53 protein-coding genes and 3 tRNA genes (2 of these 56 cut by a window edge) are annotated in these 57,516 nt (G+C 56.6%); 18 read left to right on the forward strand and 38 right to left on the reverse strand.

Going from position 1 to position 57,516, the window contains the following annotated elements:
• Nucleotides 1-5, reverse strand: the start of a protein-coding gene (locus AC13DE_RS20000; RefSeq protein WP_483048803.1) for a hypothetical protein. The gene continues 340 nt to the left of window position 1, outside the view; 5 of the gene's 345 nt are visible here — the first part of the coding sequence; the start codon lies at nt 3-5; the stop codon falls past the left edge of the window.
• Nucleotides 6-218: 213 nt separating this feature from the next.
• Here AC13DE_RS20000 and AC13DE_RS20005 point away from each other — a divergent pair, with 213 nt between their 5' ends.
• On the forward strand, nt 219-1,007 hold the full coding sequence (locus AC13DE_RS20005; RefSeq protein WP_483048804.1) for a helix-turn-helix domain-containing protein: 789 nt from the start codon (nt 219-221) through the stop codon (nt 1,005-1,007).
• 67 nt (nt 1,008-1,074) lie between these two features.
• Here AC13DE_RS20005 and AC13DE_RS20010 read toward each other — a convergent pair whose 3' ends face one another.
• The 5 genes from AC13DE_RS20010 to AC13DE_RS20030 form a co-directional block, all read right to left on the reverse strand.
• On the reverse strand, nt 1,075-2,487 hold the full coding sequence (locus AC13DE_RS20010) for an amidase (RefSeq protein ID WP_483048805.1): 1,413 nt from the start codon (nt 2,485-2,487) through the stop codon (nt 1,075-1,077).
• Nucleotides 2,488-2,577: 90 nt separating this feature from the next.
• Complete coding sequence (gene prfB, locus AC13DE_RS20015; RefSeq protein WP_446306430.1) at nt 2,578-3,702, reverse strand: peptide chain release factor 2; 1,125 nt, start codon at nt 3,700-3,702, stop codon at nt 2,578-2,580.
• 104 nt (nt 3,703-3,806) lie between these two features.
• The gene (locus tag AC13DE_RS20020) at nt 3,807-6,362 is read right to left on the reverse strand and encodes a penicillin-binding protein 1A (RefSeq protein WP_446296709.1); all 2,556 of its coding nucleotides are present in this window, start codon (nt 6,360-6,362) and stop codon (nt 3,807-3,809) included.
• A gap of 128 nt (nt 6,363-6,490) precedes the next feature.
• Nucleotides 6,491-7,714, reverse strand: coding sequence for an N-acetylmuramoyl-L-alanine amidase (locus AC13DE_RS20025; protein ID WP_483048806.1), 1,224 nt, complete (start codon nt 7,712-7,714; stop codon nt 6,491-6,493).
• Between the two features lie 69 nt (nt 7,715-7,783).
• Entirely contained in the window at nt 7,784-8,926 is a 1,143-nt protein-coding gene (locus AC13DE_RS20030) for a pyridoxal phosphate-dependent aminotransferase (protein ID WP_483048807.1), read from the reverse strand.
• 140 nt (nt 8,927-9,066) lie between these two features.
• Between AC13DE_RS20030 and AC13DE_RS20035 the strand changes: the two genes are divergently transcribed.
• Nucleotides 9,067-9,810, forward strand: a complete 744-nt coding sequence (locus tag AC13DE_RS20035) for a DsbA family protein (protein ID WP_446312725.1) — start codon at nt 9,067-9,069, stop codon at nt 9,808-9,810.
• A complete protein-coding gene (locus AC13DE_RS20040) occupies nt 9,811-10,293 on the forward strand; it encodes a disulfide bond formation protein DsbA (protein WP_483048808.1) in 483 nt (160 codons plus the stop codon).
• A 4-nt stretch (nt 10,294-10,297) separates the two neighbouring features.
• Here AC13DE_RS20040 and AC13DE_RS20045 read toward each other — a convergent pair whose 3' ends face one another.
• The 5 genes from AC13DE_RS20045 to hemA form a co-directional block, all read right to left on the reverse strand.
• Nucleotides 10,298-10,837 carry a GIY-YIG nuclease family protein gene (locus tag AC13DE_RS20045; RefSeq protein ID WP_446312727.1) on the reverse strand — a complete coding sequence of 180 codons (540 nt, stop codon included), beginning with the start codon at nt 10,835-10,837 and terminating at the stop codon, nt 10,298-10,300.
• A complete protein-coding gene (locus AC13DE_RS20050) occupies nt 10,834-11,988 on the reverse strand; it encodes a DNA cytosine methyltransferase (RefSeq protein WP_483048809.1) in 1,155 nt (384 codons plus the stop codon). The genes AC13DE_RS20045 and AC13DE_RS20050 overlap by 4 nt, the downstream gene beginning before the upstream one ends.
• Before the next feature lie 61 nt (nt 11,989-12,049).
• Nucleotides 12,050-13,171 (reverse strand): flavodoxin-dependent (E)-4-hydroxy-3-methylbut-2-enyl-diphosphate synthase, encoded by a 1,122-nt coding sequence (ispG, locus tag AC13DE_RS20055; RefSeq protein WP_446296716.1) that lies wholly within the window; start codon nt 13,169-13,171, stop codon nt 12,050-12,052.
• 88 nt (nt 13,172-13,259) lie between these two features.
• A complete protein-coding gene (locus tag AC13DE_RS20060; RefSeq protein ID WP_446296717.1) occupies nt 13,260-14,522 on the reverse strand; it encodes a helix-turn-helix domain-containing protein in 1,263 nt (420 codons plus the stop codon).
• Nucleotides 14,523-14,639: 117 nt separating this feature from the next.
• Nucleotides 14,640-15,863 carry a 5-aminolevulinate synthase gene (gene hemA, locus AC13DE_RS20065; protein ID WP_446296718.1) on the reverse strand — a complete coding sequence of 408 codons (1,224 nt, stop codon included), beginning with the start codon at nt 15,861-15,863 and terminating at the stop codon, nt 14,640-14,642.
• Nucleotides 15,864-16,202: 339 nt separating this feature from the next.
• Between hemA and AC13DE_RS20070 the strand changes: the two genes are divergently transcribed.
• A complete protein-coding gene (locus AC13DE_RS20070; RefSeq protein ID WP_483048810.1) occupies nt 16,203-17,579 on the forward strand; it encodes a M20/M25/M40 family metallo-hydrolase in 1,377 nt (458 codons plus the stop codon).
• Between the two features lie 99 nt (nt 17,580-17,678).
• Here AC13DE_RS20070 and AC13DE_RS20075 read toward each other — a convergent pair.
• From AC13DE_RS20075 to AC13DE_RS20120, 10 genes are all read right to left on the reverse strand, one after another.
• A tRNA-Asp gene (locus tag AC13DE_RS20075) sits at nt 17,679-17,755 on the reverse strand.
• A 182-nt stretch (nt 17,756-17,937) separates the two neighbouring features.
• Nucleotides 17,938-18,014 (reverse strand) — tRNA-Asp (locus AC13DE_RS20080).
• Nucleotides 18,015-18,190: 176 nt separating this feature from the next.
• Entirely contained in the window at nt 18,191-18,550 is a 360-nt protein-coding gene (locus tag AC13DE_RS20085; protein WP_483048811.1) for a Na+/H+ antiporter subunit G, read from the reverse strand.
• Nucleotides 18,543-18,812 (reverse strand): K+/H+ antiporter subunit F, encoded by a 270-nt coding sequence (locus AC13DE_RS20090; protein ID WP_483048812.1) that lies wholly within the window; start codon nt 18,810-18,812, stop codon nt 18,543-18,545. Before AC13DE_RS20090 ends, AC13DE_RS20085 begins: the two co-directional genes overlap by 8 nt.
• Nucleotides 18,809-19,300 (reverse strand): Na+/H+ antiporter subunit E, encoded by a 492-nt coding sequence (locus tag AC13DE_RS20095; RefSeq protein ID WP_446296722.1) that lies wholly within the window; start codon nt 19,298-19,300, stop codon nt 18,809-18,811. The genes AC13DE_RS20090 and AC13DE_RS20095 overlap by 4 nt, the downstream gene beginning before the upstream one ends.
• A 1-nt stretch (nt 19,301) precedes the next feature.
• Nucleotides 19,302-20,972 (reverse strand): monovalent cation/H+ antiporter subunit D, encoded by a 1,671-nt coding sequence (locus AC13DE_RS20100; RefSeq protein ID WP_483048813.1) that lies wholly within the window; start codon nt 20,970-20,972, stop codon nt 19,302-19,304.
• On the reverse strand, nt 20,969-21,346 hold the full coding sequence (locus AC13DE_RS20105) for a Na+/H+ antiporter subunit C (RefSeq protein WP_483048814.1): 378 nt from the start codon (nt 21,344-21,346) through the stop codon (nt 20,969-20,971). The genes AC13DE_RS20100 and AC13DE_RS20105 overlap by 4 nt, the downstream gene beginning before the upstream one ends.
• Nucleotide 21,347: 1 nt before the next feature.
• Nucleotides 21,348-24,209: a monovalent cation/H+ antiporter subunit A gene (locus tag AC13DE_RS20110; RefSeq protein WP_483048815.1), complete on the reverse strand. Its 2,862-nt coding sequence runs from the start codon at nt 24,207-24,209 to the stop codon at nt 21,348-21,350.
• Between the two features lie 253 nt (nt 24,210-24,462).
• Nucleotides 24,463-25,215 carry an RlmE family RNA methyltransferase gene (locus AC13DE_RS20115; RefSeq protein WP_483048816.1) on the reverse strand — a complete coding sequence of 251 codons (753 nt, stop codon included), beginning with the start codon at nt 25,213-25,215 and terminating at the stop codon, nt 24,463-24,465.
• Nucleotides 25,215-26,330, reverse strand: coding sequence for a Ppx/GppA phosphatase family protein (locus AC13DE_RS20120; RefSeq protein ID WP_446296727.1), 1,116 nt, complete (start codon nt 26,328-26,330; stop codon nt 25,215-25,217). The genes AC13DE_RS20115 and AC13DE_RS20120 overlap by 1 nt, the downstream gene beginning before the upstream one ends.
• A 271-nt stretch (nt 26,331-26,601) precedes the next feature.
• Between AC13DE_RS20120 and AC13DE_RS20125 the strand changes: the two genes are divergently transcribed.
• Genes AC13DE_RS20125 through AC13DE_RS20135 form a run of 3 tightly spaced genes read left to right on the forward strand, consistent with a single transcriptional unit; the run spans nt 26,602 to nt 28,970 of the window.
• A complete protein-coding gene (locus AC13DE_RS20125) occupies nt 26,602-26,898 on the forward strand; it encodes a virulence factor (protein ID WP_483048817.1) in 297 nt (98 codons plus the stop codon).
• Nucleotides 26,899-26,947: 49 nt separating this feature from the next.
• The gene (locus tag AC13DE_RS20130; protein WP_483048818.1) at nt 26,948-27,877 is read left to right on the forward strand and encodes a methylenetetrahydrofolate reductase; all 930 of its coding nucleotides are present in this window, start codon (nt 26,948-26,950) and stop codon (nt 27,875-27,877) included.
• Between the two features lie 16 nt (nt 27,878-27,893).
• Entirely contained in the window at nt 27,894-28,970 is a 1,077-nt protein-coding gene (locus AC13DE_RS20135; RefSeq protein ID WP_446296730.1) for a methyltetrahydrofolate cobalamin methyltransferase, read from the forward strand.
• Nucleotides 28,971-29,153: 183 nt separating this feature from the next.
• On the opposite strand, the gene AC13DE_RS20140 is transcribed toward AC13DE_RS20135, so the two are convergent.
• The 11 genes from AC13DE_RS20140 to iscR form a co-directional block, all read right to left on the reverse strand.
• Nucleotides 29,154-29,230 (reverse strand) — tRNA-Arg (locus AC13DE_RS20140).
• Nucleotides 29,231-29,288: 58 nt separating this feature from the next.
• On the reverse strand, nt 29,289-30,509 hold the full coding sequence (locus AC13DE_RS20145) for a cysteine desulfurase (RefSeq protein ID WP_483048819.1): 1,221 nt from the start codon (nt 30,507-30,509) through the stop codon (nt 29,289-29,291).
• Complete coding sequence (locus AC13DE_RS20150; RefSeq protein ID WP_483048820.1) at nt 30,502-31,101, reverse strand: YIP1 family protein; 600 nt, start codon at nt 31,099-31,101, stop codon at nt 30,502-30,504. Before AC13DE_RS20150 ends, AC13DE_RS20145 begins: the two co-directional genes overlap by 8 nt.
• Nucleotides 31,098-31,583 (reverse strand): YIP1 family protein, encoded by a 486-nt coding sequence (locus AC13DE_RS20155; RefSeq protein WP_446296733.1) that lies wholly within the window; start codon nt 31,581-31,583, stop codon nt 31,098-31,100. The genes AC13DE_RS20150 and AC13DE_RS20155 overlap by 4 nt, the downstream gene beginning before the upstream one ends.
• On the reverse strand, nt 31,583-32,866 hold the full coding sequence (locus AC13DE_RS20160; protein ID WP_483048821.1) for a SufB/SufD family protein: 1,284 nt from the start codon (nt 32,864-32,866) through the stop codon (nt 31,583-31,585). The genes AC13DE_RS20155 and AC13DE_RS20160 overlap by 1 nt, the downstream gene beginning before the upstream one ends.
• Entirely contained in the window at nt 32,866-33,621 is a 756-nt protein-coding gene (gene sufC / locus AC13DE_RS20165) for a Fe-S cluster assembly ATPase SufC (protein WP_446296735.1), read from the reverse strand. The genes AC13DE_RS20160 and sufC overlap by 1 nt, the downstream gene beginning before the upstream one ends.
• A 91-nt stretch (nt 33,622-33,712) precedes the next feature.
• Complete coding sequence (locus tag AC13DE_RS20170; RefSeq protein ID WP_446296736.1) at nt 33,713-34,519, reverse strand: polysaccharide pyruvyl transferase family protein; 807 nt, start codon at nt 34,517-34,519, stop codon at nt 33,713-33,715.
• Between the two features lie 37 nt (nt 34,520-34,556).
• Nucleotides 34,557-34,748, reverse strand: a complete 192-nt coding sequence (locus AC13DE_RS20175; protein ID WP_446296737.1) for a hypothetical protein — start codon at nt 34,746-34,748, stop codon at nt 34,557-34,559.
• A 5-nt stretch (nt 34,749-34,753) separates the two neighbouring features.
• Nucleotides 34,754-36,292 (reverse strand): Fe-S cluster assembly protein SufB, encoded by a 1,539-nt coding sequence (gene sufB, locus AC13DE_RS20180; RefSeq protein ID WP_483048822.1) that lies wholly within the window; start codon nt 36,290-36,292, stop codon nt 34,754-34,756.
• Between the two features lie 29 nt (nt 36,293-36,321).
• Nucleotides 36,322-37,452, reverse strand: a complete 1,131-nt coding sequence (locus AC13DE_RS20185; protein WP_483048823.1) for a cysteine desulfurase family protein — start codon at nt 37,450-37,452, stop codon at nt 36,322-36,324.
• Between the two features lie 112 nt (nt 37,453-37,564).
• The gene (gene iscR, locus AC13DE_RS20190; RefSeq protein ID WP_446296740.1) at nt 37,565-38,026 is read right to left on the reverse strand and encodes a Fe-S cluster assembly transcriptional regulator IscR; all 462 of its coding nucleotides are present in this window, start codon (nt 38,024-38,026) and stop codon (nt 37,565-37,567) included.
• A 176-nt stretch (nt 38,027-38,202) separates the two neighbouring features.
• Here iscR and AC13DE_RS20195 point away from each other — a divergent pair, with 176 nt between their 5' ends.
• The 8 genes from AC13DE_RS20195 to typA all read left to right on the forward strand — a co-directional run bounded on the left by AC13DE_RS20195 (nt 38,203) and on the right by typA (nt 45,293).
• Complete coding sequence (locus tag AC13DE_RS20195; RefSeq protein WP_446296741.1) at nt 38,203-38,856, forward strand: alpha/beta hydrolase; 654 nt, start codon at nt 38,203-38,205, stop codon at nt 38,854-38,856.
• A complete protein-coding gene (locus AC13DE_RS20200) occupies nt 38,856-39,089 on the forward strand; it encodes a hypothetical protein (RefSeq protein WP_446296742.1) in 234 nt (77 codons plus the stop codon). The genes AC13DE_RS20195 and AC13DE_RS20200 overlap by 1 nt, the downstream gene beginning before the upstream one ends.
• Before the next feature lie 2 nt (nt 39,090-39,091).
• Nucleotides 39,092-39,673 (forward strand): HD domain-containing protein, encoded by a 582-nt coding sequence (locus AC13DE_RS20205; protein ID WP_446296743.1) that lies wholly within the window; start codon nt 39,092-39,094, stop codon nt 39,671-39,673.
• 187 nt (nt 39,674-39,860) lie between these two features.
• Nucleotides 39,861-41,075, forward strand: a complete 1,215-nt coding sequence (locus AC13DE_RS20210) for an NADP-dependent isocitrate dehydrogenase (protein ID WP_483048824.1) — start codon at nt 39,861-39,863, stop codon at nt 41,073-41,075.
• 164 nt (nt 41,076-41,239) lie between these two features.
• The gene (locus AC13DE_RS20215) at nt 41,240-41,833 is read left to right on the forward strand and encodes a YitT family protein (protein ID WP_446313374.1); all 594 of its coding nucleotides are present in this window, start codon (nt 41,240-41,242) and stop codon (nt 41,831-41,833) included.
• A gap of 207 nt (nt 41,834-42,040) precedes the next feature.
• The gene (locus tag AC13DE_RS20220; protein ID WP_446296745.1) at nt 42,041-42,370 is read left to right on the forward strand and encodes a DMT family transporter; all 330 of its coding nucleotides are present in this window, start codon (nt 42,041-42,043) and stop codon (nt 42,368-42,370) included.
• A 57-nt stretch (nt 42,371-42,427) separates the two neighbouring features.
• Nucleotides 42,428-43,369: a mechanosensitive ion channel family protein gene (locus AC13DE_RS20225; protein WP_483048825.1), complete on the forward strand. Its 942-nt coding sequence runs from the start codon at nt 42,428-42,430 to the stop codon at nt 43,367-43,369.
• Between the two features lie 103 nt (nt 43,370-43,472).
• Nucleotides 43,473-45,293: a translational GTPase TypA gene (gene typA, locus AC13DE_RS20230; RefSeq protein ID WP_446296747.1), complete on the forward strand. Its 1,821-nt coding sequence runs from the start codon at nt 43,473-43,475 to the stop codon at nt 45,291-45,293.
• Nucleotides 45,294-45,466: 173 nt separating this feature from the next.
• Here the strand turns inward: typA and AC13DE_RS20235 are convergent, their stop codons facing one another.
• The 3 genes from AC13DE_RS20235 to recA form a co-directional block, all read right to left on the reverse strand.
• Nucleotides 45,467-45,754, reverse strand: coding sequence for a DUF1330 domain-containing protein (locus tag AC13DE_RS20235; protein WP_446296748.1), 288 nt, complete (start codon nt 45,752-45,754; stop codon nt 45,467-45,469).
• A 3-nt stretch (nt 45,755-45,757) separates the two neighbouring features.
• Nucleotides 45,758-48,415, reverse strand: coding sequence for an alanine--tRNA ligase (alaS, locus tag AC13DE_RS20240; protein WP_483048826.1), 2,658 nt, complete (start codon nt 48,413-48,415; stop codon nt 45,758-45,760).
• Nucleotides 48,416-48,551: 136 nt separating this feature from the next.
• Nucleotides 48,552-49,622 carry a recombinase RecA gene (gene recA / locus AC13DE_RS20245; RefSeq protein WP_446296750.1) on the reverse strand — a complete coding sequence of 357 codons (1,071 nt, stop codon included), beginning with the start codon at nt 49,620-49,622 and terminating at the stop codon, nt 48,552-48,554.
• A gap of 418 nt (nt 49,623-50,040) precedes the next feature.
• On the opposite strand from recA, the gene AC13DE_RS20250 reads away from it, so the two are divergent.
• A complete protein-coding gene (locus AC13DE_RS20250; RefSeq protein WP_483048827.1) occupies nt 50,041-50,634 on the forward strand; it encodes a gamma-glutamyl kinase in 594 nt (197 codons plus the stop codon).
• Here AC13DE_RS20250 and AC13DE_RS20255 read toward each other — a convergent pair whose 3' ends face one another.
• The 3 genes from AC13DE_RS20255 to guaB form a co-directional block, all read right to left on the reverse strand.
• Entirely contained in the window at nt 50,635-52,803 is a 2,169-nt protein-coding gene (locus tag AC13DE_RS20255) for a hybrid sensor histidine kinase/response regulator (protein WP_483048862.1), read from the reverse strand.
• 231 nt (nt 52,804-53,034) lie between these two features.
• Nucleotides 53,035-54,195 carry an RsmB/NOP family class I SAM-dependent RNA methyltransferase gene (locus AC13DE_RS20260; RefSeq protein WP_483048828.1) on the reverse strand — a complete coding sequence of 387 codons (1,161 nt, stop codon included), beginning with the start codon at nt 54,193-54,195 and terminating at the stop codon, nt 53,035-53,037.
• 38 nt (nt 54,196-54,233) lie between these two features.
• Nucleotides 54,234-55,682 carry an IMP dehydrogenase gene (guaB, locus tag AC13DE_RS20265; protein ID WP_446296753.1) on the reverse strand — a complete coding sequence of 483 codons (1,449 nt, stop codon included), beginning with the start codon at nt 55,680-55,682 and terminating at the stop codon, nt 54,234-54,236.
• 150 nt (nt 55,683-55,832) lie between these two features.
• On the opposite strand from guaB, the gene speB reads away from it, so the two are divergent.
• A complete protein-coding gene (gene speB, locus AC13DE_RS20270) occupies nt 55,833-56,798 on the forward strand; it encodes an agmatinase (protein ID WP_446313360.1) in 966 nt (321 codons plus the stop codon).
• Nucleotides 56,799-56,888: 90 nt separating this feature from the next.
• Nucleotides 56,889-57,516, forward strand: partial view of an ASKHA domain-containing protein gene (locus tag AC13DE_RS20275; protein ID WP_483048829.1) — the 5' end (the start) only. Its footprint extends 1,412 nt past the window's final position; 628 of the gene's 2,040 nt are visible here — the first part of the coding sequence; its start codon is at nt 56,889-56,891; the stop codon falls past the right edge of the window.

Here is a 57,516-nt window from a genome sequence, read left to right on the forward strand (position 1 = left end):
TACATTTGTGCGGCTCCTCAAAAAAAATTCCGAATTTGTAAATATAATTGCGGCATTTCAACAGTTTGTCGATGTTGTTACAATTTGATTTTGTGTCACCTGGGTTGCAATTTGACGCTAGTTAGCGTCACCTCCGGCAGATGCTTGATCAATGAGCTTGCAAAGTAGGTCGAATCCGAGAAGGTTTGAATTATGCTATCTGCAATTGAAAGCGTCACATGAATACCCCCGCCGAGATCAGAAACATATTCGGTGCGAATTTATTGGTGCTGTCCAAGGATTATGAATCTGTCACTGCCTTGGCGCTTGAACTTGGCATTAACCGCACACAATTTAATCGCTATCTTTCAGGCGAGAGTTTTCCAAGGCCTGATGTCTTGGCGCGTATATGCGATTTCTTCAAGGTGGATGCGCGTATCTTGCTTGAACCGTTGGTCACCGAAGAAGCCGAAAGTTCGTACAGCTCGCTCGCGCCATTTGTGAACGATTATTTCGTTTCCGGCAGACGTCGCCTGCCCGAGGACGTGTTCCCCAGCGGGTTTTACAAATTCTCACGTCGAAGCTTTATTGAACCAGATCTTTTTATCATCGGCCTGGTTTTTGTGTTTCGAGAAGATCAAAACACCTTTTTGAAAGGCTACGAAACCAGTACGGCCGTGCGGATGCAAAGCTTGCCGACGACACGCGAAGTTCGCGAATTTCGAGGTATCATCTTGCAACAAGAGGAAGGGATCGCGATCATCGCCTCGCGCAAACGTGCGATGACGTCGTCGTTCAACTACCTTCACCGCGTGGCGTCATTCGACAACAACTTTTGGGTTGGATACATTACCCGGACTGTACCGGAAAGCCCGGTTGATCTGCGCGTAACCCGGCTGGTTTATGAATACATACCGCAAAACACGTCGTCAGTGTTGCAAGCTGCCAGAGCCAAAGGTTTTTACACGATAGACCAGCTTGCACCGTTCCACCGACGCCTGCTCCGCCCTGATGTTCAGTTCGCGTGACATCTACCCGAACTCTGACCTGTCTGCCACGCCCAACCGCCCGGTCAGGCGTGACTGCTCGCGCCGCCTAGCTCAGCTCAGGGTGGCGCTTACCGGGCCAATTCGTCGCGTCATGCCATTCCTGGGCGAGTTGCAATAAAAGCGTGTCACTGCCCTGACGGCCGATAAGCTGGATACCTCCGGGCAAACCGTTTTTGTTGAAACCAGCCGGAATGTTGACGACCGGTAGCCCGATTAGCCCTGCCGGAACAACCACTTGCATCCAGCGGTGATAGGTATCCATCTGCCGACCGGAAATTTCGGTAGGGTATTCCTGATCAACCGCAAATGGCCAAAGCTGTGCCGAGGGCAGAACCAGCACATCAACAGTATCGAAAAGAGCGGCCGCACGGCGAAACCATTGCGACCGCACGACGCTGGCGTTATGGACTTGCATCGCCGAAAACGCTAACCCGCGTTCGATCTCCCACTGGGCGGATTTTTTCAGATGTTTGCGCTGGTCGGGATTGTTAAAGACTGATTCCAGACCAGAGGCTACGGAAAAGGACCGCAAGGTTATCCAGCTTTCCCACATCGTTTCGGCGTCGAACGGGGCTTCTGTATCCTCGACCTTGTGGCCCAGTCCTTCAAAACCCGACAAGGCGTCAGAACACAAATCCAGTATTCCGTCAGCGACCGGGAACGCTCCGTCCCAATCCCCCAACCAACCCAGTTTCAGCCGGTGAGGCATGGAGTTCAACGCAGGCAAACTTGCTGATGGGGTCCGTCCCAACGGCTGGCAGGGGTCCGCTCCGGTCATGGTGTCGAGCAATGCCGCCAAATCGCGCGGGTTTCGGGCCATCGGCCCCGACGTCGCGAGCTGATGCAGATACATATCCCCCTCGGGTTCGGCAGGCACGGTGCCCCAGCTGGGGCGCATGCCGTAGACGTTGTTCCAACCAGCCGGGTTACGAAGGCTGCCCATCATATCCGACCCGTCTGCGATGCTCAGCATACCCGATGCCAACGCCGCAGCCGCCCCCCCAGAAGAGCCGCCCGCTGACCGGCTCAGGTCATATGGGTTGCGTGTTGCGCCATGCACCGGGTTGAATGTGTGACTGCCCAAACCGAATTCCGGCGTGTTGGTTTTTCCGATGACAATCGCGCCCGCGGCTTTGATCCGCGCAACGAACAGGCTGTCGTTTTCCGCAATGCTGCCGGCGAAAAGCGGCGAACCTTTCGACGTCGGCAAGCCTTTGGCGTCGGAAAGATCCTTGATCGCTATCGGGATACCGTGCAGCCACCCGCGACGTCGTCCCGCATCCGCCGCCCTCGCCTGATCCAGCAGAACATCGCGCGCTACCATGGATACGATCGCGTTCACACGTCCGTTGACCGCCTCGATCCGATCTAGTGTAGCCTCCATAAGCTCCACCGCGCTCAGGCTGCGGTTTGCCAGCGCTTCCGATTGCGCCAACGCACCCATGTCCAGTAAATTCATCAATGCACCCTCCATTTGCGCCCATCAGACGCAAGGACGGGTAAGTATACAAGACCCTGGTGGTGCAAAAGCGCAGTTACCGGAAAGCCGTCACCCTTCCTGGGCCTCAGCGCGGCTTTTCCCGGATACCGCCAACGCCAGCGCAGCCCCCATCAAGCCATCCAAATCACCGTCCAGAACACCTTTGGTGTCCGAGGTTTCGTAATTCGTCCGCAAGTCCTTCACCATTTGATAGGGCTGCAAGACATATGATCTGATCTGGTTACCCCACCCGGCATCGCCCTTATTTTCATGGGCTTCGTTGATGGCCGCATTCCGGCGGTCAAGTTCCATCTGATACAATCGGGATTTCAGTGCCTTCATTGCGATGTCACGGTTTTGGTGCTGCGATTTTTCAGAGCTCGTGACCACGATACCGGTGGGATGGTGGGTGATGCGAACGGCAGAATCCGTGGTGTTGACGTGCTGCCCCCCCGCCCCTGATGACCTATAGGTATCGACGCGGATATCGCTTGGGTTCACCTCGATATCGATGTTGTCATCTACGACCGGATAAACCCAAATCGAGGTAAACGAAGTGTGGCGCTTTGCAGCGGAATCAAAAGGGCTGATTCTGACAAGACGGTGAACGCCGGACTCCGATTTCAACCATCCATACGCGTTGAGCCCGCTGATCTTGTAGGTCGCCGATTTTATGCCGGCTTCTTCACCCGGGCTTTCGGACTGTAGTTCAACCTTATAGCCCTTCTTTTCAGCCCATCGAACGTACATGCGCGACAGCATATTTGCCCAGTCACAACTTTCGGTACCGCCAGCACCTGCGTTGATTTCAAGGAAGGTATCATTGCCGTCCGCTTCGCCGTCCAGCAGCGCCTCAAGCTCTTTCTGGGCCGCCGTTTTGGCCAGTTTTTTCAATGCCTCTTCGGCTTCACTGACCACTTCGGCGTCATCTTCGATCTCGCCCAATTCGATAAGTTCAATATTGTCCGCGAGCTCTTGCTTGATGGTTTCGTAGGTGGTGATGGAATCCACCAGTGCCTGACGGTCGCGCATCAGCTTTTGCGCCGCATCGGGGTCATCCCAAAGCGTCGGCGATTCAACACGCGCATTGAATTCTTCCAAGCGATAAGGTGCGGTTTCGACGTTCAAACGCTGTGCCAGCAGTTCTAGAGATTTAGTGATCTGATCTGCTGTATTCTGTGCCTCTGCGCGCATTCTTTTCTGCCTTTAAATAGAGTGCGGCCCCGTCATACCGGGGCCGCGTATCAAATAGACCAGCGCCGCCACCTGGGCAAGCGCTAGCCAAAAATAGAAAACCGTCAGTAAAGCCCGCCGGAGCTGATCGTGCCAAAGCTGGCCTTCGGCCCCACTCGGGCTTTTTTACCGGTCGAGGTAATGACTTCGCGTGCACCCGAGCCATTTAGCTCATCCATCAGCGGCAGGTCAGCACCCATCGCAAAACCACCATCGAAAGTGATCCCGAACAGTGGCTCTTCGCCATCACGGAAATATTCGGCAACAACGTTCGGGCCTGCGGCACTGTCGGAAAGGCGCGAACCATTGAAACGGTCGATATTGATAAATCGTCCGCCGGGGGGCACTTCAAACGGCCCGCCACCGAATTTCTTGATGGCCTCGGTCATGAAGCGCTGAAACACCGGCCCGCACATGCCCGCCCCATAGGCGCGCTTGCCCAAAGACCGCGGATTGTCAAAACCGATATAGCACCCGGCAACGATGTTGCTGGAGAAACCGATGAACCAAACGTCTTTGGCATCATTGGTCGTTCCGGTCTTGCCTGCGATCGGCACAGGCAGGTTCACTGCCCCGCGGGCGGTTCCCCGATCAACAACGCCTTTCATCATGGAGGTCAACTGGTAGGCGGTGATCGGGTCCATGACGCGTTCGCGGTTCGAGATGATACGCGGCCCGACGCCTGGCGCGAGTGTGGGCAGTTGGCAATCGTTACATATGCGCTGATCGTGCTTGTACACTGTCCGCCCATAGCGGTCCTGTACACGGTCCACCAAGGTAGGTTGCACGCGTTCACCGCCGTTGGCAAACATCGCGTAAGCCGACACCATCTGGTACAGGGTGGTTTCCTGAGACCCCAGAGCATTGGCCAAGACGGGCGCAAGATTGTCATAGACCCCGAAACGCTCGGCATAATCGCCGATAACGTCCATACCGACTTCCTGGGCAAGACGCACTGTCATCAGGTTACGCGATTGTTCGATCCCGGTGCGCAGCGGCGTCGGCCCGTAAAACTTGTTAGAGGAGTTACGTGGGCGCCACATCCCCTGCGGCGTATCGATTTCAATCGGCGCGTCCACAACGATTGTGGCCGGCGTGTACCCGCTATCGAGAGCAGCGGCATACACAAAAGGCTTGAAGCTGGAACCAGGCTGCCGCTTGGCCTGGGTGGCACGGTTGAACACGGATGCCTGGTAGGAAAACCCACCCTGCATCGAGATTACGCGCCCGGTGTTTACGTCCATCGCGACAAAGCCGCCCTGCACTTCGGGAATCTGGCGCAGCGTCCAGCGTATAAACGACCCATCACTGTCACTAGTCATGCGTCGCACAAGGACGACATCGCCGACCTCGAGCAAATCGCCCGCCACCTGAGCGCGACCGCCCAGTTTGCCGTTGTCCAGCCGCTTTCGGGCCCACGTCACATCCTCTGCGGGGATAAAGTTTCCCTCAGCCGTTTCGTCGACGCCTTCGATACCGATCCGGGCACCACCGTCCTGCAAGCCCAGCACCACGGCAGGAAGCCACGGGCTGTCCAGCTCCACGTCGCGCGGGACACGCAGGCCGGAGAGCGCTTCGCGCCAGCTTGCTTCGCTGGTCAACTTTTCTGCGGCGATGGTCTTTCCTGTGCCGCGCCAAATACCGATGCTGCGGTCGTATTCTTCCAACTGCTGTTGCAACGATTGCGCCGCGATCGGCTGCATCTCGTTGTCGATGGTGGCGCGCACAGTAAGACCACCCGTGAAAAATTCGCCCTCGCCAAAGTTTTCGGACAATTGACGACGGATTTCATCGGTAAAATAGTCACGCGGCGGCAGTTCGGCCTTGAAGCTTTCAAAGTCACCGTTCTGCACGGACCGCAAAGGCTGCGCGACTTCGGTTTCATAGACAGCCTGGCTGATGTACCCGTTTTCCTTCATCTCGCGCAGGACAAAGTTACGCCGTTGCAACAGGCGTTCCTTGCGGCGCACGGGGTGATAGTCTGACGGGGCCTTGGGTAAAGACGCCAGAAAAGCGGCCTCGTGCGGGGCCAGTTCGGAAAGGGTCTTGTTGAAATAAGTCTGAGATGCCGCTGCTACCCCATACGAGTTCTGCCCCAGAAAAATTTCATTCAGATAAAGTTCGAGAATTTTTTCTTTCGGCAAACTTTCCTCGAGCCGTGCAGCGAGGATGATTTCCTTGATCTTGCGTTCGGCCCGGCGGTCGCCGGAAAGCAGAAAGTTTTTCATCACCTGCTGCGTGATCGTGGACGCACCCCGGACGTCCTTGCCGCCGGTGCGCACGGCATCGATGGCTGCGGCACCGATGCCGCGCAGATCATAACCTTCGTGTGTATAGAAATTCTTGTCTTCCGCCGAGATAAACGCCTGCTTGATAAGCGGGGGAATGGTGTTGGCCGGCGCGAAAAGCCTGCGTTCCTTGGCGAATTCGTCGATCAAGCGCCCCTGACCGGAGTAAATCCGGCTGATCGTCGGGGGTGTGTATTGCGCCAGGGATTCATGACTGGGCAAATCGCGGCCATACATCCAGAACACCGCACCGATGGTCAGGGCCACCATGCCGATGCTCATGGTAAGGGTTGTAAAGATACCTCCGAAGAAGGACAGAATTATACGAAACACGAGAGGCAGTTCCTTGCAAGGAGGGTTTGACCACGATCTATACGCGGCCCATGTGGAATCGTCAAAACACGATACAGAATTATGACGGCGATATACCGCGCAGAACCGTCGTGGCTATCCCGTTAACGCTATTGTCGGATCAATGGTTTCAATGCCGCATCAGTATCGCGCCATTTGGCAATGGAATCGGCAATCGCCGACACCATGACGGCCCGCCATATCGGGTCGCGCAGATTGCTGAGATCACGTTCGGAGCTCAGGAAACCGATTTCGATCAGGACCGACGGGATATCGGCTGACTTGAGAACCGAAAAACCGGCATTGCGAATGGGGTGACGATTCATCGGGCCGCCTGCAGCCTTCATGCCAGCAGTCAGCGCTTTGGCGGCGGCGACGGAGCGGGGTTCGGTCTCTTGACGCGCGAGATCAAGCAAAATTCCTGCCACCTGGTCGTCAGATCCGGTAAGGTCCGCCCCTGCAATTATGTCAGATCGATTGTGCCGGGCAGCAAGATGTTCCGTGGCCGTATCGCTGGCCTCGTCTGACAGCGTATAAACCGTGGCACCTTTCGCCCCGCCCTGTTGCAAGACATCTGCGTGGAGCGAGATAAACAGGTTTCCCTCGGCTTGATGGGCAAATGCGACCCGGTTTTCCAAGGCCACGAAGATATCGCTATCGCGCGTCATGACCACATCAATGCCGTCGCGCACCAAAATATCGCGCAGAGACAGCGCAAAGCTCAACATCAGGTCCTTTTCCGTGACCCCGTCGCGCTCTGCGCCCGGATCGATACCACCATGCCCCGGGTCCAATACGACGCGAAAACGTTTACGGGGGTCGGTCGAATTGGGCTTGGGTGGTGCTGCAAGCGCCATGGTCCAGCTTGGATCGACCGGGGCACCCGATGCTTCGGCAAATGTTTCTTCGTCCGCGCTCTCCAACGTGATTTCCAGCGTTGCCCGGCCCGATTCCTTGTCGATCGGCATCCCGATCTCACGTGGGATCATCGGTTCAGCCAGATCCGCAACCAACCGAGACCAGCCGGGTTGAAACGGACCGAAACGCAGGTCTGAAATGCGCCCCGGCTGCGTCAGCACATCGGATGCTTTGACACCCGTCCAGTCCGCTTCGCGAAAATCGATGACCAAACGCGGCGGGTCCTTCAGCAAGAATACCCGAAACGGTACGCCCTGACTCAACCCAAGGCGGAGGGTCGTTTTGCCAAACCACCCGTCCGAGATCGCGCTGGTCGCGGGGTCGACACGCGCAAGCGCCGTCAATTCCTGCGCTGACTGCGCGGACGCTTGAACCGCAAACGTACAAAACGCCGCAATAAGGGAAAGATACCGCATGCCTATCACCGTTCTGACCGAGGTGTTCGCGCCGGTCTATACCACCAACACCACCTTCGGGCCAGTGTTTCAGCGCGACGCCATATACGCCTTTAACCGGTCAATGCCCTGCGCAATGTCACCGGTGCTGCGCGCATAGCTGAAACGAAGCGTCTTATGACCCCTGTCGGGGTCGAAATCCAGCCCCGGCGTAACGGCGACTCCGACGTTCTCGAGGATATCATGCGCGAGCTTGCGGCTGTCATCGGTAATGTCCGATACATCCGCATAGACATAGAACGCGCCATCTGGTGGCGCGAAGCTGGTAAACCCGGCCTCTCGCAATCCGTCGATCATCAATTCCCGATTGGCCCGGTACACTTCCATGTTGGCCTTAAGCTCCTCCTCGCAATCCATGGCGGTAAGGGCGGCCACCTGACTGGCGTGAGGGGCGCAGATGAACATGTTCTGGGCGATTCTCTCTACCACGCGCACGTGGTCTTCGGGAACGACCATCCACCCCACACGCCATCCGGTCATCGAGAAATACTTGGAAAAAGAATTGATAACGTAAACGTCATCACTGACCTCAAGGGCGGTCACGGCTTTTTTCTCATACTCGATACCGTGATATATCTCGTCAGAGATGAATGACGCACCTTGCGCTTGCGTGGCATCTATCAGAGCGGTCATAGCGGAATGATCCAGCATGGTCCCGGTCGGGTTGCCGGGCGACGCCACCAGCAGCCCGCCAAGGTCCATATCTGCAAAGTCGGTCGGGACCGGTTGCAGGCGGTTGTCCAAAGACGTGGGCAGATCGACAGGGGTCAGTCCTAGCGCCTTGAGGATCTGGCGATAGCTGGGATACCCCGGTGCGCCGATGCCGACCCTGTCGCCCGTGTCGAAAAGCGCTGTAAACGCTAGAATAAATCCTGCCGACGACCCCGACGTTATGACCACCCTGTTGGGATCCAGATCGACATCGTACCACGTGCCGTACATCTGGGCGATCCGGGCCCGCAGCGCCGGCAACCCGAGCGCCACAGTGTACCCGAGCGCCCCGTCGTTCATCGCATCCGACAAAGCACGCACAGCGCCGCGGGGGGCACCGGTACCCGGCTGGCCGACTTCCATATGGATGATGTGGCGGCCCTGTGCCTCTGCGGCTGCGGCAGCTTGCATCACATCCATCACGATAAAGGGATCGACCTGAGATCGGGTTGAAATGCGCATCGGCTTAATCCTACTGTTTATCCAAGCCCTTTCAACGCACCCAAACGGTGCCGTCAACCCTTGTATGAGGGCTTGAAATCGCGCACGACATTCCAGACGGTATGTCCACCAGATCCATAACCAACAGTGAGTAGCCAAATATGAAAAAGCTGATTGCCCTAGCCCTTTTGACCTTTACCCTGACCGGGCCGTCGCTTGCGATGGATCTGAAAGAATTGACCGATGCCGAACGCGCCCAGTTCCGCGCCGAAGTCCGTTCTTACCTGATGGAGAACCCCGAGGTCATCATGGAGGCCGTAGGCCAGCTGCAAAAGCGCGAAGCCGAAGCACAGGCGCAGGCTGACTTCACCCTGGTTTCCGCAAATGCCGACGCGATCTTCAACGACGGATTTTCATATGTCGGGGGCAACCCCGAAGGCGATTTCACCATTGTCGAATTCATGGATTACCGGTGCAGCTATTGCAAAAAGGCTTTCCCTGAAGTGGAAAAGTTGATCAAGGGCGACGGCAATATTCGCTTCATCGTCAAAGAGATGCCCATATTGGGCGAGCAATCAATGCTGGGCGCGCGCTTTGCAATCGCGACAAAAGTGGTCGCCGGTGACGAGGCCTATAAATCCATGCACGATGCGCTGATGAGCTTTAACGGCGATATCACCCCTACATCTCTCAAGCGCCTTGCCGAAAGCTTTGGCCTGGATCCTGCCGCCATCACCGAAAAGATGAACAGTCCGGAAGTCACCGACGCGATCGAAAAGACCCGTGCCTTGGCAGACGCCATGCAGATTACAGGGACACCCACATTTGTCATGCAAGACGAAATGCTTCGCGGTTATGTCCCCTATGACCAGATGAAGGCGATTGTGAAAGAAAAGCGCGACTGAATGCGTCTATCATTCCTTTTGTGTGCGATGGCGTTTCCTGCCGTCGCACAGACAGACTTTTCAGCGATGACACAGGCCGAACGCACGGCGTTCGGGGCCGAAGTCCGCGCGTTGCTGATGGATGAACCAAAGCTGGCGGCGGATGCGATGGCCGGCCCGAACTATGCGGCCGAAGCCTATCGCGACGAGGCCGATGCCGATCTGGCATTGCTGAACGACCTGTCCGCCGAGGTTCTGGACGGGTCAAGCATCGCGCTGTTCATTGCTCCGGACTGTCTTGCATGTGTGGACGCAGAGCGGGAATTGGACGATATATCAAAACGTTATGACATCAAGTTCAAGATTCACGACATGTCTAACCCGGCGACCTTCGCCTTGGCCGAACGGCTCGGGATAGGCGAAGCCCCGTTCTATGTCATGCCAACCATGATACTGCGCGGCCATATCCCGGATATCGTGCTGGTGCGCTATCTCACGAAATAGCGGCTTACAAGAACCGCTGGTGATAGCGCACCATACGTTCAAAATGTGCATCGAGTGACCGTTTCAGGTGCGGTGCCTCTTTGACATTCAAAATGTAATCGACCAGCAAATCATATTGTTTGATCTGGCGTGGAAGGCGGTTGGAGGGCGTCAGCCGCGATTGCCTCTCTTCTTCCTCGATCACCTGCACGACCTGTTTTTGTGGCCAGGGCACGGCCCCAGGGGCCGCGATCATTGCCTTGCCGTTCATCAAGGGCAGTTTTGCGTCGTAATGCGCGAATATCGAACGCTCCAACGGCTCGACCTCGGCTTTCGTGGCCACCGGCCACGCCCAGACAAAGGCAATCTCCCAGACGTCAATCTGGCGATTGGCGATCACATCGGATCTTGCAGAGGTCAGATGCCGGCGCACCCGTGTGCGGATACCATCAACAGATTGACCCACATAGATCGGGTTTTGATCAAGATCGCACAGGGCGTAGACGCCGATCTGATTGGTCAACGCACTCAGCGCCCCGCCCCGATACGACTGCGCTGCGGTCATGCAACTGCTTCGAGGCTGCGACGTTGCAAGATCGGGGCAAACAGCATTTCGTCAAGATAGCCAACCACTGGCACAGCGACACCATCACCTGCCACCCGGTACGCATTGTTATACGTTTCAGGCATTGAATAACTGTCTGGCAGTCCCATCAACCGCGCCACCTCGCGTGAGGACACAAGCCGCGCTTTGGTTTGCTTGCCCTTGATGAACATCAATATCTGCCGCGACGCGCCCCCCGCAGGTGTCCGTAGACAGCCGGCGAGTCCGTCCGTGCGCAGTTCAGCCCTTTGGCGCACGTTGCCCTGCGCATCGGGTCGGCCGCGTTTATAGATTGTTCCGACCACCGTGCGTCCTGCTTGGCGGGCAGTACGAAGCCGCTCCAGGCTGGGTGCTGACATCAGCGAAATCAACCGCTCTGTATCGGCATCACTGAACCAGGGCATTGAGCTGCGCCGCTCCAGAACCGTATCCAGCGCCTGATCCGCAGCCGGCGCATCCGCAAGCTTCCACCACACCCAGTCAGAACGGACACTGCGCGACGCGCCGCTATAGAACTTTTGCAGCCGCTTGCCATGGAATACATGAGAAGGTTTCGGCACGGTCAAACCCGACAGGTCGATATTATTTCGCACGCATATCACAAACAGACGCGGGCGGCTTTGCGGCAGAAAACGCCGTGCGTCGATCTCAAGCGCCCCTACCTTGTACCCAAGGCCCACAAACGTCGAAAGGATGGTGTTCATGTCGGTGCCGCCGTTGCGCGACACCAACCCCACGACATTTTCGAACGCGATGATACGCGGGGCAAAGCCGTTTTCGATCGCAGTCGTGATCTTGTCGGCCCAATCGGTAAACACACCGCTGCGCACCCCAGACAAACCACGCCCCTTGCCGGCAAGGCTGAAATCCTGGCATGGGCTGGACGCCCAATACAGGTCTATCTGCCGGCGCAACCTGTCATCAGGCAGGGCGGCAATATCACCTTGTACAAGCGCGTCATCGCCCCAGTTTTTTGCGTAGACGTCACACTTCATCGCATCGATGTCATTGGCAAGCACACAGTCCCATCGGTGGCGCAACGCAGCGCGCACCATTCCACCACCGCAGAAAAACTCGGCGTATTTTGGGGTCTGAGGTACGTCAATGGGCATATCTATTGATATGGAATGCACATTTGGCTGTCGATGGATAAATCGCCCGTCGCAACAAAACTCACTCTGCGGCCTGCTCGCTGGCCTCGAGCGCGGCTGCACGGATCTCAACCTGTTCTACAATATGGTCGATCATCCCTTCGTTCCCAAGCTTGTGGCTCTGCGCGCCGGCCAGATACACCATACCCGACCCGTTTCCTCCGCCGGTAAAGCCGACGTCGGTCATCAAAGCCTCTCCGGGGCCATTGACCACGCAGCCGATAATGCTCAAGCTCATCGGGGTCTTGATATGCTCCAGACGTTTTTCCAATGCTTCGACAGTTTTGATCACGTCAAACCCCTGCCGGGCACAACTGGGACAACTGATGATATTCACACCACGATGACGCAAGCCCAGTGACTTCAGGATCTCGTAACCGACCTTCACCTCTTCTACCGGGTCAGCGGAAAGAGACACGCGGATCGTATCCCCGATCCCCATCCACAAGAGATTTCCCATGCCGATCGCAGATTTGATCGTCCCGGAGGTCAACCCACCGGCTTCTGTGATGCCAAGATGGATCGGCGCATCGGTCGCATCTGCCAGCAACTGATAAGCAGCAGCGGCCATGAACACGTCAGACGCTTTACAGCTTATCTTGAATTCGTGGAAATCATTGTCTTGCAGGATCTTGATGTGGTCCAGACCACTTTCGACCATCGCGTCCGGGCACGGTTCACCGTATTTCTCAAGCAAATGCCGCTCAAGCGAACCTGCATTGACGCCTATGCGCATTGAACAGTTGTTGTCCCGCGCGGCTTTGATCACTTCCTTGACGCGTTTCTCGTCACCGATATTCCCGGGGTTGATTCTCAGACATGCCGCCCCCGCTTCCGCGGCTTCGATGCCGCGTCTATAGTGAAAATGGATGTCGGCAACGATCGGCACGGAAACCTCGCGCACGATCTCTTTCAATGCCTTCGAGCTTTCCGCGTCGGGCACCGAAACCCGAACGATGTCGGCACCGGCCTCGGCGGCCGCTGATATCTGTGCGATTGTTGCTTTGACATCCGTGGTCAACGTATTGGTCATCGTTTGCACAGTGATCGGCGCGTCCCCCCCAACGGGAACGTTGCCAACCATGATCTGGCGCGACTTGCGGCGGTCAATGTTACGCCACGGGCGAATATGATTCAACGACATGAAAAAGCACCTTCAACAATGGATCAGCGAGAGCATGAGTCAGCGCTACACCTATTCAGGCAGGTGCCGTCTTGCAATGGCAACCGACCTATTCTGTAGGAGAAGGTGCCGCATTCTGCAACTCAGCGACCATGGTCGCGAGGGCGGAGTTTTCCTTGAGCAAGGCAGGCTCATACAGTTCTGCCAAGGCCTGCCGCTGCAATGGCAGGTTGGATGTTACAGCCCCACGGTCGCCAACGGGGCCAAAATATTGACCGTCCATCGCGAAATAGATGGCACCCGATTCACCGGTGCGCAATGTCGGGGGTTCTTCGGTCGCCGGAACTTCCCAGCTGTCACCCTTGTTCATGATACCTTCAAAGATGATCTTGCCATCGGCCGCGCGCACACGCACCCATGATGGATAGGCCGCAACCATGCGCAACGCCGGCGCGGGGCCTTCGACCACCTGTGGCACGGCGATCGTGCCAGGGTCGCTGTTCACGACCGCACTGACCGCGGCGTCAATTGCCATCTGATCGGTCTGGGGCAGATCATTTTCCGCGACCGTCAGCCCTTGCATGGTCGAGGTAAAGCTGCCGACGCTGCGCGGATCGATCGAGGATATAGGAGCATCCCTGGCCACCAGAACGGGTACATCCAGCGCCGCAGGACGATACAGCCGATCCAGCGCATCGGCGCGGGGTGACGACATGGCACTGGGGGCAACCGCATTTGGCGTTTCCTCCGGCGCAGAGGCAAGAGCCCCGTCCAGAGGATCAAGGTCAGACAGCACCACGGGTGTTTCGTCAACAGGCGACACCTGTACACGCTGAACCTCTTTCAGAACGCTCCACCCGCCGAACCCAATCGCCCCGATCAAGGCGACCAGAACCAGAACCGAGCCGACCGCACCTGGTTCGATCCGGCCCAGGAAGGAATCGCCAACCGGTGTGAAGGGAGTGGACGGGCGTTTGAAGATATCGACCTCCGCAGTGCGGGTCATCCGCTCTTCGCGGGTCGGCTTCTTGACCACCGACGCTTCGGCGGACATGCCATGCGCTACGGAAAAGCCGGATTCTTTGCAAAACGCAGTGAACGCCGCGTCCGGGTCCATGTTGAGGTAACGGGCATACGATCGCACATACCCAGCGATGAAACCGGGAGTGTCAAATGCATCGGGATCGGAGTTTTCGATGGCGGCGATGTAGGAGGCCTTGATCCGCAGCTCGCGCTGGACATCAAGCAGGGACTTACCAAGCGTAGCGCGTTCGCCCCGCATGAGATCCCCAAGGCGCAGGTCAAACGCGTCAAAGCCTTTAGCTTCAACTTGATGGTCATCTGTCGACTTAGAAGCCCACCGTCCTATCATATGTATGTCCCGCTTTTATGCCCGATAGCCATACCCGATACATCATGTTGATTCGAGTTGGTCCTTTTCTTTCGTTATCCATAGCATAAATCAACGAGATATAAGGAATATAAACGACTACCCAGCCATTTCGGCACGATTCAGCGCACAATGCGACCACAGCCCGTCCATGGCCTGTACTAATCTTTCCATTTCAAGGGGGCCGTGCACGGGCGAAGGGGTAAAACGCAACCGTTCGGTGCCCCGGGGAACTGTGGGGAAGTTTATAGGCTGCACATAAATGCCGTGATCCTCGAGCAAGCGGTCCGACAACGTTTTGGTGTGGACAGGATTCCCGACCATTACCGGAACGATATGGGTGCCATGATCAATGATCGGCAGCCCAAGCCCCTTGAGACGCAGCTTCAGTATTTTGGCCTGCTGTTGGTGCTTTTCACGCAGCTCAGGCGCGGTTTTCAGGAAAGCGACCGATGCGGCAGCCCCGGCGGCCACGGCAGGTGGCAAGGATGTCGTGAAAATGAAACCGGGCGCATATGACCGGATTGCGTCGCACATCTTGGCGGACGCCGCGATGTACCCACCCATGACGCCATAGGCTTTGGCCAAGGTACCGTTGATGATATCCAGACGGTGCATCAGGTTGTCGCGCTCGGCCACGCCGCCGCCACGAGGTCCATACATGCCGACCGCGTGCACTTCGTCAATATATGTCAACGCGCCGAATTCATCCGCGACATCGCAGATCGCTTCGATCGGGCCGAAATCTCCATCCATCGAATAGATCGATTCAAAGGCAACCAGTTTCGGAGCAGCCGGATCGTCGGCGGCCATCAATTCACGCAGATGCTCTACATCGTTATGCCGGAAAATGCGTTTCGCGCCACCGTTCCGGCGCACCCCTTCGATCATCGACGCATGGTTCAAGGCGTCGGAATAGATGATGAGTCCGGGAAAAAGCTTTGGCAACGTGCTGAGTGTCGCGTCGTTGGCGATATAAGCACTGGTGAAAAGAAGCGCCGCTTCCTTGCTGTGCAGGTCGGCCAGTTCGTTCTCGAGGCGTTTGTGATAGACAGTCGTGCCGGAAATGTTGCGAGTCCCCCCCGACCCCGCCCCGGTCGCATCCAGCGCTTCGTGCATTGCGGCCAGAACCACAGGGTTTTGCCCCATGCCGAGATAGTCGTTTCCACACCAAACAGTGATGTTTTTCTCTTGGCCGTCAGGTTGCGTCCATACAGCGTGGGGAAATTGTCCGTTACGACGTTCGATGTCGATAAAGGTGCGGTACCGCCCTTCCTGATGTAACCGGTCAATTGCCTGATCAAGCTGTGTGGTGAAATCCATCGTGCCTCTCTCCCCGATTAGTGAGAAAACCAGCAAGGGCAATCGGGTCTCTCGCCATATTCATGTTTTAGAATGACTATAGTTTGGGGACAATTATTTCAATACTTTAATCGGCACCAATTGTCGCACGATGCCATCGGCTACGCTCGCGCGAGACTTTTATCGTCTCGAAGCGACGCGATACCCAGTCAGAATACGGCAGCCACAAGCAAATTCGACGGTGGATCCCATACGGAATGACGGACGTACATCGCCCGACTGATCCGCATATCCGGCCCTAGACACCAGCCGCGCCACTGATACCGTCACCTTAAATACTTGATAATGGAAAGGTTAATCATGGCCCTCGACGATGTACTCGACCGCATTGACACGGATATAGACGCCGCAACCGACCGTCTGCTGGATTTGCTCCGGATTCCCTCTATTTCTACCGATCCCGCATTCAAGTCGGCGTGTGACAACGCCGCCGATTGGCTGGTCAAGGATCTGAATGACATTGGCATCAAAACCACCAAAAGAGCGACGCCGGGCCACCCGATGGTGGTGGGCCATGTCGATGGACCGGCTGACAAACCACATATCCTTTTCTACGGCCATTATGACGTGCAACCGGTTGACCCGCTGGAACTGTGGGACCGCGATCCCTTCGACCCCGCCGTTGAGGAAACCGCCAAGGGGCGCGTGATCAGGGGGCGTGGTGCTGCGGATGACAAGGGGCAGTTGATGACCATCATAGAGGCCTTGCGTGCATGGAAGGCCGTAAACGGCGAGTTTCCGTGCCGGATGACGCTTTTCCTGGAAGGAGAAGAAGAATCAGGATCGCCTTCGCTGGTGCCGTTCATGAAGGAACACGCTGATGAACTGCGCGCCGACTATGCGATGATCTGTGATACTGGCATGTTCCAAAGCAAGGTCCCTGCAATTGTCACCATGCTACGCGGACTGCTGGGCGAAGAAATCACCATCACCGGTCCCAACCTTGATCTGCATTCAGGCATTTATGGTGGCGTTGCCATGAACCCTGCCCGCGTGCTGAGCAAAGTCATCGCCGCACTTCACGATGACACGGGCCGTATAACTGTTCCCGGTTTCTATGATGGGGTGCCCGAGCTTCCGGATACCATCCAGGCGCAGTGGCAAGGGTTGGCGTTTGACCACAAAACGTTTCTCGGTGATGTCGGATTATCGGTGCCAGCGGGCGAACAAGACCGCATGCCGATTGAAATGATCTGGTCGCGCCCGACCTGCGAGGTCAACGGCATGTGGTCAGGTTACACCGGTGCGGGTTTCAAGACCGTCTTGCCGTCACAGGCCCATGCAAAGATCAGCTTCCGCCTTGTCGGTGCCCAGGACCCTCTGGCGATCCGAGAGAGCTTTCGCAAAATGGTAAGCGACATGGTGCCTTCCGATTGCAAGGTCAGCTTTCAAGCGCATGGTGCAAGCCAAGGATCGGTGTTTGAAACGGTCGACCCGGCATTTGAAAAGGCGCGCCATGCACTGACAGACGAATGGGGCGTCCCCGCCGCCTATGTCGGGTGCGGTGGGTCGATCCCGATCGCGGGGCATTTCCAAAAGATACTGAATACCACCCCGGTGTTGATCGGCTTTGGCAAGGATGATGACGCGATTCACTCACCCAACGAAAAATACGATATGCAAAGTTTTCACAAAGGCATCCGAAGCTGGGCACGGATCCTGGATGCTCTTACCTGATCCGCCACATGAAAGCGAAAGAACGGGCCACGCGGCCCGTTTAAAGCCCGCACGGCAATGCAGCGGCCTTGCATATAATGATTGGAAAAGTGGAATAAGTGGCGCGGTTGACGGGGCTCGAACCCGCGACCCCCGGCGTGACAGGCCGGTACTCTAACCAGCTGAGCTACAACCGCGCAGTAAGGGCGGAATAGGATAAGCGCCGCGATGCGTCAAGCGCTTAACTGAGCTTCGATGCGATGAATTTCAGAAAGTTCGACAGTTGCACGTTTTGTCAGACACGACTGCCCAAAACAGCAAGCGCGCCCCCCCGAAAAAGGGGAACGCATGCTTTGATCTGTCTGGTAAAATGCAGCGATGGCGCGGTTGACGGGGCTCGAACCCGCGACCCCCGGCGTGACAGGCCGGTACTCTAACCAACTGAGCTACAACCGCCCGCTGCACGCTTTGTCGTAAACTTCTAAGCGTTGGGAGGTCATAGGGTCTGGCTCTGCCGTCGTCAAGCGAGGTTTTAGCCAGTTTTCATGTTTTATGAAAATTTATTCCGGGCGGCCTGAAAATCCGATGTCGCCAAGCGAAATATACGCCGGACCGTCAGAAAACGGTCAGGCCTATTTCTCGGAATATGTGCCCCACACCTGATCTGAAGGGACTGGCTGAAGTGCATCGGTATTACGGCCCCTGTGCAAATTTACCTTGGCGATGAAATTGCCACTGATCGGCGCAGTCACGAACAAGAACGCCATCACCAGCACCTCGTGCACCGATCCTTCACCGGTCATAAAGGCATAGATCATTGATGCCAGCAGCAACGACCCGACCCCCAGGGTGGACGCCTTGGTAGGTGCGTGCAGCCGAGACATGCAGTTGTCCAGTTTTATCAAACCGATGGATCCGACAAGCGTGAAAAACGCGCCGCAAATCAACAGCGCCGAGATAGCTATTTCAAGTAGTATGCCAAGCTCACTCAATGATATCACCCCTTAGAACAAACCGCGCGACAGCAACCGTCGAGACGAACCCGAGCATTGCAAAGATCATCGCACTTTCAAAGTATATTTGGGTACCAAGCCGCATTCCCAGCAGGATAATCAACGCGATTGCATTCACCACCATCGTATCCAGGGCCAGAATGCGGTCGCCGGTATTGGGCCCTTTCAACAAGCGGATCATTGCCAGCAGGAGCGACAGCGCGATGGCGACAAACGCTATGTTCAGCGCGATCAAAATCATTCGAATATCTCCTTCAGGCGTCGTTCATAGCGGTGTTTGATATCTGCGCAGACGTCGTCGGCGTTTTCGGCATCCAAAGCATGCACCAGCAAGGCCTTGCCGTCTTCCGAAAGGTCGGCCGAAACGGTACCGGGCGTCAATGTGATCGTGCCGGCCAGCATTGTGATCGCCTCGGGTGTGCGCAGTTCCAGCGGGATGACCACCCATTTGGGGCGCATATCCTTGTTGCTTTTGAACAGCACGATCATCGCCACCACGACATTGGCGACCAGAATATCCCACACCACTATCATCATGTACGAGAATAGTTTGACCGGCCGGCCAACCGGCGGGCGATTTGGCCAGTAGGCGGCTGTGGCGATAGGAATTAACAGTCCCAGGAACACTCCGAATACGATGGTTCCCAACTTGATCTCGTTGACAAGCAAGCTCCAGACAATCGCGAGCAATGCGGTGAGAAACGGATGGGGCAACAGGCGTGACAGCATATCAGTGATCCTTCTGTGCCGGGTCTTCCGAACCCGTTTCATCCGGCGCAAGCGCAGCACGCGGTTCGGGTTCGGTGCCCTTGCCGTGGCCATCGTCGCCCGACTTGATCTTCTTGCCCGGTGTCGTCAGCACGATAGCGATATAATCCTTCGGGTTGAACAATTGGTCCGAGGTGACTTCAAGATAGCGCGTAACTGGCCCGGCCGCAGCGGTCAGGGCAACGATCAGGCTCAGTAAACCACCGATTGCGACCATCGGCAAAGGACTGTTGGCGGCCAGCGTCGCGCCTTGGTTGGCTTCTGCATCTTCTGCTTCGGTTTTTTCGGCATCGGTGACCTCGAAGGTTTGGTGAGCTTTCCAGAAGATCTGACTGCCCGCACGGGAAAACCCCACCACCGCGATCAAAGACCCGCCGAGGATCGTGGCCCAGACCCACCACACCAAAGCCGTGCCGCGTGCCGCATCCAGGATCAAAAGCTTACCCAGAAAACCCGACAACGGCGGTAAACCCGTCATGGCGATTGCGGCAAGAAAGAACATCCCCGCGACCACCGCGCCGCCCCGCATCGGGGGGGCATGGTCAAAGCTTGCTTCGGCGACGCTGCGACGCGACGTTATCACATCCACCAGCAGAAAAAGCGCCGCGGTGGCGAAAGTCGAATGGATCGCGTAATAAAGCGCCGCCGAAATCCCGGCTGGGGTAAACACGGACACAGCAGCAAGCAGCATACCCATAGACCCGATTACCGCAAACGCGACCATGCGGTCAGCCCGCCCCGCGCCCAACACGCCGATCATACCAAGAGCCAGGGTCAGCAACGCCGCAGGCATCAGCCACTGGTCAAACAACCCTTGGGTAATTTCAAGTTCGGGTGGAAAAATCAGCGTGTAGAAACGAATGATGCAATAGGCCCCGACCTTGGTCATGATCGCGAACAACGCCGCTACAGGTGCGGGCGCTTCGGCATAGCTTGCCGGAAGCCAGAAATGCAGCGGCAAGATCGCGGCTTTTACAGCAAACACCATCAGCAACAATACCGCAGCGACCCGAATGCCAGCGCCATCGCCCGCATCAAGCGTTGCAACGCGCACCGCCAGATCGGCCATGTTCAGGGTGCCGGTTTCCGCATAGATCATGCCCAAAGCAAAAAGGAAAAGCGTCGACCCCATCAGGTTATAAAGCACATACTGTGTGCCTGCCCTCAGGCGGCGCTGTCCCCCGGCGTGGATCATCAACCCGTATGATGCGATCAACAGAACCTCGAAGAAGACAAACAGGTTAAAGGCATCCCCCGTCAGGAACGCACCCAATATTCCCATGAGTTGGAACTGGAACAGCGGGTGAAAATGCCGGCCCCGATTGTCCCAGCCCGACCCGATGGCATACAGCAAGACAAGTGGAGCAAGCGTGCAGGTGATCAAGACCATCAGCGTCGAAAGCCGATCGGCCACCAGTACGATCCCGAACGGCGCCGCCCAGTTGCCAAGTTGATACAGGCTGACGGTGCCGTCGGATGCCTCCCAGAACAACCCCAACGCCAACCCAAGCAGCACCAACGTGCCCGCAAGCGAAAACACGCGCTGGATCAACAGGTGGTAGCGAGCAGCCAAAACAAGAAACGCGGCCAGCATGGCCGGCAGGACGATGGGAAGAACCAACCAATGTGTCATGCTTGCCCTCCGCCACGTTTGGCAGACACGGCGTGCTTAACGGCTGCCGGATCGACGGGTTCATTGACCATGTCGTCGCCAGCGCTCAGGTATGATCCCACGGCCATCATCACCACGACCGCGGTCATGCCAAAGGAAATAACGATCGCCGTCAACACCAGAGCCTGAGGCAAAGGGTCTGTGTAGACGTCGACACCCTCGCGCAGGATCGGCGGGGCGTCCAACATCAGACGACCCGATGCAAACAGGAATATGTTGACGGCATAGCTGATCAAGGATGTGCCGATGATCACCGGAAAGGTTCTCAGACGCAGGATCATGTAGATACCTGCGGCGGTAAGTGCGCCGACGGCGGTCGCCACTAGAAGCTCCATATCAGTTCTCCGTCCCGATGGCAGTTTCGTCCCGCGAAGGGTCGATATCCATCGCATAGTCGCTGTCTTCGATCCCTGCCCGCCGTCCAAGCCGCGAGAAGCTTTCCAAAGAGAGCATCACCGCCCCCACCACCGCGAGGAAGACACCCAGATCAAAGCCCATCGCGGTTGCCAGTTCGAATTCCTCCATGGGTGGGATGCGGAAATAGCCGAAAGCAGAGGTCAGGAACGGCACGCCGGCAAACCAGGCACCGATGCCGGTCAAACCCGCGCACAAGACCCCGGCACCGATAATTCCGTGATAAGGGTACCGTTGACGGTTATCGGCCCAGGTGAATCCGCTCGCCATATATTGCATCACCACGGCAATCGCGACGATCAACCCTGCGATGAAACCGCCGCCGGGTTCGTTGTGACCGCGCAGGAATATATAGACACCGACCATCAGCACCACCGGCATCAGAACGCGCGTCAGGACAACCATCATCAACGGATGAGCATCCCCTGCCCGCGCCTCTTCGTACCCGCGGTTCAACAACCTGGCCCGGACCGGCCCCGACAGCAGCGCCTCGGTCAGTGCGTATATCACCAAGGCAGCGATGCCCAAGACGATAATTTCTCCGAACGTATCAAACCCACGGAAGTCAACGAGGATGACGTTGACGACATTGGTCCCGCCGCCACCCTTGTAAGAGTTCGCAAGGTGGTATTCAGCAATGGACTGAAGCGGAAAGTCCGACATCATCACCGAATAGATCAATCCGGCAGCGGCAACTCCGCCTGCGACGGACAGCACGATATCACGGGCACGCCGCAGAACGCTGGATTCCTTGGGGGTGCTGTTGGGCATGAAGTTCAACGCCAGCAACAACAATACGATCGTCACGACTTCGACCGAGATTTGCGTAAGTGCAAGATCGGGTGCCGAGAAATAGTTAAAGCCAACCGACACCATCACGCCGATTATACCCATCAGGATCAGCACGGCCAATCGGTTGCGATGCAATGCGACCAGAAATGCCGTTGCCAGAATTGTCAACAACCACCCCGCAAAGCCTACCGGGGTGATCGGCAGCATCTGGCGCGTTGCGGCGGCGTTTGCCCCGGTGAACCACGCATGCGCCCCGATTGCCACAACGGTGACCACGAAAAACGCCGCATAGCGTGAGAACGAATTGTTGTGCAGCCCTTCGGCCAGCCGCCTTGAGGCCGATACCGACCCACGAATGAGGCTGTCGAACATCGTCTTGGCTTCGGGTCGTGGCGTTGCGTTCCACAATCTGGCTAGCGGGCCGAACAAAGCGAGCACCAGCAGACCTCCGAACACCGCGATCAAGGACATGCCAAACGCGGGCACCCAGCCATGCCATACCTTGATATGTTCCTCGGGCAGCTCGGCAGCTGTCCCGATCACCGCTTGGGTGACCGTCTTGATGAAAGGTTCAACCAAGAACGGCGCGACCCCGATCACCACGACCGGAATGATCAACAGCGCGGGTGCGATCCACAAACCGACACCGGGGTCGTGCGGTTCGGCCGGGTAGTCCGAGCGTTCCTTGCCCAAAAACGTATGGGCGATGAACCTGAAGCTATACGCCGCCGATAAAAGCGCCCCAAGCGTCGCCACCACCGCAACCAGATATGGCGAACCGAAAAGCGAGGTGTCCAAAGCCAGATCCAGCATCATTTCCTTTGACAGGAAACCATTCAGCAACGGTATGCCTGCCATCGATAAAGCCGCGATCGTGGCTATCGCAAACGAAATCGGCATCAGTCGGCGCAAGCCCCCGAGCCGTTTGATATCGCGCGTATGTACCGCATGATCGACGATTCCCGCAGTCATGAATAACGCAGCCTTGAACGTCGCATGGTTGACGATGTGGAACACCGCCGCCATTGCGCCGAATGCAGTGCCCGTACCCAGCAGGAACGTGATCAGCCCTAGGTGCGAAACGGTAGAGAACGCAAGCAGCGCCTTGAGATCGTCCTTGAAAATCGCGATGAGCGCGCCCAGAACCATAGTGATCAATCCGACAGAGCTGACGGTGATGACCCAAAGATCGGTGCCCGACAATACCGGCCACATCCGCGCCATCAAGAACAATCCGGCTTTGACCATCGTGGCCGAGTGCAGATAGGCCGATACCGGTGTCGGGGCCGCCATGGCGTGCGGCAACCAGAAGTGGAACGGAAACTGCGCCGATTTGGTGAAGCAGCCCAGCAGGATCAAGATCAACGCCGGGACATACAGCGGCGATGTCTGGATCAAATCCCGGTTTTCCAGAATCACGGTAAGGTCATAACTTCCGACGATCTGGCCCAGCAACAGCATGCCACCGATCATGGCGAGCCCGCCAAGCCCCGTGACGGTCAGCGCCATGCGCGCACCCTGCCGCCCTTCAGGAAGATGTTTCCAATAGCCGATCAGCAAAAAAGAAGAAAGCGACGTCAGCTCCCAGAATACCAGCAGCATCAGCACGTTGTCGGACAGAACGATACCGACCATCGCCCCCTGGAACAGCAACAGATAGCTGTAGAACTCGCCCATATCATCATCGCGCGACAAATAGAAACGCGCATAGATGATGATCAGCAACCCAATACCCAGAATAAGCCCTGCGAACATCAGGCCCAGTGGATCGAGAAACAGGTTCACGTTCAGGCCCAGTTGCGGCAACCAGTCAAGGCGCGCCGTGACGACGTTGCCGGCCAACACCGACGGCGCGTGGGTGGCCAGGCCGATCGCGGCGCTCGCTGTCACCAGGAAGGTTACGATAAAGCAACTTTGGCGGCCTGCCTGAATCATCAGGCCGGGCAGCAAAGCACCAAGAAACGGGAGAGCTATGATCAAAAACAGCGACATGCGCGCGACTATGGTTGAGCAGCAGCAAAACGACCAGCCCTCAATTGACGATTTTTGCCGGTTGAAGCGCAATTAGCATGGGTTTTTATCCCCTACCCACGGGGGATTTGCAACCGCAACGGACATATCTAGTGAGGATCACCAGATATTGAAGAGGCAAACGTAAAATCAGCCGAATTTTATGTACCCTGCCGCAAAACACCAAAGATCACCGCCGCAGGCAGGGCGCGTATCTTGCTGGCGGCCGACGGATCTAACCCGAGGGATTCTCCGCCTCGTCCTCGGGGATCGCGCCTTTGAACCCGGTCGCTACGACAAATTTCTCCGAACTGTCCTGACGGCTTGCGGGGGGCTTGATGTTCGCGACTTTTGCAAACCGCCGTTTGAGCAACTGCTGCAATTCGCCTTCGGCCCCCCCGGCCAGAACCTTGGCGACAAATGTACCGCCGTCTTCCAGTACATCAAAGGCGAAATAGGCCGCGGCTTCGCACAGGGCGATGATCCGGTTGTGGTCGGTTTGCTTATGCCCCGAGCTTGACGCCGCCATATCAGACATCACCACGTCGGCCTTGCCACCAAGCCAGCCCTTGACGATCTCGTCGGCATCATCCTCCATAAAGTCCAGCTGGTGCAGTTCGCACCCCGCAATCGGTTCCATTTCCTGCAAGTCTATGCCCAAAATAGTGCCAACGCTCTTGCCCTTCTTTTCCCCCAGAACGTTGCAGCGTTTAACGGCGACCTGACACCAGCCCCCGGGTGCGGCACCCAGGTCGACGATCCGCGCGCCGGGTACAAGAAAACGGTACTTATCATCCAGCTCCATGATCTTGTACGCCGCACGCCCGCGGTATCCTTCGGCGACCGCGCGTTTGACGTAAGGGTCATTCAGCTGTCGTTGCAACCATCTGGTAGAGCTCAGCTTGCGCCCGCGCGCCGACTTCACCTTGACCTTCAGGTCGCGTTGTCCGCGCCCTGATGTGTTCTTGCCGGTTGGTGTCTTGCCCATCAGCTCAATCCTTCTTCCAAAACGCCATCCGCGCTCATCTGGGCATAAAGCAGCCCTTCGCGCAGACCACGGTCTGCGACACTTAATCTATTCGTCGGCCAGCAGCGCATCAATGCCTGCAAAATCGCGGCACCCGACATGATCAGGGCCTGACGGTCCTGCCCGATACGCGGGTCAGCCCGTCTTCCGGCGGGCCCCATCGCCAGATAGGAGTGAATTACCTTGTCGATTTGCGTACTGCTCATTCGAAGACCGTCGACCTTGGTGCGGTCATAGCGCTTGAGCCCCAGATGGCTTGCGGCGACAGTGGTTACCGTGCCCGAGGTGCCGACAATCTGGAAATGATCTTGCGATTGCGTCGATTGATAGGGGGTGAAATCCGTCAGGTTTTCTTCGAAAAACCAGCTCATCAAGGCAAACCGCGCAGCGTCGTCTTCGACATCGGAAAACTGATCGCGCAATGTGGCCACCCCTAACGGCACGCTGATCCAATCGACCACGCGGGCCGCGGGTACATCGGTTTTCGCCTGATAAAATCCCCCGTGCAACCGCATGATGGATTGCGCCCGATCCGCCTTGGGCACCTTGGAGATATCAATCCAGACCAGTTCGGTCGATCCCCCGCCGATATCGACGACCAACAGATTGTGAGTCTTGCGGTTGACCAACGGCGCGCAGGAAATCACCGCAAGCTGCGCTTCTTCCTCGGGCTTGATAATCTCGAGCCTCAAACCGGTTTCGCGCTGGATGCGCTGCATGAACTCCGCACCGTTCTCTGCACGGCGGCACGCTTCGGTTGCGACCAGACGCATACGCCGCACCTTGTTGCGACGCAGCTTTTGCTGACAGATACGAAGTGCCTGAATGGTACGGGTCATCGATCCGCGCGATAATCGCCCGGTCTTCTCAAGCCCCGCCCCAAGTTGGACGGACTTCGAGAAACTGTCTACCACATGAAATCCGCTGCCTTTTGGCTGCGCGATCAACATGCGGCAACTATTTGTGCCCAGATCAAGGGCCGCATAAAGTTCGGTCGATCTGGGCGGAACTGGCGCGGGGCTCAGAGCCGGCGGTATATCGAGCGCGCCCGCACCTTTGGGACGCTGTGGCGCCATGGGTTGCGCCTTTCATTACGAGTTACATTCAAAGTAATGTTTCTTGGCCGAATGGGCAAGTGTGAAACGCCCCGACCTGCCGCCGTCTGGGGGATGAACCGCGCTCTGCCTCACAACCATCTTGAGAATTATGGGGGTGCGCCCCTCTCGAATGCTTTTGCCCGACGCTGTAGGGTAACAACGTCGCAGAAGCCGCTTTGATTGTCGAAAAACGGCGACGGGGACATGTCAACAGTCGCTAGAAAACCTTAGCACAAGATAGGAATCGATCATGCCTGAAGTAACCATCGTATATTGGCGTGATATCCCTGCGCAGGTAATCGTCGGCAAGGGGCGTCGCGGATCAAAGCGCCCCCTGCCGGAACGGTTTGAACAGGCCATCGACCGCGTGGCCATGAAAATCGGTGCCGAAAACAGCGACGCGTATATGGCGGAATGGCGCAAGGCTGACCCCGTTTCGGTCGAAGGCGACCCTGAAGCGATCGCTGATACCGAAGCCGCGCGCATCGACGTCGAATATGATCGTGAACGCATAAAGAAACTGATTGCCAATGACGGCTGGGCCTGACGGCCGCCGATATCAGCACAAGTTGACCTCCTTCATGAAAGATAAAATCATGTCCCTTTTGAATTTCCGACGCAAAGAAGTTCCTTCGGTCGAACTGCCGAACCCTGCGGTAAAAGCGTTCTTGCAGGACTATTCAATCGAAGTCATGCCGCGCACCGCGGAAAAGGTCGAAAATTTTCGGGATCTACTGCCCGAAGGAACCCGCGTCTACATCGCCCACATCGAAGGAACCCCGATCGAGGACATGGTGGCGACAGCGTCGCGGCTGAACGCCGACGGCTACAAGGTGATGCCGCATTTCCCGGCCCGCATCATCAAGGATGCCGCGACGCTGGAGAACTGGATCAACATGTATCAAGGCGAAGCCGACGTGAAGCAGGCGCTTTTGCTGGCAGGCGGCGTTACGGCACCGCACGGCGATTTTTCGGATTCGATGCAGCTGATGGACAGCGGACTGTTTGACAAATACGGTTTCAAGCGACTGCACGTCGCGGGCCACCCCGAAGGCAACCGTGATATCGATACAGACGGCACACGCCTGCGCGTCGATGACGCACTGCGTTGGAAACAAGGTTTTTCCGAACGCACCGACGCCAAGATGGCGATCGCCACGCAATTCGCATTCGAAGCCCAGCCGATCATCGAATGGGCCGACAGTCTGAAATTCGCGGGTATCGACCTGCCAATCCACATCGGGATCGCAGGTCCAGCCAAATTGCAAACGCTGATCAAGTTCGCCGTCGCCTGTGGCGTCGGGCCTTCGCTCAAGGTATTGCAAAAGCGTGCTATGGACGTGACCAAGCTGTTGTTGCCTTACGAGCCGACAGATGTCGTTGCCGAACTGGCTGCCCACAAAGCCGCCAATCCCGATTTTAACATTTCCCATGTGCATTTTTTCCCGCTGGGTGGGATCAAGGCAAATGCAAACTGGGCTATTGAAAACGGCGGGGCCTCTGCCCAACCTGCCAACGCCGTCTGAAGGAAGATATTGAAATATGACCAGAACCGTCGTCGAATCCAAAACGAAAACAGCAATCATCGGCTTTGACGAGCCCTTCTGCGTAATCGGGGAACGCATTAACCCAACCGGCCGCAAAATCCTGGCCGAAGAGTTGGAGCGCGACGATTACAGCCGCGTGGAAGCCGACGCCATCGCACAGACCGCCGCCGGCGCGAATATTCTGGACGTGAACTCCGGTGCCGTTTTCTCGAACAAGATGGCAGAAGACCCGCGTTATGCCGACAATAACTTTGTCGAGCCGATGTTGATGCCAGAAATGATCCGGGTGGTGCAAAAAGCCGTCGATACGCCGATATGCATCGACAGTTCGGTCCCCGGTGCGCTGGAAGCTGGTCTGGAGGCCTGCGAAGGCCGCCCCTTGCTGAATTCAGTCACGGGCGAGGAAGAGCGGCTGGAACTGGTACTGCCGCTGGTCAAGAAATACAACGTTCCCGTGGTCGCCATCTCTAACGATGATACCGGGATTTCCGAAGATCCCGATGTGCGCTTTGAAGTCGCCAGAAAGATCGTGCAGCGTGCGGCTGACTTCGGGATCCCGGCACATGATATCGTCGTTGACCCGCTGGTCATGCCCATCGGTGCAATGGCGACAGCGGGCCACCAGGTCTTTACCCTCGTGCGGCGCCTGCGCGAAGAACTGGGCGTGAACACAACCTGCGGCGCGTCCAATATCTCCTTCGGTCTGCCCAACCGGCATGGCATCAACAACGCCTTTCTGCCAATGGCCATGGGGGCGGGCATGACATCCGCAATCATGAATCCGGTAACGTTGGCGGTGAACCCCACCAAGATCGCCGAAAAGAAAGCTGAACTGGTTGCCGCCGGCATTATTCTGCCCGACGAGATTGACGACGAAACCTTTGTAACACTGATGGGAATGGGGTCGACGAAGCCCACGCCCGGCAAGGAAATGGAAGCGATCCGCGCCGCCAACTTCCTGTTCGATCGTGATCCACACGGCACTGAGTGGATCAAGTTCAACAAGGTCGTCCCAAAGGCGGGCCACGAAGGTCGTGGTCGCGCGGGTCGGGTCGGCGGCCGCAGACGTTGAACCAACTTTGCGCCATTCTTTAATAAAGCCCCGCAAGCCATTGTATGCGGGGCTTTTTTATCCATATTCGCCAACGGACTAAGCGGTCAGCTTAAGTGATGCATCGACGTTGATGGTACCGCCGAGAAACCACCGCCAATATGCGCCGGCACAGGCTATCTGTCTGGATGGATACAAGGAAAATGGCGGACCCAAGAGGATTCGAACCTCTGGCCTCTGCCTTCGGAGGGCAGCGCTCTATCCAGCTGAGCTATGGGTCCATCTAGAGGCGGTATAGCCAGACTACCCGCCCCCTGCAATTACAAAATCCCGAAATGGTCACGCAAATAGATCATGCGCCAATTCAAGGGCTTCGATCAGAACATCCACTTCGGTTTTGGTGTTGTACATTCCGAATGAGGCACGACAGGTCGCAGTCTGACCCAAATGCGCCATCAACGGCCCGCAGCAATGCTGCCCTGCCCGTACCGCCACACCTTTTTTGTCGAGGATCGTTGAAATGTCGTGGGCATGCGCCGCACCTTCCATCGTAAAGCTGAAAATCGCGGCTTTGTCCGGTGCGGTACCTTGCACCAGAAGCCAGTTCAGCCCGGCAAATCTGGAAATCGCATAGTCTCGCAGGTCAGCCTCATGTGCCGCGATGTTCTCCAGCCCGATCCCCATCATATAATCCAATGCGACGCCAAGCCCGATGGTCGGGACAATGCCGGGGGTCCCTGCTTCGAATTTCATCGGCGCATCGTTGTAAATCACCGTGTCTTTGGTCACTTCCCGGATCATATCCCCACCCCCCAGAAAGGGGCGCATTTCCGCCATGCGTTCGGATTTAATGAAAATCGCACCAGAACCGGAAGGACCGTAGAGCTTGTGCCCGGTTATGGCGTAGAAGTCGCAATCAATGTCTTGCAGATCAACCGGCATATGAACGGCGGCTTGTGATCCGTCAACCAGCACAGGAACGCCCTTGGCGTGCGCACCCGCGGTGATCGCCTTGACGTCAACGATGGTTCCCAACACGTTCGACACGTGGGTAATCGCAACGAGCTTGGTCTTGGGGGTGATCGCATCAATCACAGCTTGTGGATCCAACGCACCCGATGCATCGGTATCCACCCATTTGATAACAACGCCCTGCCGTTCTCTCAAAAAGTGCCAGGGTACAATGTTTGCGTGGTGCTCCATCACGGACAAGATGATTTCGTCGCCCGCCTCAAGCCGGGGCATCGCCCAGCCGTATGCAACAAGATTGATCCCTTCGGTCGCACCGGAGGTGAACACAATCTCGTCTTCGTCGGCGGCGTTCAGAAACTTTGCCACCGTTCCCCGAACGGATTCGTAGTGGTCTGTCGCGAGGTTAGAAAGGTAATGTAACCCACGGTGAACATTGGAATATTCGCTCGAGTAGGCATGGTTGATCGCATCAATGACCACCTGAGGCTTCTGCGCTGAAGCACCGTTGTCAAGATAGACCAGCGGCTTGCCGTTGACCTGCCGGGACAAAATCGGAAAGTCTTTGCGGATTGCCGATACATCAAACATTGGGAACAACTCCTTGCGCCGCGATCCCGACGACGGAAAGCAGCAGGCTCAGGCCGAGAATAATCGCGGCCGCCGAGATCAACAAAACACCGATGGCGCGGCTAAGACCGGGAAAGCTGAACGCGACCGCGATGAAATTCAATAAAATCCACAGCCCGAACAACCCCGTTGCCAGCGATGCAAACACCGAAAGCGTCGGCGAAACGAACATCAGCACAAAAATCGCAAGTTGGGCGACGATGCGCAGTATCTGCAAGAAGACGACCAAGGCAAGCACGTCGCCAAGGTCACCTTGGCCACCGACGGCTCGCCCCGTCCAGTAAAGGCCGTGGGTCATAATCACCATGACCCCTGCCAAAATGACAAACATGACCAGCGGATTGTTAAAAAACGCTGGCATACCGGGCGATGGCACCACCAGAACGCTGGTAGAAAATATCAACGTATTCACAGCAGCGGCCAACGCCAGAGAGGTCCAGAGTGTATCACGGCCTAATTGCCAGCCGATAATCTGACGTGCCGCTTCACGCGGGTTGCGCAAGGTGAGTATGACCAGTTCGGTAAAGATCATGCCAAGACTAGAACCATTCATGGGCGTGACCGATACGCTACGGCCAAGCCACTGACCCAAAACCACAAAAACACCGAAAGCCAAATCAATCCGACAATTTGCAATTCAATCCCCGTGCCGACAAAGCCGGCGGTCAACCCGTGCAGCAAGACCAGCGGGCTGGATGCAAGCAATGCCCAGAACAAGGCCAGCCGCGTGCTAAACCCGGAGGGTTTACCATGCAGCACCTTGAGAATGATCTGCGTCCCCGCCGCCAGCATGTAAAATATCAATGGCGCGATGAACAACCACGCCAGCAAGGTCGCGCCTAGCAGCATATCCAGATCGGTGCCTTTCAGATGCGCTTCTCGGGCCAGCCGCGGGGTCTGGGCCACGAAAAAGATCAAGCACGCGACCATCAGATAGATCAGATTACGATCTTCCCGTGTGCCTTGCGCCAACAACCGCCGCACAACGGCGGCGGGATTACGATAACTGGCTACAATGTCGCGCGTCGCTGCCATCAGCCCGCATGCCGCTCAAGCCAAGAGGTAAGCCGCCCGGTCATTTCGTCGCGCAGGGTCTCGTCTTCGACTTCGGCCACGGCCTCGGCCAGAAACGCAAGGGTCAGCAGGTCTGTCGCCTTTGCCGCTGGCACACCCCGGGATTGAAGATAAAAAAGCGCGTCCTCGTCTATCGCCCCCGACGTTGATCCGTGCGAACAAGCGACATCATCGGCATAGATCTCAAGCTCTGGCTTGGCAAGAAACTGGCTGTCACCATCCAGCAACAACGATTGGCTGATCTGATAACCGTCGGTTTTCTGCGCCCCTTCCTTAACCAGAATTTTGCCTTGGAATACGCCGGTGGCACCATTGCGCAGTACTTTCTTGAACACCTGGCGGCTTTCACAGTTTACCGCGTCATGTGTCACGAAAACCGTATCGTCGTGGTGGAAATCAGCGCCGTCGCCGACACAAGCGCCAGCGACATGTGCCGCGGCATCGTCGCCGGTAAGTTCAATCACACATTCATTACGGGTCATCATGCCGTTGGCGGTCAGCGTAAAGGATTTGAATGCTGATTCAGTCCCGAGCCGGGTGAAAATATGGGTGGCTGCGCGCTGCTCGTGATCGCGCCCTTGCGCACGAACATGGTGGAACGCTGCCTGGTCACCGACTTCGACCTCAAGCACGCCGTTGAACCGGGCCGCAACAGGACCGTTTTCCAACAGGGTCATTTCAGCCCCCGCGTCCAGTTTGATACAATGGTGCAGCATTGCATCAGCGATCTCTGTCCGACGACGATAGATAAAGTTTACCGGCTTTGAAGGTTTACCTGTAACCCGGATCAGCATGCCGTCTGGCGCGAACGCGGTGTTCATTACAGCCAACGGCCGTGCGACCGGGGTCTGGCCGTTTTTCTCAAGGGTGCCGTAAAGGTCACGGGCCCAGTGTAGATCGGTCGGCATATCGGCAAGCCGATCGATAGTGATGCCTTCCTGCGCCAGATCGTCCGAGGCATCAGCGTCATAAACACCATCGACAAACACGATCTTGATCCGGTCAATCTGATCAAACAGTGCCACATCGTCGGATCCACGCAGGGCGGCTGACACAGGTTCTGGCTGGATCAGCGTATCCGGGCGCGTGTATTTCCAATATTCGTCACGGCGCTGCGGCAGGCCCATGCCCTGAAGCCGCGCCAAAGCGTCTTTGCGTGCTGTATCGGACCACCCCCCGACAGGAAGTGTCAACGATCCGATCATCGCCTCGGTCGGGGTTTGCTTGAGTGCTAAGTCGGCCATTACGCCACCTCGGCCAGAATGCCAGCGTAACCGTTGTTTTCGACCTCGATCGCCAGTTCCGGCCCGCCGGTCTTGATGATCCGGCCATCGGCCATGATGTGCACGACATCCGGTTGAATGTGGTCCAGCAAACGCTGATAGTGTGTGATGACAAGAAAGCCGCGGCCTTCGCTACGCAAGGCATTCACACCGTCCGCGACCAGCTTCATCGCGTCGACGTCCAGCCCGGAATCAGTTTCATCCAAAATGCACATCTTTGGCTCTAGCATTGCCATCTGTAGGATTTCGTTGCGCTTTTTTTCACCGCCAGAAAAACCCACGTTGACCGGGCGCTTGAGCATGGCCGCGTCGATCTTCAGTTCTTTGGCCCGGGCACGAACGACTTTCAGAAACTCGGCCGCGGACATTTCTTCTTCGCCGCGGGCCTTACGCTGAGCATTCACCGCAGTGCGCAAGAACGTCATGTTGCCCACGCCGGGAATTTCAACCGGGTATTGAAAGGCCAGAAACAGGCCGGCGGCGGCACGTTCTTCGGGCTCCATATCCAAAAGGTCGATGCCCTCCAGCGATGCGGAACCGCCGGTGACTTCGTACCCGTCTTTGCCGGACAGCACATAGGACAGCGTGGATTTCCCCGATCCGTTCGGGCCCATGATCGCATGGACCTTGCCGGCTTCGACTTCCAGATCGACACCTTTCAGGATTTGCTTGTCTTCATCTTCCAGTTTGACCTTCAGGCCTTTGATGCTCAGCATGGGAGGTTCCTTTTCTTGCGCTTTGGCGCTGCAATGACAGTGAATTGAGTGAATGAAAACCCCGTATGGGGGTCGTGTTCGATGTAGGGGTTCATGCCGCCACCCGTGCCCGCAAGGCTGTGGGAAAGCGTGCATAAAGAGCGGTTCGGCAGGCATCAATGCCCGCCTGATAGGAAAGCGGTGACAGCGGATCAGGCAGAACCGCCGTCGGGATATCTTCGATGTTGATCGGAGACCGCAGGGGCCGGCCGACCGAGGCCGCGTAATCCAGATATTTCAAACGCGACTGCCCGATCGGGGCCAGCCAGCCGTTGGGCACGCCGTAGGCATCCGCCACGACAAGCCCATGTAACGATGACGCGAAAATATGATCACATTGCGCGATAGCGGCACAGACAGTTTGCGCATCACCTTGCGGGTCAATCACTTGATACCTGTCATCACTGTCGAGCAGCGCTTGCAATACCACGTCATTCACCAACGTATGGTGCGGCACAATGCCGATCTTGCCGTTGGGCGCGCGATCCTGCGGCCACACGGCATTGATCAACAGACCGGGATCGCCAAACTCCGACAATTCCAGCCCCAGCAGCGCGGCAGTGATCGGCCCCCTGACCAGCGCGATATCGACATGCTCGACAAAACCGGTTCCATGCACCGGATGCAGCAGCCCCGTCCCCCAGATCACAGGCCGGCGTTGCTTTGCGTCGCCATAGCTGCGCTTGACCACCTGCAACAATGACCCGATCCCCCAGACATCGGCCTTGTTGACGCCCGCATGCACAACCGGGCGACCAGATACATGCGCCAGCACAACCGGGCTGATGGCGTCCCCGAAATTCGGGACCGCCTTCCACCAGTGCAATGCCAAAGGCGTTGTATCGGCTTTTGCGCCCATCAGCCCCGCCGTACCGCCAAAAAGGTGAGAAGAATGTTCATTTGTCGCCCCGCTGTCGCAGCACGACCAACGCCACACGTACCGCCGCATAGATCATCGCAAACACCAGCATCTGAAAGAAGGTATTTTCGAACGCGGCGAGCGTCAGCCCACCGCCCCGGAACAGCGCGACCAACACCCAAAACACCAGCGATGCTATGGTCACATCCCATGAAAGCTTGCGCATCATCGCAATTACCCCACGGACCCTTCGAGCGAAATTGCGACCAGCGCCTGCGCTTCCATCGCGAACTCCATCGGCAGGGCCTGCAATACATCCTTGCAAAAGCCGTTGACGACCAAGGCCACTGCTTCTTCCTCGTCCATGCCGCGTGATCGGCAATAGAACAGCTGGTCATCGTCTACCTTGGACGTCGTCGCCTCGTGCTCGACGCGGCTGCTGTTGTTCTTGACCTCGATGTACGGCACAGTGTGGGCCCCGCAGTCGCTGCCGATCAAAAGGCTGTCACACTGGGTATAGTTGCGCGATTCCTTGGCTTTGGGGTGCATTGACACCAGCCCGCGATAGGTGTTCTGCGCCTTGCCCGCCGAAATCCCCTTGGACACGATGCGCGACTTGGTACGCTTGCCCAGGTGGATCATCTTGGTGCCGGTGTCGGCCTGCTGCATGTTGTTGGCGATGGCGATCGAATAGAACTCGCCTTGACTGTCGTCGCCACGCAGAATGCATGACGGGTACTTCCATGTCACGGCGGAGCCGGTTTCGACCTGCGTCCACATCACCTTGGCACGGTCGCCATGGCAGTCCGCACGCTTGGTCACAAAGTTATAGATCCCGCCCTTGCCGTCTTCATCACCGGGATACCAGTTCTGAACGGTCGAATATTTCACCTCGGCATCTTCCTCGATGATGATCTCGACCACCGCGGCGTGTAGCTGGCTCTCGTCGCGCTGCGGCGCGGTACAGCCTTCAAGGTAGGACACATAGGACCCCTTGTCGGCAATGATCAATGTGCGTTCAAACTGGCCGGTGTTTTCCGCGTTGATACGGAAATAGGTCGACAGCTCCATCGGGCAGCGCACGCCCGGCGGCACGTAAACGAACGACCCGTCCGAAAAGACGGCGGAATTCAACGTCGCATAGAAGTTGTCATTCACCGGCACGACCGAGCCAAGGTATTTCTTGACCAATTCAGGATAATCGCGGATCGCTTCGGAAATCGAGCAGAAGATCACACCGGCGGCTTTCAGCTCTTTCTGAAAAGTTGTGCCCACAGATACACTGTCAAAAACCGCGTCCACGGCGACCTTTCGCGGTTCATCGGTCAACGCCTCGGCCCCTTCGACGCCAGCAAGAATTGCCTGCTCCTTCAAGGGGATACCCAACTTCTTGTACGTCTCAAGAAGCTTGGGGTCGACATCATCGAGCGACTTAGGCTTGACGGACATCGATTTGGGGCGCGCGTAATAATATTGACTTTGAAAGTCGATCTTCGGGTAATCGACCATTGCCCAGGTCGGCTCTTTCTTGGTCAACCATCGCTGATACGCGGCCAAGCGCCATTCCAGCATCCATTCGGGCTCATCATTCTTCTGCGATATCAGCTTGACGATATCTTCATCCAACCCCAACGGGGCGTAATCCATCTCGATGTCCGTGGACCAGCCGTATTTATACGCACCACCAACTTCGCGCACGGCATCTACGGTTTCCTGATCGACGCCCTCTTTGACGCCGTCGTTTACATCATCCTTGATCAACGTGCTGTCCATGCTCTTCATCCTTCCAATGGCGGCTCGCATCAAGCGGCCCGCGCCTCGTGTTTCTTTAATTTCGCGGTCCATGCGTCGGCAAAACGCAGAACGTGTTCTTCCGTGGTATCGACCCCAAGGCTCACGCGAACGGCGCAAGCTGCCTGCGCATCGTCAAAACCCATCGCCGTCAACACCCGACTGGTCGCGACCTTGCCGCTTGAACAGGCAGATCCGGCACTGATCGCAAATCCCGCAAGATCCATTTGCATCACCTGCATGTCACCACGCCAACCAGGGGTGATGAAGCAAGACGTATTGGGCAATCGCTCAACATGTTTCCCTACAAAAATAGTCTTCTTTGACCCCGCCTCAAGGGCCTTTTCTAGAACATTTCTAAGGCCCGCAACCCGTTCCCAGACCCCATCGGACAAATCCCGCGCCGCAGCCTCGCACGCGGCACCAAACCCTGCGATCCCAATAACATTTTCCGTGCCGGCCCGGCGCCCCGATTCCTGACCGCCGCCACGCAGCATCGCAGACATCCTGCCCGGATTATAATCCGGCCCGGCGATCAAGGCACCCACGCCTTTAGGTCCGCCAAGCTTATGTGCCGACAATGCCATGAAGGCATGCGGCCCCTGCCCGGCGCGCCAGCGGCCGAGATCCGCAACCTTCCCGGCCGCCTGTACCGTGTCGCGAAACACGTCCGACGCGGTGATACCGACCCGTTCCAGCTCCCCTTCCAGGCGGTTCGGCTGCAGCACGCCGGTCTCACTATTGGCACGCTGCACAAACAGGACCGCGCCGGCAAGCGCGCCATCAGCCACCCCGGATAAATCAAGATGCCCATTCGCATCCACCCCAAGCAAGCGCATCCCCTCGTCTTCACACCAGACACGCACCGCCTCGTGCTCGATGACCGCTCCACAAACCTGAGTGGCATCGTGCACAACACCGGCCACTGCCTCTGTCGCGCCGCTGGTAAAGATCACCTCGGACACATCACACCGTGCAAGCCCGGCCACCTGTGCCCTTGCTTTTTCGATCAGCATCTTGGCCGCGCGCCCCTCGGCATGAACGCTCGACGGATTTCCGGCCAAATCCATCGCAGCCAACATTGCCGTGCGCGCCTCAGGCCGCAGCGGCGTCGTCGCATTGTGATCCAGGTAAACTCTCATCTAAATTTCCAAATGGCAAAAAATCCCAGGGAGTTTGAGGGACAGCGTCCCTCATCCCGTCGGGGCGGGCACACCATGCCCGGATGCGCCCCGACGATGGTCACTGGGCCTGTCATTCCTCATCCACCACCGCGAACAGGTTCGGCACCGCGGGACAAGGGGCGAGCTCGTTCGCGACCACGTCTGACAATCTCGTTTGATGTAAAAACACATAGACCTGTGCGCTTAACCCCTCCCATAACCGGTTGGTCAATGATTGCGCCCGGCTGCCGGAGGATCCACCCGATGCTCCCGCGCCGATGTGCATCGCGTCGACCTTTTCGTCCACGGCACCCAGAATATCGACCACACGGATATTCGCCGCCGGTCGGGCCAAGCGGTATCCACCACCCGGACCCCGCACCGACGCCACAAGTTCGGCGCGGCGCAGCTTCACGAACAGCTGTTCCAGGTACGGCAGCGATATGGACTGGCGCTCGGCAATATCGCCAAGGCTCACCAACCCGCCCGGGGGCTGCAACGCAATATCGGCCAGTGCAACCATGGCATAACGCCCTTTGGTAGATAGCTTCATCGCAGAGATCCCCTTGCCATGTGCGCCTGCTTGATTGACGTCGACGCCTGAAATGCCTAAATGCATTGCCTGACCCCCAGAAACGCTGGGATCAGACAAGTTAGAACCGTTCTAAGGTGCCTTAGCGAATTCGTCAACTAATCCGCTACATCTTTGAGCCCAAAGCAGGGACGCTCATGCCCGAGGTTATATTTCCCGGACCCGAAGGCCGCCTCGAAGGCCGCTACCATCCGCAAAAGGAACGCGACGCGCCTATTGCCATCCTGTTGCACCCGCACCCACAGTTCGGCGGCACGATGAACCATAAGGTTGTGTATAATTTACATTACGCTTTCTACAATATGGGTTTTACCGTCTTGCGGTTCAACTTCCGTGGCGTGGGCCGAAGCCAGGGCGAATATGATCAGGGCATAGGCGAGCTTTCGGATGCTGCGTCGGCGTTGGACTACCTGCAATCCATGAACAACAATTCCAAGCATTGCTGGGTCGCGGGTTTTTCCTTTGGGGCCTGGATCGGCATGCAGCTCTTGATGCGACGTCCCGAGATCACCGGCTTCATCTCGGTCGCCCCTCCGGCCAACATGTACGACTTCAGTTTCCTGGCACCCTGCCCTGCGTCGGGTCTGGTCATCAATGGCACCGCCGACCGCGTGGCACCGCCCGCCGACACCGTCAATCTGGTCAGCAAGCTGCACGAGCAGAAAGGCATCACGATCACCCATCAGGAAATCGAAGGGGCGGGACACTTCTTTGAAGAGCCCCACATGGACACCTTGATTACCTCGAGCACCGAATACGTCAAACGCCGCTTGACGGAATCCACCAGGTAATGGCGGACCAGACCCTCATCGATCTGGCCAACCAGCTGGCCGAAGAATGTCTGGCAGTACAACGTGAAACCGGACAGGAGCGCCTCTTTATGGAGGTCGCCGCTGTGCTCGGAGCGTCATCGCAAACCATGGAAGAAGCATTTGTGACTGCAATACGCACCCGGATGGCCGCACAGCAGGGGCGCGATTTCCTGCGCAAAACCCTGGATGCGCACCGCGCAAGGCCAAGCTGACCATGACAACCCGCCTCGATCGGCAGATCGCGTTCCTGAATGAGGCTGACAAGCTCAAATCGGTCAACCGGGGCACCCTCCTCTGTGACGCCTCGCGGCCGGAAAACTCTGCCGAGCATAGTTGGCATTTGACGCTTTATGCGCTGGTGCTGGCCGATCAGGCCGGTCCCGACGTCGATGTGACGCGGGTAACCAAGATGTTGATCCTGCATGACCTCGTGGAAATAGACGCCGGCGACAATCCGATCTTCGGCACCTACGAGCAGACCGATATGGAAGCGCAGGAACAATTGGCCGCGGATCGCATATTCGGATTGCTTCCAGATGATCTTCGCGACGATCTGCGTGGAACATGGGAAGAATTCGAAGCGTGCGAGACCCCAACAGCACGTTTTGCCAAGTCCCTGGACCGGTTTCAGCCGCCGATGCAAAACCTCGCCGCTGGCGGCGGGAGCTGGATCGAATACAATGTGACCGAGGATCAGTTTGTGGAAAAGGTCGGCTCCAGGATCGCGCATGGCGCACCGGGGCTTTGGGCTTATGCTCGCAAACATGTCTCGGCTTGGTTCAGCGCCCACCGTTGACGCAGATCGGGCGTTCCCATGACCGCTGTCCAAGCTGCCGCTGCCTGCCGATCATGTGTCTTGAGTTCAACCAGGAGTAGCGGAAAAATATCGCTGACCTTTTTGTATGCAATAGTATACTTGCTACACATTCGGACCCGGTTGGGTTATGCATCTCCAAACACTCTGACCAAAGGAATGGCAGCCGATGACGAAGATCAAGGTTGAAAACCCGATTGTTGAACTCGACGGCGATGAGATGACCCGCATCATATGGGATTTTATCAAGAAAAAACTGATCCTGCCGTATCTCGACGTTGATCTGAAATACTATGATCTGGGCATTCAGGTGCGCGATGACACCAATGACCAGATCACTATCGACGCGGCTAACGCGATCAAGCAATACGGTGTCGGCGTCAAATGCGCGACCATTACTCCGGACGAGGCACGGGTCGAGGAATTCGGCCTGAAAGAAATGTGGCGATCCCCGAATGGTACCATACGCAATATCCTTGGCGGTGTGATCTTTCGACAGCCGATCATTTGCAAGAACGTACCGCGCTTGGTGCCGGGCTGGACCAGACCGATCGTTGTGGGCCGCCACGCCTATGGAGATCAATACAAGGCTACGGACTTCAAATTCCCCGGCAAGGGGAAACTGACGCTTAAATTTGTCGGTGAAGACGGAATAGAAATCGAGCGCGAAGTCTTTGACGCCCCTGACGCAGGCGTCGTCATGGCGATGTATAATCTGGACAAATCCATTATCGACTTTGCCCGCGCGTCGCTCAACTATGGGCTTAACCTGGGTTGGCCAGTCTATCTAAGCACCAAAAATACCATTTTGAAACAGTATGATGGCCGTTTCCTTGAGCTGTTCCAGCATATCTATGAAACCGAGTTCGAAGATCGGTTCAAAACGGCGGGCATCACCTATGAACACCGCCTGATCGACGATATGGTCGCATGTGCCATGAAGTGGAATGGCGGGTATGTTTGGGCCTGCAAAAACTATGACGGTGATGTGCAATCAGACACCGTGGCCCAAGGCTTCGGGTCATTGGGGTTGATGACGTCGGTGCTGATGACTCCTGACGGCAAAACCGTAGAGGCCGAGGCAGCGCATGGCACCGTTACGCGCCATTATCGCCAACATCAAAAAGGCGAGGAAACTTCGACCAATTCTATTGCCTCTATCTATGCATGGACCGGTGGGCTGAAGCACCGTGGCAAACTGGATAACAACGGGGAGTTGACGCGCTTTGCCGAAACACTGGAACAGACTGTCGTTGATACAGTGGAAGCAGGGCATATGACCAAGGATCTTGCGTTGTTGGTGGGCCCAGACCAAGGCTGGCTGACGACGATGGGCTTTCTTGAGAAGGTCGACGAAAACCTGAACACCGCCCTGAACGGATAAAGGGGTTTTGTGGCGGGCGGATCGTCGGCTGATCCGCCTATCAAGCCGATGACGCGACGTTGCAGACTATGACAAGCATCGACGGTTATTTTCCCCTAGACAGGTCAGCTTTGCTGCCCTATCTGACAGGCATGACACACACCGCATCAATTGCCCCTGCCCCGATGACCGATCATAGTCTGCTGGACGACATCCAAGGCCTTAGCCTTGGGGTTTTTCTAAGTGGCCTGGGGATACATTTTCTGACACTCGCCGGCCTGATCACGGGTCAGACAGCGGGGTTGGCGGTGATCATCTCGTATATCAGTGGATATTCATTCGGTGTGGTGTTCTTTGCAATCAACCTGCCGTTTTACTTTGTCGCCTACAACAGGCTGGGCGTCGAGTTCACGGTAAAATCCATTCTGTCGGTATCCGTTCTATCTGTTGTAACCACCCTTCTGCCTTACGGGTTTGTACTTGAATCGTTGAACCCGGCACTGGGCGCGGTGATCTTTGGGTCTTTGGTGGGTCTGGGTTTGCTCGCGATGTTTCGTCATAATGGATCGTTGGGCGGGTTGGGCGTAATCGCCCTGCTGGTGCAGGATGCGACGGGGTTCAAGGCGGGTTGGGTGCAACTTATCACTGACGCGGTGATATTCAGCGTTGCCCTGTTTTTGTTCCCCGCCAGTGTGGTGGCCTATTCCCTGCTGGGGGCGGTGACGTTGAACCTGATCATCACCTTCAACCACCGTCGCGACCGATATATCGCTACCTGAAAGCGTAGTGACCCAAAGCCGCTGGGTCACGCATTGTGGCGGTTGTCCAACCGCCCGGCTGATCACGCCGGTCTGGCGTGCTGCCTGGTACCGCCGTTGTGCCAGAGTCTGCCTTCCGCAGGTTCGAGCGGTATCAGAATGTTTGCCCTGACCCGTCGTTGAAGATAGTGGTTTGGCACGGCGTTTATCGATGCAGGAGTTACGGCAATGCACTATCTATGGCTTCTGATCGCCATCATCAGCGAAACATTGGGCACGACGGCGCTGCAAGCGTCGCAACAATTTACGCGCCTGTGGCCCTCGCTGGCAGTAATTGCCTGTTATCTGGTGTCATTCTATTTCATGGCGCTGGCGTTGAAGGTCATGCCGGTCGGGATCGTCTATGCGATTTGGTCAGGCTTGGGAATCGTGTGTATCGCAGGCATCGGGTACATCGTCTTTGGGCAAAAGCTCGACCTGGCGGCGGTTTTCGGATTATCACTGATTATCATTGGGATACTTGTCATTCATATTTTTTCAGCGGCAACCACGCATTAATTACGGAACCAAACGCGGTTCGCCGACGTTCATTTGCAACAGCAAAACAGGGACCGCATGATAGATTTTTTAAGCTCCACCTGGTCCTCTTTGCCCGCCCCGCTACGCAATCAGTTAGAAGACTACGCTATCGGATTCTGGAGCGTGCTCCCCCAGCTTGTTCTGTCGATCGTATTTTTGGGTTTCCTCTGGGCGGTAATCAAGATCATCCAGATGGTTGTGCCGCGCACTTTGCGCCGTGCGCACATGCGCCGTTCTTTGGTCGATGTGATTATGATGCTGATTACCGTCGGGTTATGGCTGTTCGGCGTTTTGATCGCGGTCACCATCGCCTTTCCGACGATCACTCCGGGTAAGGCGTTGACCGCCCTGGGTATCGGCGGCGTCGCAATCGGGTTTGCGTTCAAAGACGTTTTCGAGAATTTTCTAGCCGGTATACTGTTGCTGATCCGGGAGCCGTTTGCCGTCGAAGACTATATCGAATGTGAAGGCATCGAAGGTCAGGTCGAGGAGATAACGATCCGCGATACGCATGTACGCCAGACCGACGGGCAATTGGTGGTTGCGCCCAATGCGATGTTCTTCAAGAATCCGGTAACGATACGCACCGCCCGCGATGTGCGCCGCACAACCATCATTTGCGGCATTGCCTATGGCGAAGATGTCGATGAAGCCCGAGAGGTAATTGCGAATGCGGTCCGCAACGTCGACGCCGTACGCGACGATGTGCGCGACGTAGAGATATTCGCGCAGGAGTTTGCAGATAGCTCGATTAATTTTGAAGTAACGTGGTGGACCGGATCCACGCCGATCGACATACGTACCAGCCGCGACAAAGTCGTCGCGGCCGTGAAGCGCGCGCTTGACGACGCCGGGATAGAAATTCCGTTCCCCTACCGGACTTTAACCTTCAACGACCCCGTGCCTGTCCGGAACTATACGGAAGACGGGGCCGGTAAGGATCATCAAAGCACAGAAAACCGCGCAGAAACCGTCTAAGCGGCTTTAGGGCTAGCTTTCTTATCCGCGGCACGGTAAGCGCAGCGCAAATGCTGCGGTGCATTAGCGTGCGCGGCCCCCTCCCGTATCAAAGGCATACTCTATGGACATGCGCAACATCGCAATCATCGCTCACGTTGACCACGGCAAAACGACCTTGGTTGATGAACTATTGAAACAATCCGGCACCTATCGCGAAAATCAGGCGACGACCGAACGCGCCATGGACAGCAACGACCTGGAGCGTGAGCGCGGCATCACAATTTTTGCCAAACCTACCTCTGTCGAATGGAAAGGCGTCCGTATCAACATCGTCGACACGCCCGGCCACGCCGATTTCGGCGGCGAGGTCGAACGCATCCTGTCCATGGTGGATGGCGTTGTATTGCTGGTTGATGCGGCCGAAGGCCCGATGCCGCAGACCAAATTCGTCACCTCCAAAGCGTTGGCACTGGGATTGAACCCTATCGTTGTTCTGAACAAGGTCGACAAGGGTGACGCAGAGCCGGATCGCGCGCTGGACGAATGTTTCGACCTGTTTGCCAGCCTCGGTGCCAATGACGAACAGCTGGATTTCCCCCACATGTATGCGTCGGGCCGCAACGGCTGGGCCGACATGGAGCTGGACGGCCCGCGCAAGGATCTGTCTGCGCTGTTCGATTTGATCGTCGAGCATGTAAAGGCACCCAAGCAACTGAAAGACATCAACAAGCCGTTCAGCATGTTGGCCACCACCTTGGGTGCGGACGCGTTTATCGGGCGTATGCTGACAGGCCGTGTTGAAACCGGTCAGTTGAAAACCGGGGAACAGGTCAAGGCGCTGTCGCGTGACGGCAAGTTGATCGAAAACTTCCGGGTGACCAAGATCATGGCGTTCCGCGGACTTATGCAACAGCCGATCGACGTGGCCGAAGCAGGCGATATCGTGTCGATCGCGGGGATGGCGAAGGCGACCGTGGCGGATTCAATCGTCGCACCGTCGGTTGACGTGGCCCTGCCTGCCCAGCCGATCGATCCACCCACAATCACCATCACCTTCGGGATCAACGACAGCCCGCTGGCGGGTCGCGACGGCAAGAAAGTACAGTCGCGCGTCATACGCGACCGTCTGATGAAAGAAGCCGAATCGAATGTGGCGATCAAGGTCACCGACACCCCTGGCGGTGAAGCATTCGAGGTTGCCGGCCGCGGCGAACTTCAGATGGGTGTTCTGATTGAGAACATGCGCCGCGAAGGTTTCGAACTTTCGGTTTCGCGTCCTCAAGTTCTTTTCCGTCAAGGCGAGAATGGCGAACGTCTGGAGCCGATCGAAGAGGTGACCATCGACGTCGATGATGAATATTCCGGCGCGGTCATTGAGAAAGTTACCGGCACCCGCAAGGGCGAACTGTCTGAAATGAAGCCAGCCGGCGCAGGCAAAACCCGGATCATCGCGCTCATTCCCTCGCGCGGATTGATCGGCTATCATGGCGAATTCCTGACCGACACCCGGGGCACCGGTGTTCTGAACCGGGTGTTCCATAGCTGGGCACCGCATAAAGGGGCGATACCCGGCCGGCGCGCTGGCGTTCTGATTTCCATGGAGAACGGGACCTCTGTTTCCTATGCGTTGTGGAAGCTGGAGGATCGCGGCAAGTTTTTTATCGGTGCCCAGGAAGCGGTATATCAGGGCATGATCATCGGTGAACACAGCCGTGAAAATGATTTGGAAGTGAACCCGTTGAAAGGCAAGCAACTTACCAACGTTCGTGCGTCCGGTACCGACGAAGCGGTTCGCCTGACAACGCCGGTGACCCTGACGCTTGAGCAGGCTATCGCATACATTGACGATGACGAACTGGTCGAGGTGACCCCGAACGCCATCCGTTTGCGCAAGCGCTATCTTGATCCGCATGAGCGTAAGCGGATGTCGAAATCCGCCTGATCAGGTGCCGGACTGGGGCTTTGCCCCAGACCCCAGGATTTAAAACCATTTGGAAAAGAGGGCCAGCTTGGCCTTCTTTTTTGTTTGAATGCCGGATTTGAAGCGCGTCAGCTGACCTGGAGCTGAAGGGTGAAATAGGCGCTTTGCACCAAGACGTGGAGCGGTGGCGCGTTTCAGTCTTCTATTTCAACGACCAAAAGTTCACGTTCCGACGCGTCTTTGGCGTGGCTTAATGCATCCTGGTAAGCGGCGGAATTATAGCACGCCACCGCTTCTTCGAGTGATGCAAAGCGCGCAATCACGTTGCGAGGCCGTTCCTTGCCTTCGAGTTGCACAAACCGGGCACCGCGGGCTAGAAACCGGCCACCGTGAGCGGCGATTGCCGGCCCCGCAAGGGTCGCGTATTTTGCATATGCGTCTTCATCGGTGACGGTGACGTGAGCTATCCAGAGTGCGGGCATGGGTTATCCTTTCAAAATGGTTTTGGCGGCAGCAATGGCGGAGTCGACATTTTCCAAATCCTTGCCTCCGCCTTGGGCGAGATCGGGGCGACCACCGCCGCCTTTACCACCAAGCTCGGCAACAACTGTCTTGACGATATCAACAGCCGAAACCGTATCCTTCAAGTCAGCAGTGACGCCCGAGGCAACGGCGGCCTTGCCGTCGGCGTCGGCAATCAGCAGAACGACCCCGCTGCCCAGTTTTGCTTTGTATTCGTCAACCAAAGCTGGCAGTTCCTTCCCAGTGACCCCGGACAACACCTGGGCCAGAAACTTGACCCCGTTTATATCCTGGGGTGCATGTGTCGCGACACCGCCGCCGGACATCGCACGTTCGCGACGGAGTTGGGCGATTTCATTGGTCAGTGCGCGACGTTCATCGAGCAGTGCGCGTACGCGGTCTGGCACGTCGGCCGTTGATGTTTTCAATTCAGCCGCGACACGCGATAACGTCGCCTCTTGTTCTCTCAGCCAGTTTAGCGCCTCGGTTCCTGTAAGCGCCTCGATGCGGCGAATGCCGGAACTGCTGGAGCTGTCGCCAAGCACTACGAAAGCCCCGATGTCACCGGTTTGGCGCACATGGGTACCGCCGCACAGCTCTAGCGAATAGGTGGATTTGTCGGACCCCTTGCCGGAACCAGAGGCGCGGCCCATCGAGACCACACGCACCTCGTCGCCGTATTTTTCGCCGAACAAAGCCTGCGCACCCAAGCCGCGGGCATCATCGGGCGACATTACCCTCGTTTCTACCGGCGTGTTCTGACGGATATAATTGTTTACCTCGTGCTCAATCCTGTTGATCTCTTCGGCAGTAAGCGGGTGATTGTGGCTGTAATCAAAACGCAGGCGATCAGAGGAGTTGAGCGAGCCACGCTGTGTCACGTGGTCACCCAGGGTTTTGCGCAAAGCTTCGTTCAACAGGTGCGTAGCCGAGTGGTTGGCGCGAATGGATGTCCGGCGAGCATGGTCGACCTCGAGCACGGCGGCTTGCGAGGTTTTGACTACACCTTCGGTAACTTGACCGATATGAATGAAAACACCGGCGGTTTTTCTGGTATCCGTCACGCTTATCACACCGGTTTCAGTCTTGATCTGCCCGGCATCCCCGATCTGCCCGCCGCTTTCAGCGTAGAAAGGTGTCTGATTCAGAGCGATCTGTACCTTGGCACCCGTCGTCGCCTCGGTGACCTGCTCCCCTTCCTGGACGATCGCTGCAATCTGGCCTTCGGCGGTTTCAGTATCATACCCGAGGAAATCCGTGGCACCGGTTTTCTCGGCGACATCGAACCATACGGTCGCATCGGCGGCTTCACCAGAACCAGCCCATGCTGCGCGGGCCAGGGCTTTTTGCTTGTCCATGGCCGAGTTGAAGCCTTCAATGTCAACGCCGCGATCCTGTTCACGCAACGCATCCTGGGTCAGGTCGATCGGGAAACCGTAGGTATCATACAGCTTGAATGCGGTTTCTCCAGGCAAGTTTGCACCGGCTGGAAGTACCTTGAGTTCATCGTCCAGGAGCTTGAGGCCGCGATCGAGGGTTTGCTTGAACCGCGTTTCCTCAAGCAGCAGGGTTTCGGCGATCAATGACTGCGCCTGGCCCAGCTCCGGATATGCGCCGCCCATCTGGCGAACCAACTCCGGAACGAGGCGGTGCATCAAAGGGTCTTTGAGGCCCAGCAGGTGAGCATGACGCATCGCCCGCCGCATGATCCGGCGCAACACATAGCCGCGTCCGTCATTCGATGGCATGACACCGTCCGCGATCAGAAACGATGTGGAACGAAGGTGGTCTGCGATCACGCGGTGGTGGGTTTTTCCAGCCCCATCCGGATCGGTGTGGGACGCGTTCGCGCTAGCCAATATCAAGTTGCGCATCAGGTCAGTCGCGTAGTTATCGTTGGTTCCCTGCAATAGGGCCGCGACCCGTTCTATCCCCATCCCGGTGTCGATGGACTGGTTCGGCAACGGCTTGCGTGTGCCATCTTCGAACTGTTCATATTGCATGAAAACCAGGTTCCATATCTCGACGAAACGGTCGCCATCCTCTTCTGGAGAGCCGGGGCGGCCGCCCCATATATGATCGCCATGGTCATAGAAAATTTCTGAACAGGGTCCACATGGACCGGTTGGCCCCATCATCCAAAAGTTGTCATCGGTCGCAATGCGAATGATCCGGTCATCAGAGAGGTTCGCGACCTTCTTCCAGATATTCGCGGCTTGATCATCGGTATGATAGACCGTGACGTACAAACGATTGGGATCAATTCCCAGCTCTTTGGTGATCAATTCCCACGAAAACGCGATGGCTTCTTCTTTGAAGTAATCACCAAAGCTGAAGTTCCCGAGCATCTCAAAGAACGTATGGTGACGAGCAGTGTATCCAACATTGTCCAGATCGTTGTGCTTTCCGCCTGCGCGCACGCATTTTTGGGCCGTGGTCGCACGTGTATAATCGCGAGTTTCGACGCCTGTGAACAGGTTTTTGAATTGAACCATGCCGGAGTTGGTAAACATCAACGTCGGGTCGTTACGCGGGACCAGTGGGCTTGATGGTTGTACAGAGTGACCCTGCTTTTCAAAATATCCTAGGAAAGTTGAACGAATGTCGTTGAGCGTTTTCATATTCGGGGCCTTTCGAGGGGCAGAAAAAGAGTTATTCCCCAATTACCCTTGCGACACTGTACTGTCCATGGGGCATGCCCTACGAAAAAGGCGCACCTCTGAGGTGCGCCTTGATATCTTTTAACAAGTGGAAAAATCAGGCCTCAAGAATATCGATGTCATCGTTTTCGGAGCCTTCGAAATCAAGGCCGTGCGCAGCGCGTATCTTGTCTTCGATCTCCATCGCCATCGCTGGGTTTTCTTTCAAAAAGGTCTTGGCGTTCTCTCGCCCCTGCCCGATCCGTTCATCGCCGTAGCTGAACCAAGAACCCGACTTGTCCACGACGCCAGCCTTGACCCCCAAGTCGAGAATTTCGCCCATTTTTGAAATACCTTCGCCATACATAATGTCGAATTCCACTTGTTTGAACGGAGCGGCGACCTTGTTTTTGACGATCTTGACCCGCGTTGCGTTACCGACGACTTCATCGCGGTCTTTCAGTGCACCGATGCGGCGGATATCCAAGCGTACAGAAGAATAGAATTTGAGCGCGTTGCCGCCGGTTGTTGTCTCAGGCGACCCGAACATGACGCCGATTTTCATCCGGATCTGGTTGATGAAGATCACCATGCAGTTAGACCGCGAAATTGACCCGGTCAATTTCCGCATCGCTTGGGACATCAGCCGCGCTTGCACGCCAACCGAGCTATCGCCCATATCGCCTTCGAGTTCTGATTTGGGGGTAAGAGCCGCCACAGAATCGACGATGACCATATTCACTGCGCCGGATCTGACCAGCGTATCGACAATCTCCAATGCCTGCTCGCCCGTGTCAGGCTGAGATATCAACAGTTCATCGATATCGACGCCAACTTTTTTGGCATACTGGGGGTCGAGCGCATGCTCGGCATCTACAAAGGCACATACACCGCCCATTTTTTGCTGCTCTGCAACGCAATGCAGGGTCAGCGTTGTCTTCCCCGAACTTTCGGGGCCGTAAATCTCGATAATCCGCCCCATGGGAAGGCCGCCGATCCCCAGTGCGATATCAAGCCCCAGAGAGCCGGTTGAGCTTGACTTGATGTCCTGAACGGCCCCCTCGGCCCCCAATTTCATGATTGACCCTTTACCGAACTGCCGTTCAATCTGTGCAAGTGCACTGTCGAGAGCTTTTTGCTTTTCAGCTTGTTTCTTGTTGTCCATTGTCAAAAGATCTGCCGTTGCCATTTTAGGTTATCCCCTTAGTGTCACAGTGTACCGCATGCCGCAATCACCAGCATGACCACCAACGTTTTGTTCCTTGTATGTTCCATATGAGACCAAACGCAGAACATTTCAATCTTTTTGTTCGTTTAATCTGTTATAAGATGTCTGATCATCATTAACGGTACCATCTGATCGACGGTAATCCGCAGTGATTAAGGCTTGGTAAAGGGCCACATTTATTTCCGAACCGGTTGGATCAAAAACAATAGTGATATGGATGCACGCATGCGTGCTAGACGATGCCAAGGCATTGATTAATAGTCATGGGTTTGGTTTGTATGGAGCGCTGATCATGGTGTAGTCCACCCGCGAGCTGATGCGCATTACCACGATTGGGTAAATCGGTTTTCGACCATAATAAATCGGGGATATCCGGCAGATGCTTATTTTCTTTAAGGAACGACTGGCGTTTTTGTCCATGCCGAAAACCGCGACGACGGCATATGAAACCGCGCTTGCGTCGCGGGCGGATATGGTGATTTCCGAACCTCCCATGCTGAAACACGCGCCGGTCTACCGTTACAATCGATTTGTACGGCCGATGTTTCTCAAGGTCTGCGACGTGGAGCTCGAGCTTATGTGTGTCATGCGCGAACCGATCAGTTGGCTTGGCAGTTGGTACCGTTATCGGCGGCGCCCCTTCATGCAAGGCAAACCGAACGCCACTTTCCATGTATCATTTGACGAATTTGTCCTGGCTTACATGAAAGGTAACAAACCCGGTTTTGCGGACGTTGGCAGTCAGCTCAACTTCATGGCCCCGCAACCAAATGGAACAAAAATCACTCATTACTTCCGTTATGAAGATCAGGCTCGTCTACGGAACTTCCTGCAAGAACGGCTGGATGTACATCTTGATCTTAGACGCGAAAACGTTTCACCGCAGATGGAGCTTTCGCTATCTCCGGATGTAGAAGAACGTTTTCGCCGCAAGTTTTCCGAAGAGTTTATCTTATACGATTCCATCGCGTGATTACAGTAGTTGACGATGCACGGTGTTGGTCAATTCCGTCAGGGAAAACGGTTTTGGCAGGAATGTGGAATTCGGGATAGAAGTTTGGGCGTCCTCAAAACTGTCTTCCGCATAGCCTGATACGAATACGACGGGGATACCTGGGCGATGTTTCAACGCCTGTCGTACCCAGCTGGGGCCATCCATTCCCGGCATGATCACGTCGGTTACGAAAACATCAACGCTCAATGTCTGATCTTCGAGCGTCTTTAGCGCACCCTCGGCTGAATCAGCCTCGATAACGGTATATCCGCGTAATCGGAGCGCTCGACTGGCAAATGCGCGTACCGGGGCTTCATCCTCCACCAGGAGCACGATACCGTCATTAGGTTTCGCGGGAGCTGCGGGTACCGAGGGCGGGCGTTCTTTCACCGCCGCAACAGTCTGAACCATCACGGGGAAATATAGTGAAAATACCGTTCCCTCGCCCAATTTACTGTCAACAAATATGTAGCCCCCCGATTGCTTGACGATGCCATAGGCGGTCGATAGACCCAGGCCGGTTCCCTCCCCGGTTCGCTTGGTGGTATAAAAAGGCTCAAACACTTTTTGTAAATTATCGGGGGCTATTCCTTCGCCTTTATCTTCGACCTTGACGGTTACGTATTTGCCCGACGGCACCACAACCCGATCACGCGTCAGAGCAGTTTCAAGAGTGACGCATTCTGTTGTCACCTTGATTTCTCCGCCGGTGGGCATCGCATCGCGTGCATTCACGACAAGGTTCATCAGTACTTGTTCCAACTGGCGCTTGTCTGCGCGTATGGGTTGCAAAACAGGATCGTGGCTCAAGGTGAGCGTTACGGTTTCTCCGACCAACCTGTTCAGCAGGTGGGTCAGATCAGCCATAGTGTCACGTATATCCAATGTTTCGGGCCGAAGCGTCTGTTTACGGGAAAATGCCAGCAGCTGGCCGACCAACGCCGCCGCGCGGTTTGCATTCTGGTTGATCTGAACCAGGTCACTGTAATCTGGATCGCCCTGATCATGGCGTAGCAGTAACAAGTCACAATGGCCCGAAATAGCTGTAAGCAAATTATTGAAATCGTGCGCTACCCCACCCGCAAGCTGGCCGATAGCCTGCATTTTCTGACTTTGGACGAACTGTGCCTGCAGCGATTTCAGTTCAGTTGCGTCGTTCAAAACCGCAATCAGCGCCGGTCGACCCAGTTCTGATACCAGGTTCAACGTCACTTGTACGAAGACCTCGCGATCGTCCCGCTTCAGGCGCAGAAATTCGGATTTCTTGACCAAACGACCGTCAAGCGTGTCTGTCAGCCAATCCGATATTGACCGACCCAAGCCTTCCATCAGATCACTCAGGTGGCTCTCTGGGGTAAGTGCCGCGCCTATGAGGCTGGACGCCATAACATTGTAAGAAAGAACCGCTCCGTCAGGGGCGATTTTTACCAGCGGGATGGGCAATTGCTGGAATGCCTGCCAACCTACATCGGCCGATTGGCCTGTGTTACCGGGCAGCAGATATAGTGCGCGACGCCCGGCACTGGCAGGCACTTCAGCCACCATCATCAATTCCGGCCCTTGAGCGGTTTGTATTTCTACGATCGCGCCGTGATGCACGACACGCTTGTCAAACAATTGGTCGAGCGCCGTAATCCGCCGCCCCATCAGCCGCCGGGCCGCATCATTCATCGACAGTACCGCCCCCGACCTCGAGATCATAAGCATCGGCAACGTCTGATCGTTGGTCTGCCCTGCTGATGAAACCGCCCCTTGGGCCACCTGTGCCCGCCATAAGTATCCGCCGGGGGCACGGTGCACAGACAGCTGAATTTCACCGTCTCTGGTACGGATGTTTTCGCGCGCGGCACCATCTTGGAAGGCGCGCGATTGCATGCGGAAGACGATCGTTGAAGGGTTGGCGAATTGGCTCGAAAAAAGGGCGCTTACGGTCTGAGCAAGCTGCCCGTCGAACGTGTCGCCCGTAGCGGCGTTTCTTGCGAGGATCATCCCGTCAGCAGCGGCAAAAAAGCTCGCACTTTTATCGTTGGCAATCAGATCGTGAACAGCTTTATGCGCGCTTTCGACGCGCCGGAACTGCACCAAATCGTATAGAATGTGAAAAATGCCCACTGCGCCAACCGCAATCGCGATCGATTGGGACATCATCGCGACGGTGGCATCCTGAGCGAGCAAGCTTAGGCCCGCCGCAAAAAACGTGAAGGAAAACAGCCATACCAAACGTTTCCGCAGCGTCAGACTGTGCACGTTGAATCGATCTGACAATAAAGCCTCCTTTCGCGATGAAATTTGTCTTCATCTATGCGCAGGAAAGTTAATCAGCTATTAAACGCTGGGCAGATCAACCAAAAAACACCCTTTAGTTGATAGAACACATTTTTAAACGCGCATCAAGTGTGCGGTAAAAAAGCCATCGCCGTTCTCATCTACATCAAAACGCTTTGAATAAACTTGCGTCCACTCTGGATGTCTCGTCAAAAACGCAGCAATTCGGTGCTCATTTTCCGCGGCGAATATAGAACATGTCGCATAGACCAGAGTGCCATGAACGGCAGTCAGCGTTGCAGCTTTATCCAGGATATCATCCTGAATCTGTGTCAGGTCCTTCAGGCGTCGCTCTGACAAAGTCCACTTGCCTTCGGCTGAACGTCGCCAGGCTCCGCTCCCCGAACAAGGTGCATCACACAGCACAACGTCGAAGGGCTTTTGGGCCGTCATCTCTTCCGCGTCAAACTGGTGAACGGTCGCTCGGGCGCGGGCAGCCCGAGCCGGAAGGTCCCGCATGCGCGCCGGGTCAATATCATGTGCAAACACTTCGGTGTCGGCATTCATGGCAATGGCCAATGATTTACCGCCGCCGCCTGCACAATAATCCAGCACGCGCGCGCCGTGCGGCATAGCGGCGACGATGGCTTGGCTCGACGCGTCCTGAAGTTCAACATCGCCCTGCAAGTAGCTGGAGGAACTGCGAATTTTCCGTTCGCCTGCGGTTACGGTCAGCGCAGTAGACGCGAGGGGGTTCGCTTTTGTCTCGATACCTTGCTGGGACAGCTTTTCCATTGCGGCCACGACATTACCCCGAGCAACATTGACCCGTAGCGTGATGGGCGCGCGGGTTTGCAGAGCTTGCGCGGTCAGCTCTGCACGGTCGCCCAGTGACGCTTTGAACGCCGGGATCATCCAGTCCGGAAGGTTCCACGCAGTGGCTTCGTCTGTAGGGGGAGCCGGCACGTCTAGCTCGGCTTCGGCCAAGGGGCGCGGCGCATGACCTTCACCGTTGAACAGCGGCGCGGGGTCGACACCCTGCACGCGCAGAAGCCCGATCATCAAGGCGCGTCCTGTTTCTCCCTGGCCCATATATGCCACCTGGCACCGCTGACGCAAAACATCAAAGACATGATCCCGCACCGCGGCGCGATCCTTTGATCCCGCAAAACGGCTACTGCGGGCCCAGCGGGTCATCGCCTGTTCCGCCGGGGTTCCTTCCGCCATCGCATCGAGTATCTCGATGGCAGCTGAAATGCGCGCGCCAGGGGTCATAGTTCATTCACGAGGAGAGCACCTTTGTCATACCCGGCCTAGCCGATCCGGTAGTTCGGACTTTCGCGGGTGATCTGAACGTCATGCACATGGCTTTCCGACAGTCCCGCCCCCGTAATCTTGACGAAAGTGCAGTTCTTGCGCATTTCGTCGACCGTGGCGCAGCCCGTGTACCCCATCGCGGCGCGCAGCCCCCCGACCAGTTGATGCACGACGGCCCCCGCCGACCCCTTGTAAGGCACCTGCCCCTCGATCCCTTCGGGTACCAGCTTGTCCGAGGCCGCGTCCTTTTGGAAATACCTGTCGGCAGACCCGCGTGCCATTGCGCCCAGGCTTCCCATTCCGCGGTAGCTTTTGAAGCTACGGCCTTGATATAGAATGACTTCTCCGGGGGATTCATCGGTTCCGGCGATCATGCTGCCGACCATTGCACAAGATGCGCCTGCAGCAATCGCCTTGGCGAAGTCACCCGAAAACTTGATCCCGCCGTCTGCGATCACCGGAATATCCCCCGCAGCGGCGGCACAATCCATGATTGCGGTCAATTGCGGCACCCCGACGCCCGCCACCATCCGTGTGGTGCAAATCGACCCCGGTCCGATGCCGACCTTGATCCCGTCGGCACCCGCGTCGATCAACGCGCGCGTTGCTGCTCCGGTGGCAACGTTGCCTGCGATGATCTGTACATCATTCGACAGTTCCCGTGCACGGCGTACCGCTGCGGCCACCCCTTCGGAATGTCCATGCGCCGTGTCGATGACGATCATGTCGACACCTGCATCAATCAACGCCTGTGACCGTTCAAAGCCCGCGTCGCCCACCGTTGTCGCGGCCGAAACCCGCAACCGGCCCAGTGCATCTTTGCACGCTGTGGGGTTCAGAACTGCCTGTTCGGTATCCTTGAGGGTCAGCAACCCGGTCAGCTTGCCCTTGGCATCGGTGACCAAAAGCTTTTCGATGCGTCGCGCTTTCATCAGGCTGATCGCCTCGTCGCGGTCGGCGGGTTCGTGCAGGATCGCCAGGTTGTCCGATGACATCATCAACCTCACGGGCGTTTTATCGTCCGAGGCAAAACGCATATCTCGGTTGGTCACGATACCGACGACACGGCCTGCGTCATCAACCACCGGGAAACCGGTTACCCGATAACGTTCCTGAAGCGCTTTCGCGTCAGCGAGCGTCTGATCGGCGCGCAGCGTGATCGGGTTGTATACGATGCCGGATTCAAAACGTTTCACCCGACGCACTTCCTGCGCCTGCTCCTCGATGGTGAGGTTTCGGTGAATGACGCCCATTCCACCGGCCTGGGCCATCGCGATTGCCATTCGGCTTTCGGTCACCGTATCCATTGCCGAACTCAGCACAGGGATATTCAGCGCAATCGATTTAGTCACGCGTGTCCGCGTATCCGCCGTGGAAGGCAGCACGTTCGATGCCGCTGGCACCAGTAGTACATCATCAAAGGTCAGAGCCTCACGAATCTCCATTTTGCACCTCGGCTTGCATGGGTTCATTTGGCGGTTTCATATTTCATGGATGATCCGGTTTGGAAAGACCCATTCGCGTACCGTCGGCATTGCAAATGCTGAGGCTTTGGAGAAAGCTGCGGAAAACGGCATTCAAGCAGGGACACTCATATGACACGACATGGATATGAAGGTGGCAGGCTCGACTTGCCGTTTGTCGGGATTGCAACGTTCGGCAAGCGGCCTTACGAGCCGGACTGGGCGGCCCTGGATGCCGATGTCGCTATCCTGGGGGCACCCTACGACAGCGGAACGCAGTGGCGCGCGGGCGCGCGGTTCGGCCCCCGAGGAGTACGCGAGGCGTCGACCCTGTTCAGCTTCGGCCACGCCGGTGCCTATGATCACGAAGACGACGTGGTATATCTGCCGGGTGACGTCAATATAGTCGACATCGGCGACGCCGACATCATCCATACCGATACCGTCCAAAGCCATGCCAATATCGAAACGGGCGTCCGTGCCATTCTTGATGCCGGTGCCCTGCCCGTGGTCATTGGCGGCGATCATTCGATCAACATCCCGTGTATCCGTGCCTTTGACGGTCAGGGAGCGATACACGTGCTGCAAATTGACGCACATCTGGATTTCGTCGATGAACGGCACGGCGTCCGGCATGGCCATGGCAACCCGATGCGCCGGGCTCTAGAACGCGATTATGTAACCGGCATGACCCAGGTCGGCATCCGAAATGTCAGCTCGACCGCCCGCGAGGGATATGACGACGCGCGTGCCATGGGGTCCGATATCATTTCGGTACGGCAAGCACGCGAAATGGGCACATCAGGGGTGTTAGGTCACGTGCCTGATGGCGCGCGGCTGTACGTAACAATAGATATCGATGCGTTTTGCCCCTCTATTGCGCCGGGTACCGGCACGCCCTCGCACGGAGGGTTTCTGTACTATGAGGTTCTCGAGCTGTTGCAGGCTGCGGCCCAGCGTCACGACATCGTTGGAATCGATCTGGTCGAGGTCGCCCCCGACTATGATCGAAGCGGATCAACCAGTATATTGGCTGCACAGATTTTGCTTAATTTTCTGGGATTTATCTTTCATGCGCGTGCGGAACGCGAAGCATAAGCCGCTGATGTGGCATAATGTGACGTATCACCGCTTTCACCTGCCGCGCGCTGCGCTATGTTGCGGCGAAGCGGTTGGGGACGAAACGACATGAGCAACGATCCACTGGTGGTATTCACGCCTTCGGGCAAGCGCGGGCATTTCCCGAAAGGCACGCCGATCCTGACCGCTGCGCGGCAACTTGGTGTCGATCTGGATTCGGTCTGCGGCGGTCGCGGGATCTGCTCTAAATGTCAGGTGTCGCCAGGCTATGGTCAGTTCCCGAAACATGGCGTGACTGTCAACGACGACGCCTTGTCCGAGTGGAACAGCGTCGAACAGCGCTACAAGGACAAACGCGGACTGCTTGATGGGCGTCGGCTGGGCTGTCAGGCGCAGGTCCAAGGCGATGTCGTGATCGACGTGCCCGCCGAAAGCCAGGTTCACAAACAGGTGGTGCGCAAACGCGCCGAAGCCCGCGACATCGTTTTGAACCCGTCGACCAAGCTGTTCTATGTCGAAGTGCAAGAACCCGACATGCACGACCCGTCGGGCGACCTGGAGCGGCTCGCCGAGGCCCTGCGCGAGCAATGGCAGCTCGATAACGTTAAGGCAGACCTCCAAATCATTCAAAACATTCAGAAAATTCTGCGCAAGGGTGACTGGAAGGTGACGGTCGCGGTTCATTTGGGCGACGAAGAGAACCCCCCGCGCATCATGCAGCTATGGCCCGGTTTCT

This window comes from Sulfitobacter sp. L-8 (genome assembly GCF_056859255.1).

What these genes read in the sequence shown, in the direction of transcription:
- AC13DE_RS20005 (WP_483048804.1), top strand. Translation starts at nt 219, where the DNA reads ATGAATACCCCCGCCGAGATCAGAAACATATTCGGTGCGAATTTATTG.
- AC13DE_RS20010 (WP_483048805.1), bottom strand. Translation starts at nt 2,487, where the DNA reads ATGAATTTACTGGACATGGGTGCGTTGGCGCAATCGGAAGCGCTGGCA.
- prfB (WP_446306430.1), bottom strand. Translation starts at nt 3,702, where the DNA reads ATGCGCGCAGAGGCACAGAATACAGCAGATCAGATCACTAAATCTCTA.
- AC13DE_RS20025 (WP_483048806.1), bottom strand. Translation starts at nt 7,714, where the DNA reads ATGCGGTATCTTTCCCTTATTGCGGCGTTTTGTACGTTTGCGGTTCAA.
- AC13DE_RS20030 (WP_483048807.1), bottom strand. Translation starts at nt 8,926, where the DNA reads ATGCGCATTTCAACCCGATCTCAGGTCGATCCCTTTATCGTGATGGAT.
- AC13DE_RS20035 (WP_446312725.1), top strand. Translation starts at nt 9,067, where the DNA reads ATGAAAAAGCTGATTGCCCTAGCCCTTTTGACCTTTACCCTGACCGGG.
- AC13DE_RS20040 (WP_483048808.1), top strand. Translation starts at nt 9,811, where the DNA reads ATGCGTCTATCATTCCTTTTGTGTGCGATGGCGTTTCCTGCCGTCGCA.
- AC13DE_RS20045 (WP_446312727.1), bottom strand. Translation starts at nt 10,837, where the DNA reads ATGACCGCAGCGCAGTCGTATCGGGGCGGGGCGCTGAGTGCGTTGACC.
- AC13DE_RS20050 (WP_483048809.1), bottom strand. Translation starts at nt 11,988, where the DNA reads ATGCCCATTGACGTACCTCAGACCCCAAAATACGCCGAGTTTTTCTGC.
- ispG (WP_446296716.1), bottom strand. Translation starts at nt 13,171, where the DNA reads ATGTCGTTGAATCATATTCGCCCGTGGCGTAACATTGACCGCCGCAAG.
- AC13DE_RS20060 (WP_446296717.1), bottom strand. Translation starts at nt 14,522, where the DNA reads ATGATAGGACGGTGGGCTTCTAAGTCGACAGATGACCATCAAGTTGAA.
- hemA (WP_446296718.1), bottom strand. Translation starts at nt 15,863, where the DNA reads ATGGATTTCACCACACAGCTTGATCAGGCAATTGACCGGTTACATCAG.
- AC13DE_RS20070 (WP_483048810.1), top strand. Translation starts at nt 16,203, where the DNA reads ATGGCCCTCGACGATGTACTCGACCGCATTGACACGGATATAGACGCC.
- AC13DE_RS20090 (WP_483048812.1), bottom strand. Translation starts at nt 18,812, where the DNA reads ATGATTTTGATCGCGCTGAACATAGCGTTTGTCGCCATCGCGCTGTCG.
- AC13DE_RS20095 (WP_446296722.1), bottom strand. Translation starts at nt 19,300, where the DNA reads ATGCTGTCACGCCTGTTGCCCCATCCGTTTCTCACCGCATTGCTCGCG.
- AC13DE_RS20100 (WP_483048813.1), bottom strand. Translation starts at nt 20,972, where the DNA reads ATGACACATTGGTTGGTTCTTCCCATCGTCCTGCCGGCCATGCTGGCC.
- AC13DE_RS20105 (WP_483048814.1), bottom strand. Translation starts at nt 21,346, where the DNA reads ATGGAGCTTCTAGTGGCGACCGCCGTCGGCGCACTTACCGCCGCAGGT.
- AC13DE_RS20110 (WP_483048815.1), bottom strand. Translation starts at nt 24,209, where the DNA reads ATGTCGCTGTTTTTGATCATAGCTCTCCCGTTTCTTGGTGCTTTGCTG.
- AC13DE_RS20115 (WP_483048816.1), bottom strand. Translation starts at nt 25,215, where the DNA reads ATGGGCAAGACACCAACCGGCAAGAACACATCAGGGCGCGGACAACGC.
- AC13DE_RS20120 (WP_446296727.1), bottom strand. Translation starts at nt 26,330, where the DNA reads ATGGCGCCACAGCGTCCCAAAGGTGCGGGCGCGCTCGATATACCGCCG.
- AC13DE_RS20125 (WP_483048817.1), top strand. Translation starts at nt 26,602, where the DNA reads ATGCCTGAAGTAACCATCGTATATTGGCGTGATATCCCTGCGCAGGTA.
- AC13DE_RS20130 (WP_483048818.1), top strand. Translation starts at nt 26,948, where the DNA reads ATGTCCCTTTTGAATTTCCGACGCAAAGAAGTTCCTTCGGTCGAACTG.
- AC13DE_RS20135 (WP_446296730.1), top strand. Translation starts at nt 27,894, where the DNA reads ATGACCAGAACCGTCGTCGAATCCAAAACGAAAACAGCAATCATCGGC.
- AC13DE_RS20145 (WP_483048819.1), bottom strand. Translation starts at nt 30,509, where the DNA reads ATGTTTGATGTATCGGCAATCCGCAAAGACTTTCCGATTTTGTCCCGG.
- AC13DE_RS20150 (WP_483048820.1), bottom strand. Translation starts at nt 31,101, where the DNA reads ATGAATGGTTCTAGTCTTGGCATGATCTTTACCGAACTGGTCATACTC.
- AC13DE_RS20155 (WP_446296733.1), bottom strand. Translation starts at nt 31,583, where the DNA reads ATGGCAGCGACGCGCGACATTGTAGCCAGTTATCGTAATCCCGCCGCC.
- AC13DE_RS20160 (WP_483048821.1), bottom strand. Translation starts at nt 32,866, where the DNA reads ATGGCCGACTTAGCACTCAAGCAAACCCCGACCGAGGCGATGATCGGA.
- sufC (WP_446296735.1), bottom strand. Translation starts at nt 33,621, where the DNA reads ATGCTGAGCATCAAAGGCCTGAAGGTCAAACTGGAAGATGAAGACAAG.
- AC13DE_RS20170 (WP_446296736.1), bottom strand. Translation starts at nt 34,519, where the DNA reads ATGGGCGCAAAAGCCGATACAACGCCTTTGGCATTGCACTGGTGGAAG.
- AC13DE_RS20175 (WP_446296737.1), bottom strand. Translation starts at nt 34,748, where the DNA reads ATGATGCGCAAGCTTTCATGGGATGTGACCATAGCATCGCTGGTGTTT.
- sufB (WP_483048822.1), bottom strand. Translation starts at nt 36,292, where the DNA reads ATGGACAGCACGTTGATCAAGGATGATGTAAACGACGGCGTCAAAGAG.
- AC13DE_RS20185 (WP_483048823.1), bottom strand. Translation starts at nt 37,452, where the DNA reads ATGAGAGTTTACCTGGATCACAATGCGACGACGCCGCTGCGGCCTGAG.
- iscR (WP_446296740.1), bottom strand. Translation starts at nt 38,026, where the DNA reads ATGAAGCTATCTACCAAAGGGCGTTATGCCATGGTTGCACTGGCCGAT.
- AC13DE_RS20195 (WP_446296741.1), top strand. Translation starts at nt 38,203, where the DNA reads ATGCCCGAGGTTATATTTCCCGGACCCGAAGGCCGCCTCGAAGGCCGC.
- AC13DE_RS20200 (WP_446296742.1), top strand. Translation starts at nt 38,856, where the DNA reads ATGGCGGACCAGACCCTCATCGATCTGGCCAACCAGCTGGCCGAAGAA.
- AC13DE_RS20205 (WP_446296743.1), top strand. Translation starts at nt 39,092, where the DNA reads ATGACAACCCGCCTCGATCGGCAGATCGCGTTCCTGAATGAGGCTGAC.
- AC13DE_RS20210 (WP_483048824.1), top strand. Translation starts at nt 39,861, where the DNA reads ATGACGAAGATCAAGGTTGAAAACCCGATTGTTGAACTCGACGGCGAT.
- AC13DE_RS20215 (WP_446313374.1), top strand. Translation starts at nt 41,240, where the DNA reads ATGACCGATCATAGTCTGCTGGACGACATCCAAGGCCTTAGCCTTGGG.
- AC13DE_RS20220 (WP_446296745.1), top strand. Translation starts at nt 42,041, where the DNA reads ATGCACTATCTATGGCTTCTGATCGCCATCATCAGCGAAACATTGGGC.
- AC13DE_RS20225 (WP_483048825.1), top strand. Translation starts at nt 42,428, where the DNA reads ATGATAGATTTTTTAAGCTCCACCTGGTCCTCTTTGCCCGCCCCGCTA.
- typA (WP_446296747.1), top strand. Translation starts at nt 43,473, where the DNA reads ATGGACATGCGCAACATCGCAATCATCGCTCACGTTGACCACGGCAAA.
- AC13DE_RS20235 (WP_446296748.1), bottom strand. Translation starts at nt 45,754, where the DNA reads ATGCCCGCACTCTGGATAGCTCACGTCACCGTCACCGATGAAGACGCA.
- alaS (WP_483048826.1), bottom strand. Translation starts at nt 48,415, where the DNA reads ATGAAAACGCTCAACGACATTCGTTCAACTTTCCTAGGATATTTTGAA.
- recA (WP_446296750.1), bottom strand. Translation starts at nt 49,622, where the DNA reads ATGGCAACGGCAGATCTTTTGACAATGGACAACAAGAAACAAGCTGAA.
- AC13DE_RS20250 (WP_483048827.1), top strand. Translation starts at nt 50,041, where the DNA reads ATGCTTATTTTCTTTAAGGAACGACTGGCGTTTTTGTCCATGCCGAAA.
- AC13DE_RS20255 (WP_483048862.1), bottom strand. Translation starts at nt 52,803, where the DNA reads ATGATGTCCCAATCGATCGCGATTGCGGTTGGCGCAGTGGGCATTTTT.
- AC13DE_RS20260 (WP_483048828.1), bottom strand. Translation starts at nt 54,195, where the DNA reads ATGACCCCTGGCGCGCGCATTTCAGCTGCCATCGAGATACTCGATGCG.
- guaB (WP_446296753.1), bottom strand. Translation starts at nt 55,682, where the DNA reads ATGGAGATTCGTGAGGCTCTGACCTTTGATGATGTACTACTGGTGCCA.
- speB (WP_446313360.1), top strand. Translation starts at nt 55,833, where the DNA reads ATGACACGACATGGATATGAAGGTGGCAGGCTCGACTTGCCGTTTGTC.